19 protein-coding genes (1 of these 19 running past the window's edge) are annotated in these 57,671 nt (G+C 76.4%); 9 read left to right on the plus strand and 10 right to left on the minus strand.

Features of this window, described 5'->3' with window-relative positions; all coding sequences use genetic code 11:
- Window positions 1-128 precede the first annotated feature (128 nt).
- The 5 genes from ACFY4B_RS38450 to ACFY4B_RS38470 form a co-directional block, all read right to left on the minus strand.
- Entirely contained in the window at window positions 129-329 is a 201-nt protein-coding gene (locus tag ACFY4B_RS38450) for a hypothetical protein (protein ID WP_117486007.1), read from the minus strand.
- 102 nt (window positions 330-431) lie between these two features.
- Complete coding sequence (locus tag ACFY4B_RS38455; RefSeq protein WP_380782658.1) at window positions 432-797, minus strand: hypothetical protein; 366 nt, start codon at window positions 795-797, stop codon at window positions 432-434.
- Window positions 798-910: 113 nt separating this feature from the next.
- A complete protein-coding gene (locus ACFY4B_RS38460) occupies window positions 911-1,102 on the minus strand; it encodes a hypothetical protein (protein ID WP_117486003.1) in 192 nt (63 codons plus the stop codon).
- A gap of 68 nt (window positions 1,103-1,170) precedes the next feature.
- The gene (locus tag ACFY4B_RS38465) at window positions 1,171-1,353 is read right to left on the minus strand and encodes a hypothetical protein (protein ID WP_147409001.1); all 183 of its coding nucleotides are present in this window, start codon (window positions 1,351-1,353) and stop codon (window positions 1,171-1,173) included.
- A gap of 68 nt (window positions 1,354-1,421) precedes the next feature.
- Complete coding sequence (locus ACFY4B_RS38470) at window positions 1,422-3,908, minus strand: S8 family serine peptidase (protein WP_387975843.1); 2,487 nt, start codon at window positions 3,906-3,908, stop codon at window positions 1,422-1,424.
- A gap of 484 nt (window positions 3,909-4,392) precedes the next feature.
- Here ACFY4B_RS38470 and ACFY4B_RS38475 point away from each other — a divergent pair, with 484 nt between their 5' ends.
- Window positions 4,393-5,127 carry a BTAD domain-containing putative transcriptional regulator gene (locus tag ACFY4B_RS38475; protein ID WP_380779827.1) on the plus strand — a complete coding sequence of 245 codons (735 nt, stop codon included), beginning with the start codon at window positions 4,393-4,395 and terminating at the stop codon, window positions 5,125-5,127.
- A gap of 24 nt (window positions 5,128-5,151) precedes the next feature.
- Here ACFY4B_RS38475 and ACFY4B_RS38480 read toward each other — a convergent pair whose 3' ends face one another.
- The 4 genes from ACFY4B_RS38480 to ACFY4B_RS38495 all read right to left on the minus strand — a co-directional run bounded on the left by ACFY4B_RS38480 (window position 5,152) and on the right by ACFY4B_RS38495 (window position 10,139).
- Window positions 5,152-6,351 (minus strand): aminotransferase class V-fold PLP-dependent enzyme, encoded by a 1,200-nt coding sequence (locus ACFY4B_RS38480; protein ID WP_387975846.1) that lies wholly within the window; start codon window positions 6,349-6,351, stop codon window positions 5,152-5,154.
- 12 nt (window positions 6,352-6,363) lie between these two features.
- Window positions 6,364-7,698 carry a pyridoxal-phosphate dependent enzyme gene (locus ACFY4B_RS38485; RefSeq protein ID WP_380738265.1) on the minus strand — a complete coding sequence of 445 codons (1,335 nt, stop codon included), beginning with the start codon at window positions 7,696-7,698 and terminating at the stop codon, window positions 6,364-6,366.
- Window positions 7,695-9,206: a Y4yA family PLP-dependent enzyme gene (locus ACFY4B_RS38490; protein WP_387975848.1), complete on the minus strand. Its 1,512-nt coding sequence runs from the start codon at window positions 9,204-9,206 to the stop codon at window positions 7,695-7,697. Before ACFY4B_RS38490 ends, ACFY4B_RS38485 begins: the two co-directional genes overlap by 4 nt.
- Before the next feature lie 174 nt (window positions 9,207-9,380).
- A complete protein-coding gene (locus ACFY4B_RS38495; protein ID WP_049656014.1) occupies window positions 9,381-10,139 on the minus strand; it encodes a trans-aconitate 2-methyltransferase in 759 nt (252 codons plus the stop codon).
- Window positions 10,140-10,421: 282 nt separating this feature from the next.
- Here ACFY4B_RS38495 and ACFY4B_RS38500 point away from each other — a divergent pair, with 282 nt between their 5' ends.
- From ACFY4B_RS38500 to ACFY4B_RS38510, 3 genes are read left to right on the plus strand one after another with little or no spacing between them, the layout of a single operon-like run.
- Window positions 10,422-11,366 carry an ABC transporter ATP-binding protein gene (locus ACFY4B_RS38500; protein WP_387975851.1) on the plus strand — a complete coding sequence of 315 codons (945 nt, stop codon included), beginning with the start codon at window positions 10,422-10,424 and terminating at the stop codon, window positions 11,364-11,366.
- Window positions 11,363-12,799: an ABC transporter permease gene (locus tag ACFY4B_RS38505; RefSeq protein ID WP_387975854.1), complete on the plus strand. Its 1,437-nt coding sequence runs from the start codon at window positions 11,363-11,365 to the stop codon at window positions 12,797-12,799. Before ACFY4B_RS38500 ends, ACFY4B_RS38505 begins: the two co-directional genes overlap by 4 nt.
- 4 nt (window positions 12,800-12,803) lie before the next feature.
- A complete protein-coding gene (locus ACFY4B_RS38510) occupies window positions 12,804-15,551 on the plus strand; it encodes an alkaline phosphatase family protein (RefSeq protein WP_387975857.1) in 2,748 nt (915 codons plus the stop codon).
- Between the two features lie 55 nt (window positions 15,552-15,606).
- On the opposite strand, the gene ACFY4B_RS38515 is transcribed toward ACFY4B_RS38510, so the two are convergent.
- Window positions 15,607-16,653, minus strand: a complete 1,047-nt coding sequence (locus ACFY4B_RS38515; RefSeq protein ID WP_387975859.1) for a lactonase family protein — start codon at window positions 16,651-16,653, stop codon at window positions 15,607-15,609.
- Between the two features lie 251 nt (window positions 16,654-16,904).
- Here ACFY4B_RS38515 and ACFY4B_RS38520 point away from each other — a divergent pair, with 251 nt between their 5' ends.
- The 5 genes from ACFY4B_RS38520 to ACFY4B_RS38540 all read left to right on the plus strand — a co-directional run.
- A complete protein-coding gene (locus ACFY4B_RS38520; protein WP_387975862.1) occupies window positions 16,905-18,734 on the plus strand; it encodes a glycoside hydrolase family 15 protein in 1,830 nt (609 codons plus the stop codon).
- Complete coding sequence (locus ACFY4B_RS38525; RefSeq protein WP_387975865.1) at window positions 18,731-20,143, plus strand: glucose-6-phosphate dehydrogenase; 1,413 nt, start codon at window positions 18,731-18,733, stop codon at window positions 20,141-20,143. Before ACFY4B_RS38520 ends, ACFY4B_RS38525 begins: the two co-directional genes overlap by 4 nt.
- A 919-nt stretch (window positions 20,144-21,062) precedes the next feature.
- Window positions 21,063-22,430, plus strand: a complete 1,368-nt coding sequence (locus ACFY4B_RS38530) for a serine hydrolase domain-containing protein (RefSeq protein WP_387975868.1) — start codon at window positions 21,063-21,065, stop codon at window positions 22,428-22,430.
- A 127-nt stretch (window positions 22,431-22,557) separates the two neighbouring features.
- A complete protein-coding gene (locus tag ACFY4B_RS38535) occupies window positions 22,558-39,969 on the plus strand; it encodes a non-ribosomal peptide synthase/polyketide synthase (protein ID WP_387975871.1) in 17,412 nt (5,803 codons plus the stop codon).
- 13 nt (window positions 39,970-39,982) lie between these two features.
- Window positions 39,983-57,671 carry the 5' portion of a non-ribosomal peptide synthase/polyketide synthase gene (locus ACFY4B_RS38540; protein ID WP_387975874.1) on the plus strand. It continues 2,198 nt past the right edge of the window, so 17,689 of the gene's 19,887 nt are visible here — the first part of the coding sequence; its start codon is at window positions 39,983-39,985; its stop codon lies beyond the right edge, outside the window.

The raw sequence follows: 57,671 nt of genomic DNA on the forward strand, positions 1-57,671 counted from the left end.
ACCACACCCCCCCTTTTTTTTTTTTGGGGGGGGGGGGGGGGGGGGCCCCGCCCCGGGCGGGGGGGGGGGGGGGGGGGGGGGGGGGGGGGGGCCCCCCCCCCCCCCCCCCGCCACGGGGGAGGACACCGTCAGAGCGCTGCCAGGGCGATCGGGGCGGCCACCTGGGCGACGCTGGCGAGGTCGTCCCAGAAGCTGTCGGCCTCGACGCCCGGAGCCTGCCCCAGGGCACCGCCGCTGTGACCGGTCCGGTCGACCGGCGGCGCGAGCCTCGGCAGCTGCGGGGTGGGGGTCCACGCCCGGTGTTCGTCGTGGAACTCTTCCATGGTCATGGTCGCGCTTCCCTTCTCGTGCGCTGGTTCCGTGGGGCGGACGGCGCGGAGCGGAGCTGCTCGGAACTCCGGGACGGGGCCGTCCGGGATGGCTGGTAGGGGTCAGCGGCGGCCTCCGATGGCGGGTGGTGGTGGCGGCACGCAGCCGGGGGTGGGGGCACCGCCGCAGGCCCAGGGGGCCGGGTCCGCGAAGCTGGGGCCGTAGAGTCCCCCGGGGCCGTCCATGATCAGCGTGGTCGGGAGAGCGGCCGGAGCCGGGGCCGAGTCCTCGGTGTCCACGCGTGTGGCGTCGACCGAAGCGCAGGTCCGAGGCGACCGGCCGCTGAATCCCATGATCACATTGCTGGGCGGCATGGCCGGGTTCTGACTGTCGTCCACGCTGACGGCTTCCTTGACCACCTTCAGATAGGCCTCGTAGCCGACCGTGCGGTCGATCGGCGGCACCTGGGGCGGCGGCTGCTCGTGCATGGTTCTGCCTCTCCTGTTCGGAGCTCCGGTGGCTGGTTCCGCGCGGTGGCGTCACCGGGCGGTGTGGCCGGCGACGGACCGTTCGGGAGCCGTCGCCGGCGCGTGGTGCCGTGTCAGAAGAGCTTCGGGATCACCTGCAGGGCGGTGTTGGCGAGCTGGTCCCAGAAGGCGTCGGCCTCGACGCCCGGGGCCTGCCCCAGGGCACCGCCGGTGTGACCGGTGCGGTCGACCGGCGGGGCCAGCTTCGGGAGTTGCGGGGTGGGGGACCACGTCCGGTGGCCCTCACGGAATTCTTCGTGGATCATTTCTGCTCATCCCTTCTCGTGTTGCCGTGGTGCGCCCGTCCTTCGTCGGGCCCGTGGGGGACGGACCGTCAGAGGGCGGCGTAGCACATGCTCCGGGCCGGGCCGGTGAGGCTGGAACAGGCCGACCGGGCCGGCACGACGCCGGGGCCGCCGGACTGCCGGCCTGCTTCTTCCGGGCCGTCCCGACGAACCGGCGGGGCCAGGACCGGGAGGTTGGCCGTGGGCTTGGGGAACCGTGCGGGGGGTTTCATGATCCGCCTCCTCCTGACGGATGGCGTGGGGTCCTTGCGTCGGCGCGGGCACCGGTGGTGCCGTGCGCTCAGGACTCCAGGAACTGGTGGGCGGGCGCCAGGGTGACGGGGAACTCGTCGCTGACGTCGATCGTGAACAGCATGTTGACCCGCGCGTGCCGCTCGTCCTCGGGGTCGAAGAAGCCCACCTTGACGTCCTGGCAGTCCGAGCCCATGCGGCAGTACGGGCTCTTGGTGACGGAGATCGTGTCGATGCAGTAGAGGGAGGTCTGATCGTTGCCCCCGGTGGCGGTGCTGGGGATGCTCTGGCCCAGCAGCATGGCCTTGCTGATGGTCTCGGCGACCGAGAACGCGTTGGTGCCGGCGGAGTTCAGCGCCCGGTCGGCGGAGGTCTGCCCGAGGTTGCGGAACTGGTAGTAGACCTTGTCCAGGAACGCGTCCATGGTCTTGCGGATGTAGGCCTCGTTGACCGTCAGGGCGTCCCGTTCGGCCTGCCCCAGGACGGCCTTCACCACGGCGTCCACCAGCTGCTTCTGGTACCAGATGTAGATGCCGCGGCTCTTGACCTCGACGACGGGCACGACCTGCCCGGAGAACAGCCGGACGGTCCGGTCGGTGAGCCGGCCGGGGACCGAGATCCGGGAGATGTAGCCGTCGTCGTCCTGGGCGAACCGGTGGTGGCCGAGGTACGCGTCCCGGAACGACCGGTAGACCGTGGACACCGGAGGCGGGGGCGAGGCGAGTGCCATCAGGACGTCCGCGAGCCTGGCGCGGTCGTTGATGAGCGCCTCCACGTCGTCCTTCGTGGCCCCGAGGTCCACGACGGGCGTGCCGGCCCAGTCCATGCCGGCCGCGGCTTCGGCCTCCATCGCGTAGATCGGCGTGCTCTCCAGGTTCAGCGTCCAGGTGACCTTGTCGGAGGCCCACGGGTTGGCGGTCAGGTACCGGTGCAACTGCTCGGCGTCGTAGGGATTGGCGGGCAGTTCCTTGGTCTGTTCCGGATGGCCCTCGACGTCCCGCTCGACGGGGTCCATCAGCTGGCGGAAGCTGTCCCGGCGGGCCTCGGTCTGGAAGTCCACGCCGACCTGGCCGATCGCGAAGACCAGCGGGCGGTTGTTGGTGGAGGCGCAGGAGGGCCGCACGCCGCCGCCTGTCGGTGCGCCGCCCGACGGTGACAGCCCGGCCCCCGACGGCCCGCCGCCCTGGCACGCGCAGGGGGCCGCCGGGGCCTGGCCGAGCGCCGTCGCGCCGGTGGGCGGCGCGGGCGCGGCCGGGGCGGGCGCGGTCAGTGGCACGGGCGGCGGGACGGGTGCGGCGCCCACGGGCTGCGCGCCCGCGGCGATGGCGCCCGTCACCCCGGCGGGGGCTCCGGCCGGGGTGACGGCTTCGTACGGTGCGCTCTGCGCGGCCGGTACGGCCTGGAAGGCCTGGACGGCCTCTGGTCCGGGTACCGCCTGGGCCGCGGGGGCGGCCTGAACGGCCTGGACGGCCTCTGCGGTGGCGGCGGGAACGCTCTGGGTGTCCATGGTGCTGGCTCCCTCGTGCGAGTCGTAAGGGGAGGTCCCGAGCAGTGCGGGTGCGCCGGCCGTGGCGACCCCGACCTCGGGGGAGAGGGTGGTGCGGCGGGCGCCGTCCGTCGTGGTCCCGGCTCGGGCCGGATCTTCCGTCAGGTCTCCTCGGGTGATCAGCTCGTACGCCCGGGCCGCGTCCAGGTGGCCGGTCAGCCGGCGCCGGCACTCCGGTGCCTCGGCGGGTGCGCAGGGTGCGGAGTGCGCGCCCCGCAGCAGGGCCTGGCCGGCCGCCCGGGGGTCGGGCGGGAGGCCGGCCCGGAGCCGCGCGGCGACCAGCAGGGCGGCGACGCCGCTCACCAGCGGTGTGGCGAAGCTGCTGCCGGTCAGGGCCGCGGTCCCGCCGCCCGGGGCGGCGCCCTCGATGTCGCTGCCGGGGGCGAGGACGCCGTGGGCGGCGTACGCGGAGCCCCAGTTGCTGAGGTCGAGCGGCTCGCCGTCGGGCCCGGCCGCGCCGACGGCGAGCACCGTCGGGACGGCGGCCGGGACCTGGGCGCAGTCGCAGCCGTCGTTGCCGACGGCCGCGACCACCAGGACCCCGCTCTCCTCGCACAGCCGCAGCGCCCGCTCCAGCACGGGGTCCGGCTGGACGTCCTGGCCGGCTTCGCCGCCGCTGATGTTGATGACGTGCGCCCCCTCCTGCACGGCGCGTTCGACGGCCCGGGCCAGGTCGAGCTGGGGCACCCGCCCCTCGCCCGCGTCCGGGAAGACCGGCAGGATCAGCCCGCGGCAGCGCGGGGCGATCCCGGGTACCGGGCTGTCGGGCCCGCCGAAGAGCAGGCTCGCGACGTGGGTGCCATGCAGCGACATCGGCCCGGTGCCGGCCGGTTCGGAGACGAGCGTGTCCAGCCGGGTGAGGTCGGCTCCCTCGAAGCAGGGGTGCGAGAGGTCGACGGGGCCGTCCAGGACGGCGATGCACACGGCCGGGTCGCCGAGGAGTTCGCCCTCGGGGGCGCGGACGTCGCGCAGCACCGATCTGGCCTTCATCGGGGATTGCCTTCCGATGTCGGGCGGGACGTCGGGTGCGCCCCGCCGTTCAGCAGGTGGTGCCAGTCAATGGGCCGGCCGTCGCACGGGTGTGCCCGGGAGCGTCACGGCCGGCGCGGGAACGCCGTCGCGGACGCGTCGCCTCCTCGTGGCGGATCCGCCGGGGACGTCCGCCGCGTCACGGCCCGGTCGATGTACGCGCCGTGACCACCGGCGCGCCCGAGGACCGGACGGCGTGTCCGCGACGGATCGTCCTCTCCTTCAACACCCGTTCGGTGGCGGCCCATTGGAGTGTCGGACGGCCGGCGGCGGGGCGCGGCCGTGACGGTCGGCGACGGTGGCCGTGACGCCCGGGCGGCGTCAGCGTGACGTCGCCACAACGTCCGTGCGACGCGGGCGCGACGGTGGTCCGGGGCCGGACGGACACGGCCGTGACGGGCCCGGGCCGCAACCGGGGCGCGTCCGAACGGGTGCGGGTGACGGCGTGACGCGACAGAGTGGGGGTGTGTTGTGGGACGGTCCGCGCATCGAACTGCTGCGGGGTTTCGAGGCCACCGGTGAGGGACACCGCATCGCCCTCCCGGTGAGTGCGCAGCACCTGCTGGCCTTCCTCGCCCTGCACGACGGCGGTGTGCCGCGCGGCGCGGTCGCCGAACGGCTCTGGCCGGACTGCACCCAGCGCCGCGCGGCCGCGAACCTGCGCACCGCCCTCTACCACGCGAGGCTGCGCGGCCGGGCGATCCCGGTGGAGAGCCCGGGGCAGTGGCTGCGCCTCGCGCCGGCGGTCCGGGTGGACCTGCGGTACGCGCGCCGCTCGGCACGCCAGGTCGTGGCCGGGTTGGACCGGTTGCCGGTCAACTGCGACGCCATCGTGGACGACCTCGCCGCCGAGCTGCTGCCGGGCTGGGAGGAGGAGTGGCTGACCCTGGAGCGCGAGCGCTGGGACCAGCTGCGGCTGTACGCCCTGGAGGGCCTGGCCCACCAACTCTGCGACGCCGAGCGCTACTTGTCGGCGCTCCAGACCGCGCTGGCGGCGATCGCCATCGACCCCGTCCGGGAGACGGCCCACCGGATCGTGGTCGAGGTGCACCTCGCCGAGGGGAACCTGGCCAGTGCGCTGCGCTCCTATCAGCACTACCGCTCCTTCCTCCAGCGGGAGTTGAACGTCGCCCCGTCGCCGAAGATGACCGGTCTGGTGCGCAACCTCCAGCGGATGTGACGGCCCGGCGCGGCGCGCGGGTCGCTACAGCCCGCGCAGCACGGAGAGCAGCAGGTCGACCTCCTCCGGGGAGTTGTAGACGTGCAGGCTGACCCGCACCGAGCTCTCGCTCTCGCCGGCCCGCGCCTGGCAGTGGCCGTCGGCGCGCACCATCAGGCCGTGGCTGGCGAGGATGAAGCCCAGGTCGTTGGAGCCGATGCCGCGGTGCCGGAAGGTGACGATGCCCTCGCGCCGCTGGACCTCGGAGTCGGCGGCCAGGCTCCGCTGGCAGCCGAGGACCTCGTACGGGGCCAGGGTCCGCAGCCCGTCGGTGAGCCGGGCGGCCAGCGCGCTGTTCCACCGTCGGATGCGGTCCGGCCCGGCGGCGTCGAGCCAGTCCAGGGCGGCCTCCAGGCTGGCGATCCCGGCGGTGTTGGGCGTGCCGGCCCAGCCGCCGGGGGTGAAGGCCGGGCCCCGGGTGTTGCGGGCCCACACCGCGCCGGTGCCGGGCAGGGCCAGCGCCTTGTGCCCGGAGAAGACCACGAAGTCGACGTCCAGGGTGCCGACGTCCACCGGCAGGTGGCCGACGCTCTGCGCGGCGTCCAGGCAGATCGGCACCTCGGGCCCGACCGCGGCGCGGATGCGGTGGACGTTCATGTCGGCGCCGTACACGTGGTGCACGTGGGTGGCGGCGACGAACGCCGTGCGTTCGGTGACGAGCCGGGCCAGCGCCCGGTGGTCGTAGTCCTGCGAGGCGGGGTCGTACGGCAGTTCGCGCACGGTGACGCGCACGCCCCGGTCGGCCAGCAGCTGTCGGGCCTCCAGCCAGGGCAGCGCGTTGGCCTCGTGGTCGGCGAAGGGCACGATGATCTCGTCGCCGTCCCGCACGTGGTGGGGGAGCCAGTCCCGGGCCACCGCGCGCAGCCCTTCGGTCGCGCCGCTGACGAAGTGGACGCCGGAGCGCTGCTGGGGGGCCGGGTCGCCGAGGAAACGGGCGACCCGGGCGCGGGTGCGGTCGACCAGCGCGGTGGTGGCGTTGGCCCAGGTGTAGGTGCCGCGGCCGGCGTTGGCGTTGGCGGTGGTCAGGTAGCGCTGGACGGTGTCGAGCACCGCCCGGGGCTTCTGCGAGGTGGCCGCGCTGTCCAGGTACGCCTGGTCGGGGTGGCCGGTGACGATGGGGAACTGGTCCCGCAACGCGCGGTGCCAGTCGTGGAGTTCGCCGAGGGTTTCGTCGGGGGTGGTCATGGCCGGCCCCGCTCAGTCCCGGACCAGCGGCGCGCCCGCGTCGCGCCAGGCGATGACGCCGCCGGCCAGGCTGCGCGCGTCCAGGTGTCCCATCCGGGTGAGCAGCGCCGCGTAGACCGCCGACTTCTCGCCGACCGGGCAGGCCAGCAGCACCGGCTGCCGGGTGCCGAACGGCAGGCCGCCGTGCAGGAGTTCGTCGAACAGCTCGTCGACGATGTTGACCGAGCCCTCGATGTGCAGCGCCGCGTACGCGGCCGGTCCGCGCAGGTCGACCACCAGCGGCCGCTCCTCGGCGATCCACTTCCGGGCGGCGTCGACCTCGACGACCCGGGCGGCGGCCAGTTCGGCCGGTGTCACGGTGGCCACCGTGTTCGGCCGGGCGGGCTGGTTGAACAGTTCGGGCCGCCGTTTGCGGATGTAGCTCAGGTAGCTCTCCACCCGGTCGCAGACGATGAACACGGCGGTGCGGCGCTCACCCGAGCCCCGCTGTGTCAACTCCTCGTCCACGGAGCGGAGGTGGCGCAGCGCGCCGAAGAAGGCGCCGCCGCCGGTCGGGCCGGCCGGCAGGCCGCAGCGGCGCACCAGGGTGAGCATGCCGTCGATGGCCTGGTCGGCGGTCACCGTCGCGATGGTGTCGTAGGTGGCGGGGTCGAACAGTCCGACCTCGTGCACCTCGTCGATGGTGCGGATGCCCGGGATGAAGTCGGACTTGTGGGCGACCAGTCCGAGCACGTCGACGGCCGGGTCGTGGGCGCGCAGCACGGCCGCCACGCCGGTGGAGGAGCCGGCGGTGCCGACGCAGGCGATGAAGTGGTCCGGGGCGCGGCCGTCGAGGTCCCGGACGATCTCGGGGCCGGTGCCGGTGAGGTGGGCGTCGAGGTTGAGCCGGCTGTAGTACTGGTCGGTGTGCAGGTAGCCGGACTCCGCCTCGGAGAGCATCCGGTGGATGCGGGTGAGCGGGTCGTCGGTGTCGGTCGGGTCGAGGCACTCGGTGCGGCCGGGCAGCTCCTCGATCTCCGCGCCGAGCAGCAGGAGCAGGTCCTTGATCTCGGGGACCCGCATCCGGTTGGTGACGCTCTTGAACGGCAGTCCGTGCAGGCCGGCGATGAGCGCGAGCGCCTTGGCGGTGTTGCCGCTGGACAGTTCCACGACGGTGTCGCCGCGCTCGACGGCGCCGGGGATCGCCTCGCGGGTCATGTTCCAGGCGGCGCGGTCCTTGACCGAGCCGAAGGGGTTGAGCAGTTCCAGCTTGGCGTACAGGTCGATGTGCCGCAGGCCGGTGACCGCCGGGTCGATCCGGACCAGCGGGGTGTTGCCTATGGCGTCGGTGATGCTGTCGTACCTCATGCGTGTCCGTCCCCCCGGTGTTCGGCGGCCGCCGTCACGTCGACGGGCCAGTACTGCTCGTCCAGGCGCCACCGCCAGGCGCCGTCCTGCCGGTACGCGGCGACCTTGCGCGCGACGGGCTGGCGCAGCGCCGAGCCGGCGCTGAAGTCCATCAGGTAGCCCGCGGTGTTGGCGAAGGCGAGCAGGTCGCCGGGGGCGGGGAGGCGGGGCAGGAAGACCGTCCGGCGGGTGATCAGGTCGGTCTCCAGGCAGAGGTTGCCGATCAGGTACACCCCGACCGGGCCGTCCGGCGAGTCCGGGCCCTCCGAGCCGTCCGGCGCGGCCGGGGCGCCGGGGCGGGGGACCAGCAGCGGGTCCATCAGCACCCCGTGCTCCTCCAGACCCACGTCCCGCGCGTTCATCTCCAGCCGTACCAGGCGCTCGCCGGCCGGCGTGTGCCGGACCTCCAGGACGCGGGCGAGCGTCGCCCCGCACTGGTCGGCCAGCGCCCGGCCGGGCTCCACCGCCAGGTCGTAGAGGTTCTCCAGCAGCAGCGTGCCGAGCGGCCGGCCGAGCGTGGGCGCCGGGGTCGAGAGCAGTTCGTCCAGGTAGGCCTCGGCGGCCACCGGGCGGTGCGCCGGGTAGAGGCCGAGGGCGCCGCGCAGCCGGCCGGACTCGGCGCGCAGCCCGTAGCCGTGGCCCTGCCAGGTGAGGGCGGGGCGCCGGCCGAGGACGGCGTCGGTCAGCTCGCTGGTGTACCGCTCCCACTGGGCGGCGTCCGCCAGGTAGCTGACGCCGAACCCGCCGCCGATGTCGATGGTGCGGGGGTTCAGGCCCCGGCGCCGGCACTCGTTCAGCACCGTGACGCAGGTCTCCAGGGCGACGGCCTTCTCCGGCACGCCGGTGGTGTCCAGGTGGTAGGCGACCCCGGTCGTCTCGACGGCGTCCCGGTGGCGCTCCAACGCGTCGAGCAGGCCGTCGAGTTCGGCGACGTCGGTGCCGAACCGGCTCGGCCGGGTGAGCACCGTGGTGCCCGGCGCCCGGAAGCCCGACAGCCGCGGCATGACGGGCACCGGGGGCAGGGCGTGCGCGCGTACGAGGCCGGCCAGGGCGTCGAGTTCGGCGCGGGAGTCCAGGTGGACGGTGGCGCCGGTGCGGGCCGCCAGCCAGAGGTACTCGCGGTTCTTCGGGCCGGTCGCCATGATCCGCTCGGGCGGGCAGCCGGCCCCGAGCACGTGCTGGAGTTCGGCGAGCGAGGCGACGTCCAGTCCGGCGTCGGTGGCGGCGAGCCGGCGGGCCAGGGCGCTGGAGCGGTTCGCCTTGTGGGCGAAGTGGATCCGGCCGGTGAGGCGGTGCTTGCGGTAGACGGCCCGGAAGCGTGCCAGGTTGTCCGCGATCTGTTCGGGCAGGAGCAGGTTGAGGGGGGAGCCCAGCGCGTCGGTCAGGGTGTGCAGGAGGTCGCGTTCCGCCAGGAGGGACCGGAGCGGGGGCTCCAACCGTGGTTCGAGATACAGCGGTGAGGACCGCATGCGAAACCAGCTCTCCGTGAGAAGTCGGCGTGAGGCGTGCGCGGCAGGGACGTCGGCGACCGAGGGAAACGGTAACTGTTTCCCTGGGTGATCAACAGGGCGCTTTCTGTCACGCCCTCGCAAAGACTGTGCCCATGCGGAACCCGGCTTCCCGCATGGGCACTTGGGGCGGGGTCAGCGCAGGGCCACCAGGACGGAGCTGGTGCCGTACTGCCACACCGGTCCGGCCTGGCGGAAGCCGGCCTCCCGCAGCAGTTCGCCGTGCCGGGCGGCCGACAGGCCGTTGCCGGGGCCGTCGGTCGGGGGCAGCTGCCGCTCTCGGGCCGTCAGCAGGTCGGCGAACTCGGGGACCCGCCCGGCCGCGGCCCACCACTGGGACCAGTCCTCGGCCGCGCCGGTGCCCTTGCGCTGGGCGCGGCGGCGGCCGATCGCGAGGGCGAGTTCGGCGAGCGGCGGCTCCTCGGGGATGAGGTGGTCGCCGTTGACCAGGACGCCGCCGGGCCGCAGCGCGCCGGCGAGGTCGCGGTAGATCCCGAGCAGGGCGTCCGGCGGCGGGTAGTGCAGCGCGGTGGTGGAGACCACGGCGTCCAGTGGGCGGTCGAGGGCGAGGTCCCCGATCCAGCCGGGGCGGCCGATCAGGGTCTCGACCCAGCGCGCCACCCGGGGGTGCCGGGCGCGGCCGAGGGCGAGCAGCAGCGGGTCGATGTCGACCGCGATGATCTCGGCGTGCGGCAGGCGGGCCGCGACCCGTGCCGACAGCGAGCCGGGGCCGCTGCCGAGGTCCGCGACGAGCGGCCGTGCGCGGTGGCCGACGGTCTGTTCCAGTACGTCGGCGATGACGGTGAACCGCTCCTCGCGCTCCACCGCGTACCGCTCCTGCTGGCGCTCCCAGCGGTCCACCCAGGTCCCGGCCAGAGCGGCGTCCACTCGCATCCCGACTCCCGCCGTGTCCGTGCGCATTCGAGGCTTCGCCTTCCGCCCATGTTTGTCATGTTCACCAGGCTCCGCAACCGGTCCGGCGCGGGCCCGGCGGATCGTGCCCGGCCAGCGAAACGATATCCGTTTTCATGTGAAGGTTTCCACCCGGTGCACCCGCAGGACGCTCGCAGGACCGCCACAGCGCGGGCCGCTGCTGTTCCGCCGGAGTTCAACCGGGCGCACCTGACGGCGCCCGGTCAACCCCCTAGGTTCCCTGGGGAACCGCGAGAAGGAGCCATGACGGAAAACCAACCTGCCGTACGCGCACGGGCACTGACGAAGTGTTTCGGCGACGTCGTCGCGCTCGACGCCGTCGGACTGGAGCTCGCGCCCGGGCGGATCCACGGACTGGCCGGGCCCAACGGCGCCGGGAAGACCACGCTGCTCGGGCTGCTGCTCGGACTGGCCGCCGCCGACGAGGGCGACCTGGAGGTGCTGGGCAGACCCGTCGGCCGGGCCTGGCCCGCGCCGCCCGGGGTGGCCGGCTTCGTGGACGGGCCCGGGCTCTACCCGTCGCTGACCGCACGGCGGAACCTGGCCGCGCTGGCGACGCTGCGCGGGCAGGACGGCCGGGCCCGCCGGATCGACGAGGTGCTGGCCGAGGTCGGGCTCAGCGACGTCGCCGACGACCGGGTGCGGGGCTTCTCGCTCGGCATGCGGCAGCGCCTCGGACTGGCCGCGGCGCTGCTCACCGAACCCCGGCTGCTGGTGCTCGACGAGCCGTCCAACGGCCTGGACCCGGCGGGCAAGCAGCACGTGCACGGGGCGCTGCGCCGGCTCGCCGCCGACGGCGTGACCGTGGTGCTCTCCAGCCACCGGATGGACGACCTGGAGGCGCTCTGCGACGAGGTCACCATCCTGGCGACCGGACGGGTCCGCTTCTCCGGCCCGCTCGGCGAGCTGGCCGCGGACGACCGCGCGCTCGACCACCGGCTGCTCACCTCCGATCCGGCCGCCGCCCGGCGGGTGGCCGCCCGGGTCGCCGGGGTGCGGGTCGCGGCGGAGGCCGGGACGGGACGCGCGGCCGGGGCACTGGTGGTGCGCGCGCCGGGCCCGGCCGTCGAGGAGCTGGTCGCGGCGCTGGTGCGGGCGGACGTCCGGGTGCGCGAGGTCGCCCCGGTGGTCCCGCCCCTGGAGGCGGCGTTCCTCGCCCTGACCGAGCAACAGGAGGACGGACGATGAGCGAGCGCGGCGAGGGAGTCATCGAGCGGGGCGGGCGCACGAGCACGGTCACGGCCGGACGCGCGGCGGCCGCCGCCGGCGTCGCCCCCGGGGAGCGCCCGGTGCCGGTGGGCCGGGTGTACCGCTTCGAGCTGGTCAAGCTGCTCTCCCAGTGGCGGATCAGGCTGCTGGTGCTGGCCTGCTGGAGCGCGCCGGGCCTGTTCACGGCCGCCGTCGCCCAGCAGGGGACGCTGCCCTCCGACACCCTGTTCGGCCGCTGGATGCACGCCACGGGCTGGGCCGGGCCGCTGGTGGTCCTCGGCTTCGCCGGTTCGTGGGCGCTGCCCCTGCTGACCTCGGTGGTCGCGGGCGACGTGTTCGCCGCCGAGGACCGGCTCGGGACCTGGCGGCACCTGCTGGTGACGGTCCGCTCGCCGCGGCGGATCTTCGCGGCGAAGGCGCTGGCCGGCGCCACCGTGATCGTGCTGCTGACGGCCGGCCTGGCGGCGTCGAGCACCGTCGGCGGGCTGGCGGCGGTCGGCGACGAGCCGCTGGTCGGCGTGGACGGACACCTGCTGGTGCCGTCGGACGCGGCCGTGAGCGTCCTGCTGGCCTGGGCGTGCGCGCTGGCGCCGACCCTGGCCCTGGCGGCGCTCGGACTGCTCGGCTCCGTCCTGCTGGGCCGCTCGCCGATGGGGCTGCTGGTCCCCGCGCTGGCGGCGGTCGCGATGCAGCTCGCCCAGCTGCTGCCGCTTCCGGTGGCGCTGCGCCTCGCCCTGCCCGGGTACGCCTTCGTCGCCTGGAACGGGCTGTTCGCCGACCCGGGCCGGCTCGACGAGCCGCTGATCGCCGTCGCGGTCGCCCTGCTCTGGGCGGCGGCCGCCACCGCGGCGGCCTACCTGCTCTTCGTCCGGCGGGACTTCACCACCGGCAGCGAGGACGGGGTGGGGCGCCGCACGCTCCTCGCCGGGGTGCTGCCGCTGGCCGGGCTGCTCGCGCTGACCACCGGCGCGCTCGCGGTGGCCACCCCCTCCAGCGGCTCGGGGATCACGCAGGCGAAGGTGCAGCAGGAGGTCGCCACCGTGTTCGCGCACCTGTACCGGCTGCAGACCGAGCAGCTGCACCGCCCCGCCGTGACCGAGGCCGACCTGCGGGCCACCGCGGACTGCCGGCGGGGCGACGGCCAGGTCGAGCCGGAGGGCCCGGGCAACGACTGGCGCTGCGTGGTCACCTGGCACCTGCCCGGCACGGACGCGCCCGGGACGGCGGTCTACCAGCTCGACGTGGCCTCGGACGGACGGCTGACGGCCGACGGCGACGGCCCGAAGGAAGTGAACGGCTACTTCCTGGTGCGCACCCCGACCGGGGACGCGCCGAACCCGCTCTGGCAGTTCGACGGCCAGGTCGCACTGCTCGCTTCCCCCACCAGCACGACGAACTCAACGAAGGGCTGACGCCATGCAGGTAACGCGTCGTCGACGCAGCCGGAACGCCCACGTGGTCCTCCTCGGCCGCAGGGTGGGCCGCAAGGCCGCACTCGCCACCGCCTGTGTCACGGCGGTGGCCGTGGCCACCGGCACGGCCTTCGCGAGCACCCACCAGTTCGACGAGGACCAGGTCGGCCAGACCACTGGGAACGGGCTGGTGATCTCCAGCGACCAGTACCTCGCCCCGTACGGCAGCCGTCAGGTCCTGGACAACGGCAAGATCATGGGCTCCACGGTCAGCCCGGACGGCGCCCACCTGGCCGCCGCCGTCACCGACGGCGACGCGGCGCTGGTCGTGGTGGACCTGAAGACCGGCAAGGTGAAGCAGCGCGTCGGCACCAACAAGGCGGACGAACTGCGCATCCCCAACGGCTCGGTCGGCCAGGAGTCCCCGGTCTACTCGCCGGACGGCAAGCAGCTGTGGCTGGGCCAGCTGGACGGCTACACCCGGTTCACCGTGCAGCCCGACGGCACCCTCGCCGCCCCGGTGGCGGTGAGGATCCCGGCGGACGGGGAGAAGCACGCGCTGGCCTCCGGGGCGGTGTTCTCCGCCGACGGCTCGACGGTGTACGCCGCCGTCAACGGGCAGAACCGGGTGGTCGCGATCGACGCGGCGACCGGCGCGGTCCAGCGGAGCTGGACGGTCGGCAACGCACCGCGCGGCGTCGTCCGGGTCGGCGGGAAGCTGTACGTCTCGAACGAGGGCGGGCGCGCGGCCACCGCCGGGGACACCACGATCAACTCCTACGGCACCCAGGTCCCGGCCGACCCGGCGACCGCCGCCACCACCACCGGCACGGTCAGTGTGATCGACCTCGCCGACCCGGCCGCCGCCGTCGGCACCATCGCCGTCGGCCTGCACCCGACCGCGCTGTACGCGAAGAACGGGGTGCTGTTCGTCGCCGACACCGCGAGCGACGAGGTGTCGGTGATCGACACCGCGCACGACAAGGTCGTCCAGACCGTCTCCACCAAGCCGTGGCCGGAGGCCTCCGTCGGCTACGAGCCCACCGCGGTGACGCTCACCGAGGACGGCCGGCTGCTGGTCACCCTCGGCCGGGCCAACGCCGTGGCCGTCTACCGCTTCGCCGGCGCGCAGGAGCCGGTGAGCTACGTCGGCCTGCTGCCCACCGACTACTTCCCGGCGGAGGTCGCCACCGTCGGCTCGGAGGTGATCGTCTCCAACACCCGTGGCATCGACGCCCGGCGGCCCAACAGCACCGGCGCCCACAAGACCCACGACACCACCTCCAGCCTCACCCGGTTCACGCTGCCGAGCGACAAGGTGATCCGCGCGCAGACCGCCAAGGTGTTCCAGCAGAACGGCTGGACGAACAACGCGGTCAAGCTCGCGAACGGCCACAAGGCGAAGGAGGAGGTGGTGCCGAAGCGGATCGGCGACCCGTCGCCGATCAAGCACGTCTTCCTGATCGTCAAGGAGAACCGGACCTACGACCAGGTCTTCGGCGACGTCGCCGAGGGCGACGGCGACCCGAAGCTGGCCCAGTTCGGCGCCGCCGTGACACCCAACCAGCACGCCCTGGCCGAGCAGTTCGGGCTCTACGACAACACCTACGACATCGGCACCAACTCCGCCGAGGGCCACAACTGGCTGATGCAGGCGGACAACCCGGAGTACACCGAGTCCTCGGCCGGCGAGTACGAGCGCAGCTACGACACCGAGGACGACGCCCTGGGCCACCAGCGCTCGGGCTTCCTGTGGACGGGCGCGCAGGCGGCGGGGAAGACCGTGCGCGACTTCGGCGAGTTCCACCAGTTCCTGGACAAGCCCGCCGACGCCACCTGGCAGAACCTGTACTGCGACGCCAGGACCATGGACGCGACCGGGCAGGGCAGCGCCTACGCCCTCAAGTCCTCCTCGCCGATCCCCTCGCTCAACAGCGTCTCGGTGCCCGGCTTCCCGAGGTTCGACACCGACGTGCCGGACCTGTACCGCTACCAGGTCTGGAAGCAGGACTTCGAGCGGAACGGCCCGGCGAACCTCAACATGCTCTGGCTGTCCAGCGACCACACCGGCGGCCCGGCCAGCCCGGCCGCGCAGGTCGCCGACAACGACCTGGCGACCGGGCGGATCGTCGACGAGATCACCCACAGCCCGTACTGGAAGGACTCGGCGATCTTCGTCGTCGAGGACGACTCCCAGGCGGGCCTCGACCACGTGGACGGCCACCGCGCCCCGATCCAGATCATCAGCCCCTGGGCGCAGCACGGGGCCGTGGACAGCCGCTACTACTCGCAGATCACGATGGTCCGCACCATCGAGCAGATCCTCGGCATCCACCCGATGAACCAGAAGGACAGTGCGGCCAGCCCGATGACCGGGGCCTTCACCGACCGGCCGGACTACACGCCGTTCACCGCGGTGCCCAACCGCACCTCGCTGACCGACGGCCTCAAGACGCCGCCCTCCTGCGGCCTCGACGTCCCCGGGGAGCAGGACCTCCGGGCGGCGGCGCCGGTCACGACCGCGCCGCCGGCCGCGCAGCAGCCGGTCGTGGACCGGTGGGAGGCCTGGAAGTCGCACCAGCGGCTGACCGGCCCGAACGCCGTGGCCGACCACGCCAACCCGGCGCAGATGGAGCACCTGGTCTGGTACCAGACGCACAACTGGACCGCGCCGTACCCGGGGGAGAGCACGATCCTCGCGCCGGACGACGTGCCCGGCGCCTACCTGCCCTCGCCGGAGAGCGACGGCTGATCCCGCCGCGCCCGCACCGGGCCCCGGGCCGCTTCCCCGGCCCGGGGCCCGCGCGTCAGGCGAACAGGACGGTGGACGCCGCCGGGACGGCCAGCGAGCCCGCCCGGCGGGGGACACCGGTGGCGGTGTCCAGGTCGAACCAGGTGACGTCGCCGGAGTGCTGGTTCGCCGCGTACAGCCGGGTGCCGGTCGGGCCGAGCACCAGGTCGCGCGGCCAGCGGCCCCCGCAGGGCACCGAGGTGACCACGTGCGCCCGCTCGCCCGTCGCGTCGAGGGCGAGCACCACGATGGTGTCGGTGCCGCGCTCGGCCGCCCACAGGAACCGGCCGTCGGGGGAGACCACCGGGGCCGACGGCGAGACCGGGCCCTCGACGCCGTCCGGGAACAGCGGGACCTCCGCGACCGGTTCGAGCGCCCCGGCCGCCGCGTCCCAGCGGCAGACCGTCACGACGGGGCGCAGCTCGCCGAGCACGTACGCGTGCCGGCCGGAGGGGTGGAAGGCGAGGTGCCGCGGCCCGGTGCCGGGCGGCAGCGCGGTCTCCGCGTGCACGGTGAGCGCCCCCGTCGCCGGGTCCAGGGCGAGGACCCGCACCGCGTCGGTGCCGAGGTCGACGGCGAGCACCCAGCGCCCCGACGGGTCGGGGAGCACCTGGTGGGCGTGCGGGGCCCGTTGGCGGTCCGGGTGCGGCCCGCTGCCCCGGTGGCGCAGCACGGTGGCCGGGGGCCGCGGCGTGCCGTCGTCGGCGAGCGGCAGCACGCTGACGCTGCCGGAGCCGTAGTTGGCCGTCAGCAGGTGGCCCCGGCTGAGGCTCAGGTGGGTGGGGTGGTCCCCGTCCACCGGGACGGGGGCGCCGAGCGGGCGGGGCACCGGGGCGGCGATGTCGTGGGCGGTGACGGCGCCCGGCTCCGTCTCGGAGACGGCGTAGAGCACCGGGCCGCCGGCGGCGAGCCCGAGGGCGAGGTAGGACGGGTCGACGGCCTCGACGACACCGGTGGCGGTCAGCGCCCCGGAGTCCGGATCCAGCGCGGCCAGGACGATCCCGCGCCCGCCCTCCGAGGTGAACGACCCGATGAAGGCCCGCTCCGCGCCGCTGTCCGCCACCGCAAACCTCCGTCGTCCACCATCCGCCGTCCGGGCTCGAACGCTAGCAGGTGCGGGGTCCGGGCTCTTTCGCCGGAGAGCGCTTTTTCACTGGAAAGCACCGCTGCCGGAGCGGCCGGATCGCGGACCGGCCCGATCCCCGGGAACGTGGGAGCCGTTGGCCGCGCGGCCGGGTCGCCGTCGGCCCGGCGGTCCGCACCGGGACGACGCCCCTTCGACCACCCCCCTTGGCGCTGCGGAAGCGAGGCGGCATGTACGACCCCGACCCACCGTTCCGGCCGGTCCGCCGCCGGAACGGGTACCCGCCGCTGGAGGACCTCGGCCTGATCGGCAACGGCGCGACGGCCGCGCTGGTCGGCCTGGACGGCGCCGTCCCGTGGCTGTGCCTGCCCCGGTTCGACTCCGAGCCGCTGTTCTGCGGCCTGCTGGACCACGCCCGGGGCGGGCACTTCACCCTCGCCCCGGAGGGCCTGGTGGAGGCCAGGCAGCGCTACGAACCGGACACCGGCGTGCTGGTCACCGAACTGCGCGGCCCCACCGGCCTGGTGCGCGTCACCGACGCGCTGACCCTGCGCTCCGGCGCCGACCTCACCGACGACGCGCCGGCCGACCGGGGCGAACTCGTGCGCTCGGCCGTGGTGCTGGACGGGACGGTCCGGCTGCGGGCGGAGCTGGAGCCGCGCGGCGGCGCGCAGGCCCGCGCCCTGTTCAGCGGACTGGAGGTGCGCCCGCACCGGCGCCCGGACCTGCGGCTGCACCTGCGCTCCAACCGCCCGCTGACCGGTCTGCACAGCACTTACGAACTGCGGCAGGGCGAACGCCTGGACCTGGTGCTCTCCTGGGGCCGCTTCCACCGCCACCACCGCTTCGACACCGACGCGACGCTGAAGGCCACCGCCGAGGCCTGGCGCCGCTGGATGGGGCACTTCGCGTACGACGGCCCCCAGGAGCCCCTGGTCCGGCGGGCCGCGATCACGCTGAAGCTCTGCGACGACTGGGCCAACGGCTCGCTGGTCGCCGCCCCCACCTCCTCGCTGCCCGCGCCGATCGGCGGGATCCGCAACTGGGACTACCGCTACAGCTGGATCCGCGACGCGGCGTTCGCCGTGTTCGCCCTGCGCCGGATCGGCTTCGGCGGCGAGGCCGACGCCTTCCTCGGCTGGGTCCTGGACGCCTTCGAGACCAGCCGGCGGCCCCGGATCATGTACGACCTGCGCGGCGGCCCGGTGCCGGACGAGGTCGTGGACGGCGAACTGGAGGGCTACCAGGGCTCGGCCCCGGTGCGCTGGGGCAACGGCGCGACCGACCAGCGCCAGCACGACGTCTACGGCGAGATCCTGGACTGCGCCCACCAGTGGCTGCGCTCCGGCGGCGAGATCCAGCCCGCGCTCTGGGCCGGCCTGGCCGAGCTGGCCGACGCCGCCCGGCAGGCCTGGCGGGAGCCGGACCAGGGCATCTGGGAAGTGCGCAGCGAGGGCCGGGTGTTCACGTACTCGGCGGGCCTGTGCCAGGTGGCCCTGGACCGGGCCGCCCGGATCGGCGAGCGGCTCGGCCGGTCCGACGGGCCGGACCGCTGGCGCGCCTCGGCCGAGGAGTTGCGCCGGCTCGTCCTGGAGCAGTCCTGGGACGAGGACGCCAAGACCCTCAGCGCCCACCTGGACGGCGGCGGCACGCTGGACGCGAGCCTGCTCGCGCTCCCGCTGCGCCGGGTGGTGCCGGCCGACCACCCGCGGATGGTGGCGACCGCCGCGGCCGTCGCCGAGCGCCTGTCGGCGGGCGGCGGGCTGCTCTACCGCTACCTGCACGAGGAGTCCCCGGACGGGCTGCCGGGCGACGAGGGCGCCTTCGTGCTGTGCAGCTTCTGGCTGGTCGACAACCTGGTCGGCCAGGGCCGGACCGACGAGGCCGGCGAGCTGTACGCCTCGCTGTGCTCCCGGGCGAGCCCGCTGGGGCTGGTGTCCGAGCAGATCGACCCCTCCACAGGAGAGTTCATGGGCAACTTCCCCCAGGCGTTCAGCCACATCGGGATCATCTCCAGCGGCGTGAACCTGGCCCGGGCGAGGGCGGGGGGACGGGCATGATCGACCGGCTCGCGATCCTCGGCGCGACCGGGGACCTCAGCGCCCGCTTCCTGCTGCCGGCGCTGGCCGCGCTGCGGGCGGCGGGGCACACCGGCGACGCGCTCCGGGTGACCGGGGCGAGCCGGGAGGACTGGGACACCGGGCGGTACCGGGCATGGGCCGCGGAGCGGCTCGACCGGCACGGCGGCGCCCTCCCGGCCGGGGCCGGGGAGGCGGTGGTGTCCGCCCTCGACTACCGGCGGGCCGACGTCACCGACCCCGCCGACGTGGCCGCGGTCGTCGCCGGAGAGGGGCCGGTGGCCGTCTACCTGGCCCTCCCGCCGGCGCTCTTCCCCGCCGCGGTCACCGCCCTGCACGCGGCGGGCCTGCCGGAGGGCAGCCGGATCGTCCTGGAGAAGCCGTTCGGCGAGGACCTGGCCGGCGCGCGGGAGTTGAACCGGCTGCTCGCCGAACTCCTGCCGGAGCGGGCGGTGTTCCGGGTCGACCACTTCCTGGCCATGACGACCGTCCAGAACGTCCTCGGCAGCCGGCTGGCCAACCGGGTGCTCGAACCCCTCTGGAACAGCACCCACATCGCCGAGGTGGACATCACCTGGGACGAGACGCTGGCGCTGGAGGGCCGGGCCGGGTACTACGACCGGGTCGGGGCGCTCAAGGACATGGTCCAGAACCACCTGCTGCAACTGCTCTGCCTGGTGGCCATGGAACCGCCGCTCACGCTCGGCGAACGGGACCTGCGCGACCGGAAGGTGGACGTGCTGCGCTCCGTACGGCCGCTGACCGAGCACGACGTGGTGCACCGCACCCGGCGGGCCCGCTACCTGCCGGGCCGGATCGGGGACCGGGACGTCCCCGCGTACGCCGAGGAGGAGGGCGTGGACCCGGCGCGCGGCACCGAGACCTTCGCCGAGGTGGAACTGGAGCTGGACAGCTGGCGGTGGGCCGGGACGCGGTTCCGGCTGCGCAGCGGCAAGGCCCTGGGGGCGGACCGCAAGGAGGTCGCGGTGCACTTCCGCCCGGTGCCCCACCTGCCGTTCGGCCCCGGCGGGAAGAGCCACGGCGGGAAGGGCCCCGGCGGGAAGGGCCCCGGCGGGGAGGCCCGGCCCAACGTGCTGCGGTTCGAGCTGGAGCCGGAGGGGCTTGCCCTGGACCTGACCGGCATCGGCGCCCACGCCCACGAGCTCGTCCCGCTCTCGCTGACCGCGCGGATGGAGCCGCAGGACCTGCCCGCGTACGGGCGGCTGCTGCTGGACGTCCTGAACGGCGATCCGGCGCTGTCCATCCGCGGCGACGAGGCCGAGGAGGCCTGGCGGGTGCTCGAACCGGTGCTGGCCGCCTGGGAGCGGGGGCTCGTCCCGCTGGACGAGTACCCGGCGGGCTCGCAGGGGCCGCCGCCGCACTGGTGGTAGCCGCGCCGGTGCCCGGGTGACCGGCCGGTGGGGGGCCGGTCGGCCGGGGCCCGGGCGCTCGGGCCCCGGGCAGTGCCACTCGCGGCCCGCCCGGCGAATTCCGTCGCATTCCGGCACAGCAATCCCAGGCATCACAGTCACCACATTCGTCACAGGCGCCCGGTAAATCACTCGGCTATTTCGACGAATGACTGTTCGAGTGGCTGGTGGGATCCGAACCTTATATTTTCGGCCAAAGAATTCGCGCCCGTTCTCGGGCGTTCCGGGCGCGGCCGGGAGTCGCACCTGGGATTTTGGCGTTCCGATTACCGACGGCGGTCGCTCTCCGTTCAATCGGAAGGGGTTGCGAGCGGCTGACCCGCCGTGAAGACTGTTGCGCGTTCGTCGTCCGGACGTTCGGGACGACAGGGATTGTGCGACTCCCCGACCGTGTCGGCGCGTTCCGCGCGGCGGTTGCGGGGGTGGATCGCCAAAAGGGGGAATGGGCATGCCGGGTACGGCCGTTGCGCAGGTGGGGGCCGGGAGAGCGGCCGGCCGCCGGGGGACGGTTTTCTGTTCGAACGTGCCGGCGGGGTAAGAGTATTCGGAGGCTCGCGGTTCACCGCGATCCGGTCCGCCGTTCATCGCGCGGAGGGAAATCCGGATCGTATTCGCACCGCCCGGTCCGGGCGCGCCGACGCGACCGCGGAACGGCTCCGCGAGGGCGGGTGCGGTGCCCGGCCGCGGGCGTCCGGGGATTCCCGTTCCCGGGGCCGGACGGCCTCCGCCGGCCGGGCCGACGCCGATTCCCTCCGTTCCCGCGCGTCCTGAAGCAGGCGACGACGGCCGGGAATTCCCGCTGTGCCGCCTCCCAATCCGCGATTCCACCGCGGGCGCCCGGCGCGCCCGCACCCGAGATCCAGTCAACGGGAGTTCCGCCATGCCGTACGCCAGTCCGGCGCCCGCCCGCGAGCGGTCGCCGCTCCTCCTGCGCGGCGAGCTGCAGCACCGGCTCGACACGCTCGCTCGCGCCCACCGGGTGCCCGGCGCCCAACTGGTGCTGGACACCGGCCCGGAGGCCGTCGTCCTGCACACCGGGGTGGCCGACACCGGCACCGGGGCACCGTTCACCGAGGACACCGCCGTTCCGGTCGGATCGCTCACCAAGCCCTACACGGCCGCCCTGGTGATGCTGCTCGCCGACGACGGCGACCTCGACCTCGACGAGCCGGCCGCCGAGCACCTCCCGGAGCTCCGGCAGCTGCCTGAAGTAACGATTCGTCAGCTGCTGAGCCACACCGGCGGACTGCCCACCGGACCGGACTCCGACGCCGCCGCCCGCACCACCGCGACCCGCTACCTGTCCGCCGTCTGCACCGCCCCGGACGCGCTGTTCCCGCCCGGGACGGACTTCTCCTACTCCAACGCCGGCTACGTCGCCGCCGGGCGCCTGGTCGAGACGGTGACCGGGATGCCCTGGCACGAGGCGGTGCGTGCCCTGCTGCTCGAACCCTTCGGCACCGGGCCGGTGTTCGTCGACACCGCCGCCCCCGGACGGCCGGTCGCCGCCGGGCACGCGCTCAACGCCGCGACCGGCCTGCCCCGGGCCGTCCGGCAGAACCTGGCCCCACTGGAGGCCCCGGCCGGCGCCCTGCTGGCCAGCGCCGCGGACCTCGCCGCGCTCGGCGCCGCCCTGGTCGGCCGCGCCAAGGTGCTGCCCCCGGACACCGCCGAGCTGATGCGCCGCCCGGAGCCCGGCGCCCGGCCGGGAGCGCTCGCCGACGGCTGGGGCGCCGGCGCGGCGCTCTACCGGCAGGACGGGCGGCTGTGGTGCGGCCACGACGGCAACGCCATGGGCACCTCCTGCCACCTGCGGGCCGACCCGGACAGCGGCCTCGTGGTCGCCTTCACCGGCAACGCCGGCGCCGCCACCGCCCTCTGGCGCGAACTCGCGTCAGAGCTGGAGGAGTTGGCCGGAGTGCGGGTGCCCGCGGGGATCGAACCGGTCGGCGCGGGCGGACCGGTGCTGCTCGCCGCCCCGGCGACCCTGGCCGAGTGCGCGGGCGACTACCGCAACGGCGCCATCCGCTACCGGGTCGAGCCGGCCGGCGCCGGACCGGCCACCCTCTCGGTCGACGGCGACCTCCCGATCCCGCTGCGCTGCTACGCCGACCTCTCCTACGACCTGATCGCCCCCGACACCGGGCGCCCCGAACCCGGCGGGCGCTTCCACCGGGACCCGGCCACCGGCCGGATCGACCGGGTGCAGGTCTCCGGGCGCACCGCCCGCCGGGCCGCCGCCGACTGAGCCGACCGGCCCGGCCGCCGTACGCCCACCCCTGCACCGACACCCCGCACCGTTCCCCGGGGCCGAGGGCCGGCCACCGCCTGCCCCGCCGCCCTCGTCGTCGCCCCCCTCGGAAGGACCTTCCGCCATGGCCGACCGGCCTGCCCAGCCCGTGCGCCCGACCGCTCCGCCGCAGGCGCCGGCCGGTGGCAACACCGCACCGTCGGCGGCGCCCCGGACCCTGGACGCCCTGTTCGCCGCCCAGGCGGCCCGCACGCCGCACGCGCCCGCGCTGACCGACGGGCGGCGCAGCTGGACGTACCGCGACCTGGCCGAGCGCGTCGAGCGGCTGGCCCGCGACCTGCGCCGGCGCGGCGCCGGGCCGGAGCGGACGGTGGCCCTGGTCCTGCCGCGCTCCATGGAGCTGGTCGCCGCCGAGCTGGCCGTCGTCCGGGCGGGCGCCGCCTTCCTGCCCGTCGACCCGGGCTACCCCGCCGAGCGGCGGGCGCTGATGCTCGCCGACGCCGCCCCCGCGCTCGTCCTGGACGACCCGGCCGCCGTCCGCGCGGCCCTGGAGACGGAGCGCCCCGAGGACCGGGACCACACGGACCTCCCGTCCGCCGACGGCACCGACCACCCGGCGTACGTGATCTACACCTCGGGCTCCACCGGGACGCCCAAGGGCGTGGTCGTCACCCACCGGGGGATCGCCGGCTTCACGGCGGCGGCCGTCGAGAACTACGCGGTCGGGCCGGGCGACCGGGTGCTCCAGTTCTCCTCGCCCAGCTTCGACGCCTCCGTCCTGGAACTGTTCGTCTCCGTCCTCACCGGCGCCACCCTGGTGATCCCCCCGGACGGCCCCTGGCTCGGCGAGGAGCTCGCCGCCGTCCTGGACGGGCAGCGCATCACCCACACCCTGATCCCGCCCGCGGCCCTGGCCACCGTCCCGGCCGGCGCGGGCCGCCACCTGCGCACCCTGATCGTCGGGGCCGAGGCCTGCTCCGCCGAGCTGGTCGACCGCTGGGCGCCCGGCCGGCGCATGGTCAACTCCTACGGCCCCACCGAGGCCACCATCGTCGCCACCTGGACCGGCCCGCTCACCGCCGGCACCGGCGCGCCCACCATCGGCGGCGCCCTGCCGCACGCCCGGGTGTACGTGCTCGACGAGGCCATGCGGCCCCAACCGCCCGGCACCGACGGCGAGCTGTACCTCGGCGGCGAGGGCGTCGCCCGCGGCTACCTCGGCCGCCCCGGCCTGACCGCCGCCCGCTTCGTCGCCGACCCCTTCGGCCCGCCCGGCGCCCGGCTCTACCGCACCGGCGACCGGGCCCGGTTCACCGCCGACGGGGAGCTGGAGTTCCTCGGCCGGCTCGACCGGCAGGTCAAGGTCCGCGGCTTCCGGATCGAGCCGGGCGAGATCGAGGCCGCGCTGCGCGCCCACTCCGCCGTCGACCAGGCCGTCGTCGTGGTCCGCGAGGACGAACCGGGCCACACCCGGCTGGTCGGCTACGCCACGCCCGCCGACCCGGAACTGCCCCCGGACCCGGCCGCGCTGCGCACCGCCCTGGCCGCCGCGCTGCCCGCCCACCTGGTGCCCGCCGTCGTCGTCGTGCTGCCCGCCTTCCCGCTCACCCCGCAGCTCAAGATCGACCAGCGGGCGCTGCCCGCGCCCGCCCGGCAGGGCGCCGCCGGCGGGCTCGCCCCGCGCACCGAACGGGAGCGCGCCCTGGCCGCCGTCTGGGCCGAGGTCCTCGGCCTCGACGCGGTGGGAGCCGAGGACGACTTCTTCGACCTCGGCGGCGACTCCGTCCTCGCCGCCCGCACCCTGGCCCGGATCACCGAGCGCCTCGGCGTCCGGCTCACCCTGCGGGACGTCTTCACCGCCCGCACCGTCGCCGCCCTCGCGCCGCTGCTCGACCGGCCGGCCGCCGCCGCGCCCACCGGGCCCGTCCCGCCCGCCCCGCGCGGGGAGCCGCTGCCGCTCTCCAGCGCCCAGCGCCGGCTCTGGTTCCTGGAGGACCTCGCCACCGGCGGCACCGGCAACCACACCGGCGTCGCCCTGCGGCTGCACGGCGACCTCGACCGGGAGGCCCTCGGCCGGGCCCTGCGGCGGCTCACCGCCCGGCACGACGCGCTGCGCACCACCGTCACCGCCGTCGACGGGCGGCTCGAGCAGCACGTCGCCGAGCGGGCCGACCTGCCGCTGCGCACCGAGGACCTCGGCGCCCTGCCCGCCGGCGAGCGCGCCGAGGCGGCCGACCGCCTGCTCGCCGAGGAACTGGAGCGGCCCTACGACCTGGCGCGGGGCCCGCTCAGCCGGGCGCTGCTGGTCCGGCTCGCCGCCGACGAGCACCTGCTGCTGCTGGCGCAGCACCACATCGTCACCGACGGCTGGTCGGTCGGCGTCCTCACCCGCGAACTGGCCGCCCTCCTGCGGGCGGAGGCCACCGGCGAACCCGACGGCCTGCCCGCCCCCGCCCTCCAGTACCCCGACTACGCCCACTGGGAGCAGCACCGCCCGGCCGACCACGCCCCCGACCTCGCCTACTGGAAGCGCACCCTGGCCGGCCTGCCCACCCTGCGGCTGCCCACCGACCGCCCCCGGCCCGCCGAGCGCGCCGGCCACGGCGCGGCGCACCGCCACCACCTCCCGGCCGAGCTGGTCGACCGGCTGCGCCACCTCGCCGCGGGCCGCGGCACCACCGTGTTCACCCTGTTCGCCGGGGCGTCCGCGCTGCTGCTCTCGCGCCACTCCGGCCAGCGGGACGTGGCCCTCGGCACCGTCGTCAACGGGCGGGAGCGGCGCGAGCTGGAGGAGGTGACCGGCTTCTTCGTCAACACCGTGGTGCTGCGCGGCGACGTGGACGAGCAGGCCACCGTCGACCGCTTCGTGGAGTCCATGCGCACCACCCTGCTGGACGCCTTCGCCCACGCCGAGGTGCCCTTCGACCGGGTGGTCGAGGAACTGGCCCCGCCCCGCGACCCCAGCCGCACCCCGCTGGTCCAGGTCGCCGTCGTCCAGCAGACCCCCGCCGCCCCGGCGCCCGCCGGCGGGCTGCGCTTCACCGACCACCCGCTGCCCCGCCCGGCCGCCCGCTTCGACCTGGTGCTGGAGTTCACCCCCGACGAGGCCGACGGCGGCTGCACGCTGACGGTCGAGTACGACACCGACCTGTTCGACCGGCGGACGGTGACCGCGCTGGCCGCCCACCTGCACCGGCTGCTGGCCGGGATGGCGGACGGGCCGCGGCGCACCCTCGCCGAACTGCCGATGATCCCCGAGGAGGAGCAGCGCGCGCTGCTCGCCTCCCGGAAGCCGCCGCGGGAGCTCCCGGGCACCGACCCGGCCCGGCCGTCCGGATGGAGCCGGGTCCACGTCCTCGACCGCGCTCGGCGCCCCCAACCCGTCGGGGTGCCCGGCGAGTTGTACCTCGCGGGCTACCTCCCGGAGCAGCCGGACGAGCGGCTCGTCCCCGACCCGTACGGCGCGCCGGGGGAGGCGATGTACGGCACCGGGGAGCTGGTGCGGTGGACCGCCGACGGCGGACTGGAGCACCTCGGCCGGGTCGAGGAGCGGGCGAAGCCCCGCGGCGGGGAGACCGACCCGGCCCCTGCCCCCGCCGCGGCCGCCCCCCGCCACGTCGCCCCCCGGACCCCCGCCGAACGCGCGCTGGCCGGCATCTGGGCCGAGGTGCTGCGGCTGGAGCGGGTCGGCGCCGACGACAACTTCTTCGACCTCGGCGGCGACTCCATCCTCGGCATCCAGGTGGTGGCCCGCTCCCGGCAGGCCGGACTGGCGGTGACCTCCCGGGACCTCTACCGCCACCAGACGGTCGCCGCGCTCGCCCTGGCCGCGGAGGACGCCGAGGCGCCCGCCGCGCCCGCGCCGGTGGCCGCCACCGGGGAGGCCGCGTTGACCCCGATCCAGCGCTGGTGGTTCGAGCGGGCCGCCGGCCGGGCCGGCCACTTCGCCCAGGCCGTCTCCCTGCTGCTGCCTGGCGACCTCGACCGGGCGGCGCTGGAGGAGGCCCTGAACGACCTGGTCGCCCACCACGACGCGCTGTGCTCCGCCTTCACGGCCCCGGAGGACGCCCCGGACGGCGCGGGCGCGGTGCGCTGGCGGATCCAGGAGCCGACGGCCCGCACCACCCTGGCCCGGTACACCGGCCCCGACCAGGACACCCCGCACTTCGGGCCGTACGACCTGGCCGGCGGCGCCCCGCTGCTGCGCGCCGTCCTGCACGAGCGCGCCGACGGCCGGCCCCCGGTCCTCCACCTGGCCGTCCACCACCTGGTGGTCGACGGGGTCTCCTGGCGGGTGCTGCTGGAGGACCTCGACACCGCGTACCGGGCCCGCCGCGAGGGCCGGGACGGCGCGGCCGCCCTCCCGGCGAAGTCCTCGCCGCTGCGGCAGTGGACCGAGCGGCTGAGCGCCTTCGCCGCCGCGGGCGGCTTCGAGGACGAGTCCGCGTACTGGGCCGAGGCCGTGCCCGGGCAGTCCGACGACGAGCCCGGGAAGCCCGCCGCCGAGCCGTTCCCCGCCGAGCCCTTCCCCGCCGAGTTCGACGGCCCCGACAGCTACGCCACCGAACGCTCCGTCACCGTCCGGCTGAGTCCCGCCGACACCGCCGCCCTGCTGCGCACCCTGCCCGACACCTACCGCACCCAGGCCAACGACGTGCTGCTGAGCGCGCTGGGCCGGGCGCTGTGCGGGGCGAGCGGGCTGGAGCGGGTCGTGGTGGACGTCGAGGGCCACGGGCGCGAGGAGCTGTTCGCCGACCTCGACCTCGGCCGTACGGTCGGCTGGTTCACCACCCGCCACCCCGTCGCCCTGGCCGTCCCCGCCGGGGCCGGCTGGGACACCGTCCTCAAGCAGGTCAAGGAGCAGCTGCGCGCCGTCCCCCGGCGCGGCCTCGGCTTCGAGGCGCTGCGCCACCTCGGCCGCCCCGGTACGGCGCCCGAGGTGCCGGCCGCCCGGATCAGCTTCAACTACCTGGGCCGCATCGCCCTGCCGGACGATCCGGACGGGCTGTTCCGCGGCACCTTCCGGCCGCTGGAGCTGGACGCCGACCCGGCGGTCGGGCGCCCCCACCCGCTGGAGGTGGTCGGCCGACTGGACGGCGACGCGCTGGAGTTCACCTGGTTCCACTCCGCCGCCGTCCACGGCAGTGCCACCGTCGAGGCGCTGGCCCGGCGCTTCGCCGAAGAGCTGGCCGACCTCGCCCGCCACGCGACCACCCCCGGCGCCGCCGGGCGCACCCCGTCCGACTTCCCGCTCGTCCGGCTCGACCAGCCGGCGGTGGACCGGATCACCGGCGCCGACCCGGGCGCGGTGGAGGACGTCCTGCCGCTCACCCCGACCCAGTCCGGCATGCTCTTCCACGGCCTCGCCGAGGAGGACAGCGGCGCCTACTTCCAGCAGCTGGACTTCGTCCTCGACGGGGTGCCCGACCCGGCCCGCCTCGCCGAGGCCTGGCAGTGGGTCACCGACCGCACCGCGGTGCTGCGCGCCCACGTCCGCTGGCAGGAGGTGCCCGAGCCGCTGCTGGTGGTGCACCGCCGGGTGGCCGTGCCGGTCGGCCACCTGGACTGGCGCGCGCTGCCCGAGGAGGAGCGCCGCACCCGGCTGGCCGAGCTGCTGGACCGCGACCGGGCCCGCGGCCTCGACCTCGCGCGGGCTCCGCTCCAGCGGCTGCTGCTGATCCGCCTCTCGGAGAGCCGGGTGCGGGTGCTCTGGTCGTTCCACCACCTGGTGCTGGACGGCTGGAGCCTGTTCCAGGTGCTCTCGGACGTCTTCGCGGTGCACGCCGCCCTGGCCGCCCCCGGAGCGGAAGTCCCGTACGGCACCGTGCCGGAGCGCCGGCCCTACCGCGACTACCTGGCCTGGCTGGGCGGGCGCGACCACGCCGAGGCCGAACGGCACTGGCGCACCCGCCTCGCCGGGCTGGTGGAGGCGACGCCGCTGCCGTACGACCGCGAGCCGGTGCAGAGCCACCGCGCGGAGTCCACCCGGGCGGTGCCGTTCACCCTGCCCGCCGCCGCGACCAGGGCGCTGGAGGACCTCGCGCGCGGCTCCGGACTGACCCTCAACACCCTGGTCCAGGGCGCCTGGGCGGTGCTGCTGGGCCGCCAGGCCGGGCGCGCCGAGGTGGTGTACGGCACCACCTCCTCCGGGCGGCCGCCCGAGCTGCCCGGCGTCGAGTCGATGACCGGCCTGTTCATCACCACCCTGCCGACCCGCACAACGGTGCCCGCCGAGGGGACCCTGCTGGACTGGCTCCAGGCCCTCCAGCGGGAGCAGAGCGAGGACCGGCGGTACGGCTTCGTCCCGCTCACCCGGATGCGGGCCGGCACCGGACTGCCCGAGCAGACCGGCCTGTTCGACAGCCTGGTGGTCTTCGAGAACTACCCGGTCGACGAGGACGCGGCCGACGCCCACGGCCTGCGGCTGCGCGACCTGGACGGCATCGAGACCACCAACTACCCGCTCGCCCTGCTCGCCTACCCCGGCCCGGAGCTGTCCCTGCGGCTCTGCTACGACCCGCGGCTGTTCGACGAGTCCACCGTGCGGCGGCTGGCCGGCCGGCTCACCGCCGCGCTGACCGGCCTGCCCGCCGGCGCCCACCGCCCGCCCGCGCGGCTGCCGCTGCTGACCGCCGAGGAGCGGCACCGCGTCCTGGTCGACTGGAACGCCACCGCCGCCGAGCAGCCCGCGGCCGACATCGCCGAGCTGTTCGCCGAGCAGGTGCTCCGCACCCCCGGGGCGGTCGCCCTGGAGGCCGGCGACGAGCACCTGACCTACCGCGAACTGGACGCCCGGGCCGCCGAGTTGGCCGGACGCCTGGCCGCGCACGCGGTCCGGGTGGAGCAGCCGGTCGGGGTGCTGATGGAGCGCTCCGTCGAGCTGGTCGTCGCCCAGCTGGCACTGGTCCGCACCGGCGGCGTCTTCGTGCCGCTGGACGGCCGGGCGCCGCGCGAGCGGCTGCACCGGATGCTGGCCGAGGCGGGCGCCGAGCTGCTGCTCACCGACGCCCGCTGGGCGGACACCGCCGCCGAACTGCGCCCCGCCGAGCGGGTGCTGCGCGTCGACCGGCCGGACCGCACCGGCGCGCCGGCCGCGCCCCCGGCGGCCGTCCACCCCGACAACGTCCAGTACCTGATGTTCACCTCCGGCTCCACCGGCACCCCCAAGGGCATCGCGGTGCGCCGCCGGGACGTCGCCGCGCTCGCCCTGGACCGCGCCTTCACCGGCCACGACCGGGTGCTGGTGCACTCCCCGCACGCCTTCGACGCCGCCACCTACGAGCTCTGGGTGCCGCTGCTGCGCGGCGGCACCGCCGTCCTCGCCCCGCCGGAGGACCTGGACGCCGCCGCCGTCCGGCACGCCGTCACCGAGCGGGGCGTGACCTGCCTGTGGCTGACCGCCGGGCTGTTCCGGCTGCTCGCCCAGGAGGACCCGGGCTGCCTGCGCGGCGCCCGCGAGGTGTGGACCGGCGGCGAGGCGGTGCCCGGCGCCGCCGTCCGCAAGGTCCTGGCGGCCTGCCCCGGCCTCACCGTGGTCGACGGCTACGGGCCGACCGAGACCACCACCTTCGCCACCCGCCGGGCCTTCCGCGAGGGCGACGAACTGCCCGCCACGCTGCCGATCGGCCGCCCGCTGGACAACACCCGGGTGTACGTCCTGGACGGCGCGCTCCAGCCCCAACCGCCGGGCATCACCGGTGAGTTGTACATCGCCGGGGCCGGGCTCGCACGCGGCTACGCGGGCCGCCCCGGTGAGACCGCCGCCCGCTACCTCGCCGACCCCTTCGGCCCGCCCGGCGCCCGGATGTACCGCACCGGCGACACCGTCCGGTGGAGCGCGGACGGTGAACTGCACTTCGTCGGCCGCGCCGACGACCAGATCAAGATCCGCGGCTTCCGGATCGAACCCGCCGAGATCGAGGCCCGGCTCACCGCTCACCCGGCCGTCGCCGAGGCCGTGGTCTCGCTCCACCAGGACGCCGGACGCAAGCGCCTGGCCGCCCACCTGGTGCCCGCCGAGGGCGCCGAGCCGCCCGCCGCCGCCGATCTGCGCGCCCACCTGGCCGCCGACCTGCCCGACTACATGCTGCCCGCGGCCTTCGTCACGCTGCCCGAACTCCCGCTCACCGCCAACGGCAAGGTGGACCGCCGCCGGCTGCCCGCCCCCGACTGGTCGACGGGCGGCGACCGCCCCCACCGCGCCCCCGGCACCGACCGCGAGCGCCTGCTCGCCGCGATCTGGGCCGAGCTGCTCGGGGTCGGACGGGTCGGGCTGGACGACGACTTCTTCCTGCTCGGCGGCGACTCCATCCTGAGCATCCAGGTCGTCTCCCGGGCCCGCGCCGCCGGCCTCGCGCTCTCCCCGCGCGACCTGTTCCGGCACCCCACCGTCGCCGCCCTGGCCGCGGCCGCCGGCAGCGCCGTCACCGTCGCGGGCACCGAACCGGTCGGCGGCGAGGTCGGCCTGACGCCGATCCAGCACTGGTTCCTCGACCCGAACCCGCCGTACGCCCACCACTTCGACCAGTCCCTGGTGGTGGAGGCCCCCGGCGCCGTCGACCCCCGGGCCCTGCGCCGCGCCCTGGCCGCCCTGTGGGCCCATCACGACGCGCTGCGCTCCCGCTTCACCCGCTCCGAGGACGGCACCTGGCGGCAGCACTGCGCCCCCGCCGAGGAGGCCGCGCCCGAGCTGCTGGAGGTCCACGGCCACGGCACCGAGGAGGCGGTGACCGCGGCCGCCCACGCCTCCTTCCGGCCGGCCGACGGCCCGCTGCTCACCGCCCGCCTGTTCAGCGGCGACGCGGACCGCCCCGACCGGCTGCTGCTGGCCGTCCACCACCTGGTGGTCGACGGCGTCTCCTGGCGGGTGCTGCTGGAGGACCTGGAGACCGCCTACCGGCAGGCCGTCGAGGGCCGCCCGCTGCGGCTGCCCGCCCGCACCAGCTCCGTCCGGGAGTGGGCCCGCCGCCTGGCCGCGCACACCGCGGCCGGCGGCTTCGACGGGCAGCGCGACCACTGGGCGGCCGCCGCCCGGGCCTGCGCCACCCCGCTGCCGGTGGACGGCGACGGTACCAACACCGCCGCCGACCTGCGCGAGGTGACCGTCCGGCTGGACCGCGACCGCACCGACGCCCTGCTGCGGCAGGTCCCCGCGGTCTACCGCACCCGGATCGACGACGTGCTGCTCACCGCGCTCGGCCGGGTGCTCGCCGACTGGACCGGGCGCGGCACCGTCGCCGTCGGCCTGGAGGGCCACGGCCGCGAGGACCGGCTGTTCGACGGCCTCGACCTGTCCCGCACGGTCGGCTGGTTCACCTCGCTCTTCCCCGTCGCCCTCGACGTCCCGGCGGGGGACTGGGGCACCGCCCTGAAGGCCGTCAAGGAGCAGCTGCGGGCGGTGCCCGACCGCGGCCTCGGGTACGGCGCGCTGCGCCACCTCGCCCGGGACGCGTCGCTCGCCGACGCGCCCGCCCCCGGCGTCGCCTTCAACTACCTGGGCCGCTTCGACTGGTCCGCCGACGGCGCCGCCCTGGTCCGCGCCGTCCCCGGCGGCCTCGGCGGCGCGGAGGCGCCCGGCACCGAGCGCCCCCACCTGCTGGACGTGGTCGCCCGGGTCGAGGACGGCGAGCTGGAGATCGGCTGGTACTACAGCGCCGGCCGGCACCGCGCCGACACCGTCACCGGGCTCGCCCACGCCATGCTGGGCGCCCTGGAGGAGATCGTCGCCCACTGCGCCGAGCCCGGCGCGGGCGGCCGCACCCCCGCCGACTTCCCGCTCGCCCGGCTCGACCAGGCGGCCGTGGACCGGATCGCCGGGGACGGCCGAGCCGTCGCCGACGTCTACCCGCTGACCCCGATGCAGGCCGGGATGCTCTTCCACAGCCTGCTCGACCCGGACGGCGACACCTACGTCAACCAGGTCCAGCTGGTGCTGGACGGGGTCACCGACCCGCACGCGCTGGCCGAGGCCTGGCAGCGGACCGCCGACGCCAACGCGATCCTGCGCACCCGGCTCAGCTGGCAGGACGGCGCCGAACCGCTCCAGGTCGTCCAGCACCGGGCCGCCGTCCCGGTCGCCCACCACGACTGGACCGGCCGCCCCGCCGAACAGGTCGAGCGGGACACCGCCCGGCTGCTCGCCGAGGACCGGGCGGCCGGCATCGACCTCGGCGGCGCGCCGCTGCTGCGCCTCGCCCTGATCCGGCTGACACCGACCCGGGTCCGGGTGGTGTGGACCTTCCACCACGTGCTGCTCGACGGCTGGAGCGCCGCCCAGGTCTTCGACGAGGTGTGCGAGCGCTACGCCGCCCTGACCGCCGGACGCGCCCCCGCTCCGGCCGAACGGGCGCCCTACGCCGACTACCTGCGCTGGCTGGCCGGCCAGGACGGGGCGGAGGCCGAGCGGTACTGGCGCGACACCCTGGCCGGCTTCCCCGCCCCCACCGAACTGCCCCGGGACCGCCGTCCGGCCGGCGCCCACCGCGCCTCCTCCTCGGCCTCGGTGCGGGTCGCCCTCGGCGCCGAGCTGTCCGAGCGGCTGCGCGACACCGCCCGGCAGGCCGGGCTGACCGTCAACACCGTGCTCCAGGGCGCCTGGGCGCTGCTGCTCTCCCGCTACGGCGGCGGGGACGACGTGGTGTTCGGCACCATCGTCTCCGGCCGGCCCGCCGAACTCCCCGGCGTCACCTCGATGGTGGGGCTGTTCATCAACGCCCTGCCGACCCGGGTGCGGATCGACCCCCGGCGCCCGCTGCGGGAGCTGCTGCGGGAGGTCCAGGACCACCAGTCCGAGGCCCGCCGGCACGACGCCGTCTCGCTGGCCCAGCTCCAGGGCTGGAGCGAACTGCCCGGCGGCACCGCCCTGTTCGACAGCCTGGTGGTCTTCGAGAACTACCCCTTCGACGCCCAGTCGCTGACCCGGCACGGCCTCGGCGTGGAGACCGAGCAGGTGCTGGAGCCGACCAGCTACCCGCTCAGCGTGGTGGTCGCCCCCGGCGAGTCCATCGAGGTCGGCCTGGACCACGACCCGGCCCTCTTCGACACCGCCACCGTCGAGGGGCTCGGCGCGGGCCTGCACACCCTGCTCGCCGGAATGGCGGCCGGCCTCGACCGGCCGGTGGGCGAACTGCCGCTGCTGGACCCGGCCGAGGGGCGCGCACTGGTGGCCCGCCTCGGCGGGGCGGTCACCGAGGCACCGGACGGCACCCTGCCCGAGGCCTTCGCCCGGCAGGCCGCCCGCACCCCCGACGCCCCGGCGGTCCGCTCCGGCGACGAGCAGCTGACCTACCGGGAGCTCGACGAGCGCTCCAACCGGCTGGCCCGGCTGCTGATCGCGGCCGGGGCCGGCCCCGAGCGCTTCGTCGCGCTCGCGCTGCCCCGCACCGTCGAACTCGCCGTGGCACTGCTCGCGGTGCTCAAGAGCGGCGCCGCGTACCTGCCCGTCGACCCCGGCTACCCGGCTGAGCGGATCGCCTACCTCTTCGAGGACGTCCGGCCCGACGCCGTCGTCACCGGCACGGCGACCGCCGGCCGGCTGCCCGACGGCCCGTCCACCCGGATCGTGCTGGACGACCCGGCCTGCCGCGAGCGCCTGGCCGCCGCCCGCGCCGACGCCGTCCGCGACGAGGAGCGGCACGGCGCCCTGCGGCCGGAGCACCCCGCGTACGTCATCCACACCTCCGGCTCGACCGGCCGCCCCAAGGGCGTCGTGGTCGCCCACAGCTCGGTGCTCGCCCTGACCGACTGGGCCGCCGCCGAGTTCGCCGACGGCGGCCTGGCCCACGTGCTCGCCGCCACCTCGCTCAACTTCGACGTGTCGGTGTTCGAGATCTTCGCGCCGCTGCTCTCCGGCGGCCGCGTGGAACTCCTGCGCGACCTGCTGGCGCTGGCCGAGCGCCCCGGCCCCTGGCGGGCCGGCCTGCTCAGCGCGGTGCCCTCGGCCCTCGGCGGACTGCTCGCCGACGGCGCCGTGCGGCTCGCGGCGGACACCGTGGTGCTGGCCGGCGAGGCACTGCCCGCCCGCACCGTGCGCCAGGTCCGCGAGGCCGTCCCCGGCTGCCGGGTGCTGAACGTCTACGGCCCCACCGAGGCCACCGTCTACGCCACCGCCCACACCTGCGACCCCGCCGACCCGGACCGCGACCCGCCGATCGGCCGCCCGGTCGGCGGCGCCCGGGCCTACGTCCTGGACGAGCGGCTGCGCCCGGTACCCGTCGGCGCGCCCGGGGAGCTGTACCTCGCCGGCACCGGCGTGGCCCGCGGCTACCTGCACCGCCCCGGCCTGACCGCCGCCCGCTTCCTGCCCGACCCGTACGGCCCGCCCGGCGCCCGGATGTACCGCACCGGCGACCGGGTGCGCTGGAGCGCCGACGGCGGCCTCGACTACCTCGGCCGCGCCGACGACCAGGTCAAGGTGCGCGGCTTCCGGATCGAACTCGGCGAGGTCGAGGCCGCGCTGGCCCGCCACCCCCGGGTCTCGGCGGCCGCCGCCCGGGTGGTCGACCAGGACGGCCACAAGCGGCTGGTGGGCTACGCGGTGCCGCGCGACGGCGCCCTGCCTGACCAGGCCGAGTGGCGGGCCTTCCTCGGCGACACCCTCCCCGGCCACCTGGTGCCCGCCCTGGTGGTGCCGCTGGAGCGGCTGCCGCTCGGCGCCACCGGCAAGCTGGACCGGCGCGCCCTGCCCGAGCCGGTGTGGGCCGCGCCCGCGACGGAGGCCGGCCGGCCCCCGCGCACCGACACCGAGCGCGTCCTCGCCGCCATCTGGCGCGAGGTGCTCGGGGTGCCCGACGTGAGCGCGGACGACAACTACTTCGCCCTCGGCGGGGACTCCATCCTCGGCATCCAGATCGTCTCGGCGGCCCGCCGGGACGGCCTGGCGCTGACCCCCCGGCACCTGTTCGCCCACCAGACCCTGGCCGAACTCGCCCGCGCCGCCGAGCGCTCACCGCGCCCCGAGCCCGCCGCCGACCAGGGCGCGGTGGTCGGCGAGGCCCCGCTCACCCCCGTCCAGCACTGGCTGCTGGACACCCTGGACGGCGACCCGGCCCGGCTCACCCAGTCCGTCTCCTTCACCCTCGCCCCGGACACCGACGAGGAAACCCTGCGGGCCGCGCTGGCCGCCGTCCTGGACCACCACGACGCGCTGCGGCTGCGCTACGAGCCGCTCGCCGACGGCCGGTGGCGCCAGCACGGCACCGCCCCCGGCCAGGCCCCCGAACTGCGTCCGCACGAGCTGCCCGCCGCCGAGGGGGAGCAGCGCGCGACCGTCCTGCGGGACCTCGGCGAGCGGCTGGCCGAGGGCTTCGACCTGGCCGCCGGGCCGCTGCTGCGGGCCGCGCTCTGCCGCTTCGCCGACGACCCCCGCCCGGTGCTGCTGCTGGCCGCGCACCACCTGGTGGTGGACGCGGTGTCCTGGCGGATCCTGCTGGAGGACCTGGAGCGCGCCCACCGCGCGCTGGGCGTGGGCGAGCGGCCCGACCTCGGCGCCAAGAGCACCTCCTTCCGGGCCTGGGCCGAACGGCTCGCCGCGCACACCGCGGCCGGCGGCTTCGACGCGGAACTCCCGTACTGGCAGGGCCTGGTGGACGACGACCTGCCGGTGGACCTGGACGGCGCCAATACGGCGGAGAGCGAGGAGTCGCTGACCTTCGCCCTGGACGCCGAGTCCACCCGCCGGCTGCTCCAGGACGTCCCGGAGGCCTACCGCACCCGGGTCAACGACGTCCTGCTCTGCGCCCTCGGCCGGGTGCTGGCCCGCTGGACCGGACAGGACAAGGTGCTGGTCGCCCTGGAGGGCCACGGCCGCGAGGAGCCCTTCGACGGCGTCGACCTCTCCCGCACCGTCGGCTGGTTCACCACGATGTACCCCGTCGCCCTGGACGTGCCCCCGGACGCCGACCCCGGCACCGCCCTGAAGGCCGTCAAGGAGAGCCTGCGCGCCGTCCCCGGCGGCGGCCTCGGCCACGGCGCCCTGCGCCACCTCAAGCCGGTGCCGGGCCTGGCGCTGCCGCGGATCGGCTTCAACTACCTGGGCCGGCAGGACTGGACCGCCACCCCCGGCGGCCTGCTGCACGCCCCGGCCGGCCCGCTCACCGGCGGCATGGACCGCACCGCCCGCCGCCCCCACCTGCTGGACGTGCTCGGCCTGGTCGCCGAGGGCCGGCTCTCCTTCACCTGGTCCTACTCCCGCGCGGTGCACCACAGCGGGACGGTCGCCCGGCTGGCCGCCGAACTGCTGGACGAGCTGCGGGAGCTCGTCCGCCACTGCGCCGAACCCGGCGCCGGCGGCCGCACCCCCTCCGACTTCCCGCTGGCCGGCCTCGACCAGGCCGGCGTCGACCGGCTGGCCGGCACCGGACGGGAGGTGACGGAGATCCAGCCGCTCACCCCCACCCAGACCGGCATGGTGGTGCACGGCCTGGACGAGGCCGAACACGGCCTCTACGTCGAGCAGATCACCTTCGTCCTGGACGGCGCCCGCGACCCGGGCCTGCTGGCCGCCGCCTGGCAGCACGTCGTCGACCGCACCCCGGTGCTGCGCACCTCGGTGGCGCTGCGCGACGTGCCGGTGCCGCTCCAGGTGGTCCACCGCCAGGCGCAACTGCCGGTCACCGAGCACGACTGGAGCGAGCTGGGCGAGGCCGAGCGCGCCGCCCGGCTGGAGGAACTGCTCGCCGAGCAGCGGGCCCGCCCGCTGGTCCTGGACCGGCCCCCGCTGCTGCGGCTCGACCTGGTCCGGCTCGGCCCGGACCAGGTCCGGGTGGTCTGGGCCTTCCACCACGTGCTGCTGGACGGCTGGAGCGTCTTCCACGTCCTCGCCGACGTGCTGGCCGCCCACGCCGCCCTCGCCCGGGGCGAGCGCCCCGAGCTGCCCGAGCGCCGCCCCTTCGCCGAGTACGTCCGCTGGCTCGCCGCCCGCGACACCGGCGCCGCCGTCGAGCACTGGCGCGGCGTGCTCGCCGACCTCGCCGCCCCCACCCCGCTGCCCTACGACCGCCGCCCCGCCCAGGGCGACACCGCCCGCTCCGGCGACTGGCTCTCGCACCGGCTGGACGAGGCCGCGACCGCGCGGCTCCAGGAGTTCGCGCGCCGCCACCGCCTCACCCTCAACACCGTGGTGCAGGGCGCCTGGGCGCTGCTGCTGTCGCGCTGGAGCGGGGAGCAGCGGGTCTGCTTCGGCACCACCGTCTCCGGCCGGCCCGCCGACCTGGCCGGCTCCGACGGCATCGTCGGCCTGTTCATCACCACCCTGCCCGCCCGGGTCGCCGTCGACGGCCGGCAGCCCTGCGCCGACTGGCTGCGCACCCTCCAGGAGGAGCAGGCCGAGGACCGCCGCTTCGACCACCTGCCGCTGGCCAGGATGCACGGGCTGAGTCAGGTCCCGCCGGGCACCGAGCTGTTCGACAGCCTGGTGGTCTTCGAGAACTACCCGGTCGGCGACGCCACGGCCGGCGCGTACGGCCTGCTGGTACGCGACCTGGACGCCCGGGAGGCCACCAACTACCCGCTCACCGTGGTCGTCTCGCCCGGCGAGCGGCTCGCCGTGGAACTCGGCCACGACCCGCGCTTCCTCGACCGGCGGACCGCCGGGCGGCTCGCCGACCAGCTGCTGCACACCCTGAACGCGCTGGCCGCCTCGGACGGCGCCACCCCGCTGGACGGGCTCGACCTGCTGCCGCCCGGCGAACGGGAGCGGCTGCTGCACGGCCCCGCCCGCCCGGCGCTCGCCCCGGTGCCCCCGGCGACCCTGCCCGCCCTGGTCGAGGCCGCCGCGGACCGGTGGCCGGAGGCCGTCGCGCTGAGCGCGGACGGCCTGGAGCTGACCTACGCCGAGGCCGAGGCGCACGCCAACCGCCTCGCCCACCGGCTGATCGCGCGCGGCGCCGGCCCCGGGGAGACCGTCGCCCTGCTGCTGCCCCGCTCGGCGGACACCGTGCTCGCCGAACTGGCGGTGGCGAAGACCGGCGCCGCCTTCCTCCCCGTCGACCCGCACTACCCGGAGGAGCGGATCGGGGCGATGCTGCGCGACGCGGCGCCCGCGCTGACCCTGGACGCCAAGGAGGTCGCCGAGCTGCTCGCCGCCGACCCCGACGGCGCCCCCGGCCACCGCCCCACCGACGCCGACCGCACCCGCCCGCTCGACCCGGACGACCCCGCCTACGTCATCTTCACCTCCGGCTCCACCGGCACCCCGAAGGGCGTCGTGGTCACCCACCGGGGCCTCGCCGCCTTCGCCGCCGCCGAGGCCGCCCACTACCAGCTGGCCCCGGGGGACCGGGTGCTGGCCTTCGCCACCCCCAGCTTCGACGCCTCCGTGCTCGAACTGTGCCTGGCCCTGCCGCACGGCGCCCGGCTGGTGGTGCCCGAGCCCGGACCGCTGCTCGGCGCCCACTTGGCCGGACTGCTCCGGGCGGAGCGGATCACCCACACCCTGCTGCCGCCCGCCGCCCTCGCCACCCTGCCGGCCGACACCCCCGGCAGCCTGCCCGCGCTGAAGACCCTGATCGTCGGCGCGGAGGCCTGCGGCCCCGACCTGGTCGCCCGCTGGGCCCCGCACCACCGGATGGTCAACTCCTACGGCCCCACCGAGGCCACCGTCGTCGCCACCTGGTCCGCGCCGCTCACCGCCGACGGCGCCGCCCCGCCGATCGGCCGCCCGCTGCCCGGCACCGGCGCGTACGTCCTGGACGCCCGGCTGCGGCCGGTGCCCGACGGCGTCCCCGGCGAACTGTGGCTGAGCGGACCGGCCCTGGCCCGCGGCTACCTCGGACGCCCCGGGCTGACCGCCGCCCGCTTCACCGCCGACCCGTACGGGCCGCCCGGCGGCCGGATGTACCGCACCGGCGACCTGGTGCGCCGCGACCGCCACGGCGAACTGCACTACCTGGGCCGCACCGACCACCAGCTCAAGCTGCGCGGCCACCGGATCGAGGCGGGCGAGGTGGAGGCCGTGCTGGCGCGCCACCCGGCCGTCCTGGACGCGGTGGTGAGCATCCGGGAGGACGAGCCCGGACTGCCCCGGCTGGTCGCCCACCTGCTGGCCGCCCCCGGCGCCGAACCGCCGACCGCCGCCGAACTGCGCGCCCTGGCCGCCCGCGCCCTGCCCGGCCCCATGGTCCCCACGGCCTTCGCGGTGCTGGAGCGCTTCCCGCTCACCGCGAGCGGCAAGACCGACCGCGCGGCCCTGCCCGCCCCCGACCCGGCCGAGGCCGAGCCGGCCGGACGGGTGGCCCCCCGCACCCCCACCGAGGAGGCGGTGGCGGAGATCTGGGCCGAGGCCCTGCGCACCGCCGTCGGCGCCACCGACGACTTCTTCCAGCTGGGCGGCGACTCCATGCGCGCCCTGCTGATCGCCTCCCGGGCCAACGACGCCTTCGGCGTCACGCTCACCCCCCGCGACGTACTGGTCTCCCGCACCGTGGCCGCCCTGGCCGACCTGGTGGAGGACCTGGTGCTCAGCGAACTCGAAGCCGCCGCGCTGGACGGCCCCGACGAACCCGCCGCCCCCGGCAGCCCCGACGATGACGAACGGTGAGGACCCGACGACCATGACGCCTTCGACGCCTCCGACGCCCTCGAAGCGGGACCGCGCCGCGGCCCTGCCCGCCGACCTGCGCGAAGCCCTGCGCCGGCGGCTGGCCGGCCGGTCCGGCGGCGACGGGGCCGCCGCCGAGCGGGCCATCCCGCGCGCCGACCGCGGCCGTCCGCTGCCGCCGTCCTTCGTCCAGCAGCGGCTCTGGTTCCTCGACCGGCTGCGCCCCGGGGACCCGCGCTACAACAGCGCCGTCGCCCTGCGCTTCACCGGCGAGCTGGACCGCACCGCGCTCGCCGCGGCGCTGACCGCCGTGGTGGCGCGCCACGAGGCGCTGCGCACCACCTTCGCGGAGAGCGACGGCCGGCCGGTGCCGACCGTCCGGGAGCCCGCGCCGGTGGAGCTGCCGGTCCGCGAACCGGCCGAGGGCGAGAGCCTGGACGCCGTCCTGCTCCAGGAGTACTCCCGGCCCTTCGACCTCGAACGGGGGCCGCTGCTGCGCGCCCTGCTGGTCGCCGAGGCGCCGCACGCCCACGTCCTGCAGCTGACCGCCCACCACATCGTCACCGACGGCTGGTCGATGGGCGTCGTCCTGGACGAGCTGTGCACCGCCTACGAGGCCCTGGCCCGCGGCGCCGACCCGGCACTGCCCGAAGTCGCCGCCCAGTACCCGGACTTCGCGGCCTGGCAGCGCGAGCAGCTCGCCGGCGACCGGCTGGAGCGGCAGCTCGCCCACTGGCGGGAGAAGCTGGCCGGCGCCGTGCCGTCCGACCTGCCGCTGGACCACCCGCGGCGCGGCGAGGAGGCCGGCCCCGGCGGCCTGCACACCTTCACCGTGCCCGCGCCGCTCACCGCCCGGCTGCGCGCCCTCGCGACCGAGCAGCAGGGCACCCTCAACACCGCGCTGGTGGCCGGCACCCAGGCGCTGCTCGCCCGCTGGTCCGGCCAGCAGGATGTCACCGTCGGCTCGCTGATGGCCGGGCGCACCCGCACCGAGCTGGAACGGGCCGTCGGCTGCTTCGTCAACACGGTGGTGCTGCGCACCCGGGTGGCGCCCGACGCCTCCTTCCGCGAGCTGCTCGCCGCCGCCACCGAGACCGGCAACGACGCCCTCGCGCACGGCGACACGCCCTTCGAACGGATCGTCGAGGCGGTCGGCGCGCCCCGGGAGGCCGGCCGCAACCCGCTGTTCGACGTCCTGGTGCTGCTGCACCCCGCCCCGCCCACCGCCGGGGACCGGCCCGGACTCGCCACCGCCCCGGTCACCGTGCCCCGGCAGGCCGCCACCTTCGACCTCAGTGTGGAGTTCGTCCCCGACGGCGAGGCGCTCACCGGCGTCCTGGAGTACCGCGCCGACCTCTTCGACGCCCCCACCGCGGGCCGGATGGCCGAGCAGCTGCTGCGCCTGCTGGAGGGCGCCGCCGCCGAACCGGACCGCCCGCTGGCCACCCTGCCGCTGCTCTCCGCGCGGGAGACCGAGCAGGTCACCCGGGGCTGGAACGCCACCGAGCTGCCCGTCGAGGCCGTCGGCCTGCCGGAGCTGCTCCGGCGCCGGGCCGAACGGACCCCGCACGCCCTGGCCCTGGTCGCGGGGGAGGAGCGCCTCGACTACGCCGAACTGGACGCCCGCGCCGAACGGCTCGCCCGCCGACTGGCCACCACCGGCGCCGGCCCCGAACGGCTGGTCGCGCTGCGACTGCCGCGCACCGCCGACCTGGTGGTGGCCGTCCTCGCGGTCTGGAAGGTCGGCGCCGGCTACCTGCCGCTCGACCCGGCGCTGCCCTGGGAGCGGGTCGTCTACGTGCTCGAGGACGCCGGGCCGGCCCTGTTCCTGGACGAGGACACCCTGCGCGACCTGTTGGGCAACGACGACCCGGTCGACGTCGTCCTTCCCACGCCGGACCTCGCGACCCCCGCGTACGTGCTCTACACCTCCGGCTCCACCGGCCGCCCCAAGGGCGTCAGCGTCCCGCACCGCGCCCTGGCCCACCTGCTCGCCGCCCACCGGGCCGGCTTCGTCGCCGACGCGGGCGGCGGCCCGCTGAACGTCGCCCTGACCGCCTCCTTCTCCTTCGACACCTCGCTGGAGGGCCTGCTGCTGCTCGCGGACGGCCACCCGCTGCACCTCGTCGACGAGACCACCCGGATGGACCCGGCCGCCCTGGTCGAGTACGTCGTCCGCCACCGGATCGACTTCCTCGACCTCACCCCCTCCTACCTGCGCCAACTGCTGCCCGCCGGGCTGCTCGACGACCCCCGCCACCGCCCCCGGGTGCTGATGCTCGGCGGCGAGGCGGTCGCCCCCCGGCTCTGGCGCGAACTCGCCGCCCGCCCGGAGACGGCCGCCTACAACTACTACGGCCCCACCGAGTGCACCGTCGACGCCATCGCCTGCCGGATCGACGGCGGGGACCGGCCGCTGATCGGCCGCCCGCTGCCCAACGTCCGCGCCTACGTCCTGGACGGCCGGCTCCAGCCCGTGCCGCCCGGGGTCAGCGGTGAGCTCCACCTGGCCGGCGAACAGGTCGCCCGCGGCTACGACGGCCGCCCCGGCCTGACCGCCGCCCGCTTCACCGCCGACCCGTACGGCCCGCCCGGCACCCGGATGTACCGCACCGGCGACCTGGCCCGCTGGACGGCCGACGGGCGCCTGGAGTACCTCGGCCGCGCCGACGACCAGGTCAAGGTGCGCGGCCACCGGATCGAACCCGGCGAGATCGAGGCGGCCCTGCTCGACCTGCCCGAGGTCCGCGCCGCCGCCGTGGCCGCCGTCCCCGACGCCCACGGCCACCACCGGCTGGCCGCCTACCTGGTCTTCGCCGACGGCGCCGCCCGCCCCGCCGCCGACCTGCGCGCCGCCCTGCGCCGGGTGCTGCCCGACCACCTGGTGCCGTCCTCCTTCACCGTGCTCGACGCCCTGCCGCTCGGCACCAGCGGCAAGCTCGACCGCCGCGCCCTGCCCGCCCCCGAAACCGACGGCCGGGAAGGGGAGTTCACCGCCCCGCGCACCCCCGAGGAGGAGACCCTCGCCGCCATCTGGGCCGAGGTGCTGGGCGTGCCCAGGGTCGGCGTCACCGACAACTTCTTCGAGCTCGGCGGCGACTCGATCCTGAGCATCCAGGCCGTCTCCCGGGCCCGCGCGGCGGGCCTGCGGATCGGCTCCCAGGACGTCTTCCGCCACCAGACCGTCGCCGACCTGGCCGCCGCCGCCCGCACCGCCGAGCCGCCGGCCGCCCCCGCGCCGCGCCACCACCAGGACGGGCCCGCCCCGCTGACCCCCGTCCAGGAGTGGTTCTTCGCCGCCCACGGCCCGCTGCGGCACTTCACCATGTCGATGCTGCTCGACCTGCCGTACGGGCTGGACGAAGCCGCGCTGGACCGGGCGCTGGGCGCGCTGGTGGCCGCCCACCCGGCGCTGCGCACCCGCTTCACCCGCACCGGGGACGGCTGGCGGCAGGAGCCGGCCGCGGACGCCGGAGCGCTGCTGACCGCCCTCGACCCGGCCACCGGCCCCGCCGGCGACCGGGAGGCGGAGCGGGAGGCGGCCGCCGAGGCCGCCCGCGCCGAGCTGGACCCGGCCACCGGGGCGCTGCTGCGCGCCGTGCTGTTCCGGCCCGCCGACGGCGCCCGGCCCCAACTCCTCCTGACCGCCCACCACCTGGCCGTCGACAGCGTCTCCTGGCGGGTCCTGCTCGCCGACCTGGCACAGGCCTACCGGCAGGCCGCCGAGGGCCGCACCCCCGACCCGGCGCCCGAGCCCACCGCCTTCACCGACTGGGCCCACCGGCTCGCCGAACTCGTCCGGACCGGCGGCCTGGACGCGGACCTGCCGTACTGGACCGCCGAGACCGCCGCCCCCGCCGGGCCGCTGCCCGTCGACCTGCCCGGCACCCCCACCGCCGGCTCGGTGCGCACCCTGCGCCACCGGCTCGACCGGGCGACCACCGAGGCGCTGCTGCGGAAGGTCCCCGAGGCCTACCGGACCCAGGTCAACGACGTGCTGCTCAGCGCGCTGGGCCGGGCCCTCGCCGACTGGACCGGCACCGGGCGGGTCGCCGTCGCCCTGGAGGGCCACGGCCGCGAGGACCTCTTCGACGGCCTCGACCTCTCCCGCACCGTCGGCTGGTTCACCACCCAGTACCCCGTCACCCTGGACCTGCCGGAAGGGACGGACTGGGCCGCCACCCTCAAGCGGGTCAAGGAGCGGCTGCGCGCCGTGCCCCGCCGGGGCCTGGGCTACGAGGCCCTCGCCCGGCTCGGCTCGGCCGCCGCGCTGAGGGACCGTCCGCTGCCGCAGGTCTGCTTCAACTACCACGGCCAGTGGACCGCCCCCGAGGGCGGCGACTTCGCCCCCGCCGGGCAGGCCCCCGGCCGCGACCTCGCCCCCGACGAGCCGCTGGACCACCTGCTCGACGTCTCCGCCGTCGTCTCCGACGGCGAGCTGGAACTCACCTGGCACTACAGCGACCGGGTGCACCGGGAGGAGACCGTCCGGGCCCTGGCCGAGGCCACCGCCGCCGCGCTCACCGGCATCGTCGAGCACTGCGCGAGCCCCGGCGCCGGCGGCCGCACCCCCTCCGACTTCCCGCTGGCCGGCCTCGACCAGGCCGCGCTGGACCGGCTGGTCGGCGACGGCCGGGACGTGACGGACCTGCTGCCGCTCACCCCGCTCCAGGAGGGCATGCTCTTCCACCGCCTGGTCGGCGGCGAGGACGACGTCTACCTGGACCAGGCCGCCCTGCTGCTGGAGGGCGTCGCCGACCCGCACGCCCTCGCCCTGGCCTGGCAGCGGGTCGCCGACCGCACGCCCGCGCTGCGCACCTCCGTGGTCTGGGAGGGCGTGCCCGCCCCGCTCCAGGTGGTGCGCCGGGGCGTCCGGCTGCCGGTGACCCACCTCGACCTGCGGGCCGTCGACCCGGCCGAGCGCGCCGAACGGCTGGAGCGGCTGAAGGCCGAGGATCTCGCCCTCGGCCTGGACATCGCCACCGCCCCGCTCACCCGGCTCACCCTGGTCCGGCTGCCCGAGGCCCGGGTCCAGCTGCTGTGGACCTCCCACCACCTGGTCCTGGACGGCTGGAGCCTCGCCCAGGTGCTCACCGACGTGTTCGCCGAGTACGCGGCGCTCACCACCGGTGGCGCCCCCGCCCCGGCGGTGCGCCGGCCCTTCGCCGACTACGTGCACTGGCTGGCCGGCCAGGACGCCGGGGCCGCCCGGGCCCACTGGCGGTCCGTCCTGGACGGCTTCGCCACCGCCACCCCGCTGCCCGCCGACCGGGCGCGGCGCGAGGCCCACCGGGCCCGCTCGGCGGGCAGCCTCAGCGCCGCCCTGTCCGAGCAGGTCTCCGAGCAACTCGCCCGCACCGCACGGCAGTCCGGCCTGACCCTCGGCACCGTGGTGCAGGGCGCCTGGGCGCTGCTGCTGTCCCGCTACAGCGGCGAGCCGGACGTGCTGTTCGGCACCACCGTCTCCGGCCGGCCCGAGGAGCTGCCCGGCGTCGAGTCGATGATCGGCATGTTCATCAACACCCTGCCCACCCGGGTCCGGGTGGACGGCGAGCGCACCGCCGCCGACTGGCTGCGGGAGCTCCAGGCGGACCAGGCCGAGGCCCGCCGGCACTCGGCGGTCTCGCTCGCCGAACTCACCGGCTTCAGCGACGTCCCCGCCGGCAGCGCGCTGTTCGACAGCATCGTCGCCTTCGAGAACTACCCCTTCGACGACGCCCGCGCCGCCGGCACCGGGGTGCGCCTGGCCGAGGTCTCCTCCCGGGACGCCACCAGCTTCCCGCTGGTGCTGCGCGCCTACCAGGGCGGGCAGGTCGGCTTCGACCTCGCCTACGACCCGGAGCTGTTCGACGCCGCGACCGTGGACGCCCTCGCCGGGCGGCTGCGGCTGCTGCTCACCGAGCTGGCCGCCGGGCTGGACCGCCCGCTGCGCGCGCTGGCCTGGACCACCGAGGAGGAGCGCCGCCGGCTGCTGGTCGACTGGAACGGCACCGCGCAGGGCCGGCCCGCGCGCACCCTGGTCGACCTGTTCGAGGAGCGGGCCGCCCGCACCCCGCGGGCCGAGGCCGTCACCTGCGGCGGGGAGCACCTCGACTACGCCGAGCTGGACGCCCGGGCCGACCGGCTCGCGCACCGGCTGGCCGGGCTCGGCGCCGCCCCCGAGCGGTACGTCGCCCTGGCGCTGCCCCGCACCGCCGAGCTGGTGGTGGCCGTCCTCGCCGTCCTCAAGACCGGCGCGGCCTACCTGCCGCTCGACCCGGGCCTGCCCGCCGAACGCCGCGCCGAACTGCTGCGCGACGCCGCCCCGGTGGCCCTGGTCACCCTGGAGCCCCCGGCCGATCCGACCGGCATCGAGGTCCCCGTCCTCGCCCTGGCCGACCCCGCGGTGCGCGCCGACCTGGCCCGCCGCCCGGCCGGCCCGCTCGGCGCCGGGCACCGCCCGCTGCCCGACAGCCCCGCCTACGCCATCTTCACCTCCGGCTCCACCGGCCGCCCCAAGGGCGTCGTGGTGCCGCACGCCAACGTGGTCCGGCTGTTCGAGCAGACCCGGGAGCTGTTCGGCTTCGGCGCCGAGGACGTCTGGACGCTCTTCCACTCCTACACCTTCGACTTCTCGGTCTGGGAGCTGTGGGGCCCGCTGCTGCACGGCGGCCGGCTCGTCGTGGTGCCCGAGGACACCGCCCGCTCCCCGGACGACTTCCTGCGGCTGCTCGCCGAGGAGCGGGTCACCGTCCTCAACCAGACCCCGTCCGCGTTCCATCAGCTGGCCCGCGCCGACGCCGAACTCCCGGACATATCAGCCCGCTTGGCGCTGCGCACGGTGGTCTTCGGCGGCGAGGCGCTGGACGTCACCCGGCTCGCCGACTGGTACCGGCGCCACCCTGAGGACGCGCCGCGCCTGGTGAACATGTACGGCATCACCGAGACCACCGTGCACGTCACCCACACCGCGCTGGACCTGGCGACCGCCACCGCCGGCGGCCCCGGCCCGATCGGCACCGGCATCGCCGACCTGCGGCTGTACGTGCTCGACGGCGACCTCGCCCCGGTGCCCCCGGGCGCCGTCGGCGAACTGTACGTGGCGGGCGAGGGGCTGGCCCGCGGCTACCTCAACCGGCCCGGCCTGACCGCCGGCCGCTTCCTCGCCGACCCCTTCGGCGCCCCCGGCACCCGGATGTACCGCACCGGCGACCGGGCCCGCTGGCAGGCCGACGGCACCCTGCGCTACCTGGGCCGCGCCGACCAGCAGGTCAAGATCCGCGGCTACCGGATCGAACCCGGCGAGATCGAGGCCGCCCTCCAGACCCACCCGGGCGTCGCCCTGGCCACCGTCGGCGTCCACGAGGACGCCACCGGCACCCGCCGGCTGGTCGCCCACCTCGTCGGGGAGGACCCGGCCCGGCCGCCCGGCGCCGCCGAGCTGCGCGCCCACCTGGAACGCCTGCTGCCCGCCTACCTGGTGCCCGCCGCCTACGTCCCGCTGGCCGCCCTGCCGCTCACCCCCAACGGCAAGCTGGACCGGCGCGCCCTGCCGGTGCCCGGCCCGGACGGCTTCGCGGCCGGCCGCGGGCGCACCGCGCCCCGCACCCCCGCCGAGCGGCTGGTCGCCGAGGCCTGGGCGGAGGTCCTGGACACCGGCGCGGTCGGCGCCGAGGACGACTTCTTCGCCCTCGGCGGGGACTCCATCCTCGCCGTACGGGTCACCGCCCGGCTGCGCGCCGCCTTCGGCGCCGCCGACCTCTCGCCCCGGGTGCTGTTCACCCACCCCGTGCTCGCCGACCTGGCCGAGGCGCTCGGCGCCCCGCGCCCCGGCGCCGCACCGGCCGTCATCCCCGCCGCCGACCCGGCGGCCGAGGCGCCGCTCTCCTACGCCCAGCAGCGGCTCTGGTTCCTCGACCGCTTCGAGCCCGGCAGCACCGAGTACACCTCGCTGTCCGTGCTGCGGCTGCGCGGCGCCCTCGACCGGGCCGCCCTGGGCGCCGCCCTGGACGCCCTGGTCGAGCGGCACGAGGCGCTGCGCACCACGTACGCCGAACGGGACGGCCGGGCCCGGCAGGTGGTGCGCCCGCCGCACCCCGTCGAGCTGCCCTGCGCGGACGTCCCGGCGGCGGAGCTGGACGCCCACCTGGAGCGGATCGCCACCGCCCCCTTCGACCTCGCCGAGGGCCCCGTGCTCCGCGCCCACCTGGCCCGGACGGCCGCCGAGGAGCACGTCCTCGCCCTGGCGGTGCACCACATCGCCACCGACGGCTGGTCGATGGGCGTGCTCGGCCGCGACCTCGGCGAGCTGTACGCCGCCGCCCTCGAACGGCGGAGCCCGCGGCTGCCCGCGCTGCCCGTCCGGTACACCGACTACGCGGCCTGGCAGCGCACCCGCACCGCCGCCGCCGAGGCCGACCTCGACCACTGGCGCCGGGCCCTGGACGGCCTGGTCCCGCTGGAACTGCCCACCGACCGGCCGCGCCCGGCGGTGCGCACCCGGGAGGGCGCGCTGACGACCTTCACGCTTCCCGCCGAGCTGACCGCCCGGCTGCGCGAGCGCGGCCGCGAGGCCGACGGCACCCTCTACACCGTCCTGCTGGCCGCCTGCCAGGTGCTGCTGGCCCGCTGGTCCGGGCAGCGCGACGTCGCCGTCGGCACCGTCACCTCCGGCCGCGAGCAGGGCGAACTCCACGACGTGGTCGGCATGTTCGTCAACACCCTGGTGCTGCGCGGCGACATCCGCCCCGAACTGACCTTCCACGAGCTGCTGACCGCGGCCCAGCACACCGTGCTGGACGCCCTGGCCCACCAGGAGGTGCCCTTCGAACGGCTGGTGGACGCCCTCCAGCCGGAGCGCGACACCAGCCGCACCCCGCTGTTCCAGGTGATGGTGGCACTGCACAACCTCGGCGCCGAGACGCCCCCGCTGCCCGGCCTGACGGTCGAACCCGTCACCCCGCCGGTCCGCAGCGCCGCCTTCGACCTCTCCTTCGACTTCGCCGAGCACGGCGGCGGCCTGACCGGTTACCTGGAGTACAGCACCGGGCTGTTCGACGCGCGGACCGCCGAGCAGCTGGCCCACCGGCTGACCACCCTGCTGGCGGCCGTCGCCGAGGCGCCCGGGACGGCCGTCGGCGAGCTGCCGCTGATGAGCGGGGACGAGCGGCGGCAGGTGCTGCGCCAGGGCCGGGGCGAGCCGCTGCCCGGGCCGGACACCACCTTCACCGCCCTGTTCGAGGAGCAGGCCGCCCGCACCCCGGACGCCACCGCGCTGGTCGCCCGGGACGCCACGCTGGACTACGCCGCCCTCAACGCCCGGGCCAACCGGCTGGCCCGCCACCTGGCGGCCCTCGGCGCCGGCCCGGAGCAGGTGGTCGCCGTCCGGCTGCCGCGCACCTCCGACCTGGTGGTGGCGCTGTTCGCGGTGCTCAAGGCCGGGGCCGTCCTCCAGTTCGTCGACCCGGACCTGCCCGAGGAGCGGGCCGCCCTGCTGCTGGCGGACACCGAGCCGCGCACGGTGCTGACCGAGCGGGCCCTGCGCGAGGTGCCCTGGGACGCCCTGCCCGGCCACGACCTGACCGACGCCGAGCGGACCGCCCCGCTCCTGCCCGGGCACGCCGCCTACCTGATCCACACCTCCGGCTCCACCGGCCGCCCCAAGGGCGTGGTCGTCGAGCACCGCCAGCTGGTCAACCTCTGCCGCGACCACCGGGAGGGGATGCTCGCCCCGCACACCGCCGACGGCGCCCGGCTGAAGGTCGCCCTCAGCGCCTCCCTCTCCTTCGACACCAGCTGGGAGGGCCCGCTGCTGCTGGTCTCCGGCCAGGAGCTCCACCTGATCGACGAGGACGTCCGGCTGGACCCGCAGGCCTTCTGCGCCAGGATCGTCGAGCAGCGGCTCGACGTCGTCAACGTCACCCCCTCCTACCTGCGCGAACTCACCGCCGCCGGACTGTTCGGCCCCGCCCCGCACCACCCCCGGCTGCTCCAGCTCGGCGGCGAGGCGATCCCCGCCGCCACCTGGCGGGAGCTGGCCGAGGTCCGGGCCCGACTCGGCGTCACCGTCTACAACCTGTACGGGCCCACCGAGTGCACCGTCGACGCCGCCTACGCCCGCTGCGCCGACCACCCCGGGCGCCCGGTGATCGGCCGGCCGGGCCGCGGCGTCACCGCCTACGTGCTGGACGGCGCGCTGCGCCCGGTGCCGCCCGGCATGCCGGGGGAGCTGTACCTGGCCGGTCGGCAGGTCGCCCGCGGCTACCTCGGCCGGCCCGGGCTCACCGCCGGCCGCTTCCTCGCCGACCCGTACGGCGCCCCCGGCACCCGGATGTACCGCACCGGCGACCTCGCCCGCTGGGACGCCGCCGGGCAGCTGGAGTTCCTCGGCCGGGCCGACGACCAGGTCAAGATCCGCGGCTTCCGGATCGAGCCCGGCGAGGTCGAGGCCGCCCTGCTGACCCACCCCGACCTCGCGGACTGCGCCGTCGCCGCCCGCGAACAGGGCGGCCGGACCCTGCTGGTCGGCTACCCGGTGCCGGCCGGCGACCGGGTGCCGCCCGCCGAGGAGCTGCGCGCCTGGCTGCGGCGCACCCTGCCCGACCACCTGGTGCCCACCGCGTTCGTCCCGCTCGCCCGCGTCCCGCGCACCACCAGCGGCAAGACCGACCGGCGCGCCCTGCCCGCCCCGCCCGCCCAGCCGGACCGCACCACCCCGTACGTCGCCCCGCGCCCCGGCACCGAGGAGCGGCTCGCCGCGATCTGGGCCGAGGTGCTGGGCGTGCGGCGGGTCGGCGCCCGGGACAACTTCTTCGCGCTCGGCGGCGACTCCATCCTCAGCATCCAGATCGTCTCCCGGGCCCGCGCCGCCGGACTCGCCCTCACCACCAAGGACGTCTTCCGCTACCAGAACGTCGCCGAACTCGCCCTCTGCGCCGGGGAGTCGACCGTACGGACGGAAGCGGAGGAGGCCGAGCCCGCCGAGGCCCCGCTCACCCCGATCCAGCACTGGTACCTCGACGGGCGCCGCCCCGGCGAGGCGCTGTGCTTCACCATGACCCAGCGGCTGGTGCTGGCCCCGGACACCGACCCGGCGGCGCTGCGGCAGGCGGTGCTCGCGCTGGTGGAGCACCACCCGGCGCTGCGCACCCGCTTCCGCCACGGCGAGGCCGGCTGGCACCAGGAGGTCCGGGAGCAGGCACCGGACGGCGTCTTCACCCACCACCGGACCGTCCTGGAGACGGAGGTGCAGCGGGCCGCCGAGGAGGCCCAGCGCTCCCTCGACCCGCTCCAGGGCCGGATGCTGCGCGCCCTGTACTTCGACGGCGGCGCCGGCCGGCCCGGCCAGCTCGTGCTGACGATCCACCACCTGGCCGTGGACGGCGTCTCCTGGCGCATCCTGCTGGCCGACCTCGAAGCCGCCCACCACGCCGCCCGCACCGGCGCGCCCGTCCGGCTGCCGGAGCCGGGCACCTCCTACACCCGGTGGGCCGCCCGGCTGGAGCGGCACACCCGCTCCGGTGCCCTGGACGGCGACACCGCGTACTGGACCCGCACCGGCGAGGCCCCGGCCGGACTGCCCGCCGGGCGCCTGGGCGCCAACACCCACGGCGCCGCCGCCACCGTCACCGTGACGCTGGACGAGGCGACCACCGGGGCGCTGCTGCGCCGCGTCCCGGAGGTCTACCGCACCCAGGTCAACGACGTCCTGCTCAGCGCCCTCGGCCGCACCCTGGCCCGCTGGTGCGGCCGGGACACGGTGCTGATCGGGGTGGAGGGCCACGGCCGCGAGGACCTCTTCCCCGACCAGGACCTCTCCCGGACGGTCGGCTGGTTCACCGCCGAGTTCCCGCTCGCCCTGCGCGTCGACCCCGAGGCCGGCTGGCACCACACCCTGCGCTCGGTCAAGGAGCAGCTGCGCGCCGTCCCGCTGCGCGGACTCAGCCACGGCGCGCTGCGCCACCTGCTCCCGTCCGCCCTCCCGGAAGGCGCGGCCGCGCCGCAGGTCGGCTTCAACTACCACGGCCAGTGGGACACCCGCACCGGCGCCGACGGGCTGCTGCGCGGCTCGCTGCCCCCGGCCGGGCGCGACACCGACCCCGACGAGCCCCGCCCCTACCTGCTGGACGTCATCGGGGCCGTCCAGGACGGCCGGCTCGAACTGGGCTGGACCTACCCGGCGGAGGTCTACGAGGAGGCCGCCGTCCGCGCCCTCGCCGAGCAGACCCTCCAGGCGCTGCGCGAGCTGGCCGAGCACTGCGCGGGCCCCGGCGCCGGCGGCCGCACCCCGTCCGACTTCCCGCTGGCCGGCCTCGACCAGGAACGGCTGGACGGCCTGGTCGGCGACGGCCGCGAGGTCGCGGACCTGCTGCCGCTGACCCCGCTCCAGTCCGGCATGCTCTTCCACGGCCTGGTCGACGAGGACGGCGCCTACGTGGACCGGATCGCCGTCCGGCTGGCCGGCGTCGGCGATCCGGCGGCCTTCGCCGCCGCCTGGCAGCAGGTCGCCGACCGCACCCCGGCGCTGCGCACCGCCGTGCACTGGCGCGGCCTGCCGCACCCCGTCCAGCTGGTCGCGCGCCACGCCGCCCTGCCCGTCCGCCACCTCGACTGGCGCGCCCTGACGCCCGAACGGCGCGCTGAGGAGACCGAGCGGCTGCTCGCCGAGGAGCGGGCCGCCGGCCTGGACCTGGGCTCCGCGCCGCTCACCCGCCTCGTCCTGGCCGCGCTGCCCGGCGAGGAGGTGCTGCTGCTCTGGTCCACCCACCACGTGATCCTGGACGGCTGGAGCACCGGCCAGCTGCTCACCGAGGTCTGCGAGGAGTACGCCGCGTTGACCGGCGGCCCGCAGGCGCCCCGCCCCGTACGCCGCCCGTTCGCGGACTTCCTGGCCTGGCTGCGCGAGCAGGACGGGCGGGCCGCCGAGGAGCACTGGGGCGCCGCGCTCGCCGGGTTCACCGAACGGACCGCGCTGCCCTACGACCGCCGCCCCGCCGGCGCCCACCGGGCCCGCTCCACCGCCGCCGTCCACCGCGTCCTGGACGAGGCGGCCTCCGCCCGGCTGCGGGAGAACGCCGCCGCCGCCGGACTGACCGTCAACACCCTGGTCGAGGGCGCCTGGGCGCTGCTGCTGGCCCGCTACGGCGGCACCGCGGACGTCGTCTTCGGCACCACCGTCTCCGGGCGCCCGGCCGAACTGCCCGGCGTCGAGACGATGATCGGGCTGTTCATCAACACCGTGCCCGCCCGGGTCCGCATTCCCTCGGGCGGCGTGCTGCCCTGGCTGCGCGACCTCCAGGACCGGCAGAGCGAGGGCCGCGGCCACGACCACCTGGCGCTGACCCGGATCCAGGGCCTGAGCGAACTGCCCGCCGGGGAGCCGCTGTTCGACAGCATGCTGGTGTTCGAGAACTACCCCGTCGACGAGTCCGCCGCGGACCGCACCGGCGTCCGGGTGGTCGAGGTGCGCGCCGACGACGCCACCACCTTCCCCTGGTGCCTGCGCGCCCACCTGAGCGGACAGCTCGCCTTCGACCTGGCGTACGACCCCGCGCTCTTCGACCAGCGCACCGCCCGGGACGCCGCCGACCGCCTCGCCCTGCTGCTGACCGCCCTCGCCGACGGCCTGGACGGCGACCTCGCCGCACTGGACCCGCTCACCCCGGCCGACCGCGACCTGCTCGCCTCCTGGCACGCCACCGCCCGCCCGCCGGAGCCGCGCAGCCCGCTGCGGATCTTCGCCGAACAGGTCCGCCGCACCCCCGACGCCCCCGCCGTGCGCGAGGGCGGGCGCGAGCTGAGCTACCGCGGGCTGGACGATTGGTCCGACCGGCTGGCCGCCCGGCTGCTCGCCGACGGCCTGGCCCCCGAGGACCGGGTCGCGCTGGCGATGGACCGCGGCACCGAACTCGTCGTCGCCCAGCTGGCCGTCCTCAAGGCCGGCGGCGCCTACCTGCCCGTCGACCGGCGCGCCCCCGAGGAGCGCCGCCGCACCCTGCTGGAGCGGGCCGGCGCGGCCGCGACCCTGACCGCCGGACAGGTCGCCGCCGCCCGCGACGCGGCGGCCGCCCCGGACCTGCCGCCCGCCGACCCCGACCGGCTGGCGTACGTGATGTACACCTCCGGCTCCACCGGCGAGCCCAAGGCCGTCGCCGTCCGCCACCGCGACGTCGCCTCGCTCGCCACCGACAGCCGCTTCACCGGCGGTCGCTGCGCCCGGGTGCTGCTGCACTCGCCGGTCGCCTTCGACGCCACCACCTTCGAGGTCTGGGCGCCGCTGCTGAACGGCGGCTGCGTCCTCGTCGCCCCCGACGGGCCGGTGGACGCCGCCCTGCTGCGCCGCCTCGCCGGCCCCGACGGGCCGACGGCGCTCTGGCTCACCGCCGGGCTGTTCCGGCTCCTCGCCCAGGACGCGCCGGACTGCTTCGGCGGCCTGCGGACCCTGTGGACCGGCGGCGACGTGGTGCCCGCCGCCGCCGTGCGGCGCGTCCTGGCGGCCTGCCCCGGGCTGACCGTGGTGGACGGCTACGGGCCCACCGAGACCACCACCTTCGCCACCGCCCACGCCCTGTCGGACGCCGCCGCGGTGCCCGACACCGTCCCGATCGGCCGCCCGCTGGACGACCGCCGGGCGCACGTCCTGGACGCCCGGCTGCGGCCCGTCCCGCCGGGCTGCGCGGGCGAGCTCTACCTGGCCGGCGAGGGCCTGGCCCGCGGCTACCTGGGCCGCCCCGGCGCGACCGCCGCCCGCTTCCTCGCCGACCCCTCCGGCCCGCCCGGCGCCCGGATGTACCGCACCGGGGACCTCGCCCGGCGCCGCCCCGACGGCACCGTGGAGTTCCTCGGCCGCGCGGACGACCAGGTGAAGATCCGCGGCTTCCGGGTCGAGCCCGCCGAGGTGGAGGCGGCCCTCGCCGCCCACCCGCTGGTCGCCGACGTCGCCGTGGTCGTCCGCGAGGACCGGCCCGGCGCCCGCCGGCTGGTCGCCTACGCCGTCGGCACCGACGGCGCCCCCGACCCCGGCGAACTGCGGGAGTTCGCCGCCCGCGCCCTGCCCGACTACCTCGTCCCGGCCGCCTTCGTCCCGCTCGACGCCCTCCCGCTCAGCCGCAACGGCAAGGTCGACCGCGCCGCCCTCCCGGCCCCCGAGGAGCGGCCCGGCGGGCGCCGCGAGCGGGTCGAACCGCGCACCGCGGCCGAACGCCGCACCACCGAGCTCTTCGCCGAGGTCCTCGGCATCCGCCCGCCCGGCACCGACGAGGGCTTCTTCGACCTCGGCGGCGACTCCATCCTCAGCATCCGGCTCGCCGCCCGCCTCACCGAGGCCTTCGGCACCGAGCTCGGCCCCCGCGCCGTCTTCGACCACCCCACCCCGGCCGGCCTGGCCCGGCTGCTCACCGAGGAGCCCGCCGCCCCGGCCCGCCCGCCCGTCGTCCCGGTGCCCCGCACGGGCGCCGCCCCGATGTCCCACGCCCAGCAGCGCCTCTGGTTCCTGGAGGAGTTCACGCCCGGCGTCTCCGAGAACGTCGCGCTCGCGCTGCGGCTGCGCGGCACCCTCGACGCCGGCGCCCTCGGCGCGGCCCTGGACGCCCTGACGGCCCGGCACGAGTCGCTGCGCACCACCTTCGACAGCGTGGACGGCCACGGCGTCCAACTGGTCCACCCGCCGCACGCCGTGCCGCTGCCGCTGCACGACCTCTCCGGGCGGCCCGCCGACGAACGGCCGCGGGCCCTGCGCTACCTGCTCGCCGCCGACCGCGCCCGCCCCTTCGACCTGCGCCGCGGACCACTGCTGCGCGCCACCCTGGCCCGGCTGGCCGACCGCGAGCACGTGCTGGCGCTGACCCTGCACCACATGGTCACCGACGGCTGGTCCACCGGCGTGCTGCTCACCGACCTGGCCCACCTCTACCGCGCCGAACTCGGCTCCACCGAAGCCGAGTTGGCGCCCCTGCCGGTGCAGTACGCCGACTACGCCCACTGGCAGCGCACCGCCGGGGCGCCCACCGGGGACCAGCTCGCCTACTGGAAGGGCCAACTGACCGGCGTGGTCCCGCCGCAGCTGCCCACCGACCGGCCCCGGCCCGCGGTGCGCACCGCCAACGCCGCCAACGCCGCCACCGTCCGACTGGAGCTGCCCGCCGACACCGCCCGCCGGCTGGCCGAGGTCGGCCGGCGGCGCGGCGCCACCCTGTTCACCACCCTGGTCGCCGCCGCCCAGGCCTACCTGGCCCGGCTCTGCGGGGACACCGACATCACCGTCGGCACCATCACCTCCGGCCGGCACCGGCCCGAGGTCCAGCGGCTCGTCGGATTCTTCGTCAACACCCTGGTGCTGCGCTCCCGGGTCGAACCCGGACAGCCCTTCGACGCCCTCCTCGGCGAGGTGCGGCAGACCGTCCTGGACGCCTTCGCCCACCAGGACGTGCCCTTCGAGAAGGTGGTCGACGAAGTCCAGCCGGTGCGCGACACCAGCCGCAGCCCGCTGTTCCAGGTCCACGTGGTGCTCCAGAACGCGCCGTCCGCCGAACCCGACCTCCCGGGCCTCGACGTGACCGGCATCGAGCCCGACGCCGTACGGACGCCCTTCGAGCTGGTGCTGGAGTTCGTCGAGACCGCGAGCGGCGCCCTGCACGGCCTGTTCACCTACGACACCGACCTGTTCGACCCGGCCACCGTCGAGCGGATGGCCGGCCAGCTCGCCACCCTGCTCACCGCCGTCGCCGAGGACCCGTCCCGCGCCGTCGGCGCGCTGCCGCTGGCCGGCCCGGAGGAGTCGCCCGCCGAGCCGCACGGCGGCTTCCGCCCCGTCCCCGAGGCGACCCTGCCCGAGCTGTTCGAGCGCCGGGCCGCCGCCACCCCCGGGGCACCGGCCCTGCTCGACGGCGAACGGGAGCTGAGCTACGCGGACCTCGACCGGGCCGCCAACCGGCTGGCCCACCAGCTCATCCGGCGCGGCGTCGGCCCCGAGCGGCTGGTCGCCCTCGCCCTGCCCCGCTCGGCGGCCATGGTGGTCGCCCAGCTCGCCGTCGCCAAGGCCGGCGGCGCCTTCCTCCCCGTCGACCCCGACTACCCGGCGCCCCGGCGGGAGTTCATGGTCCGCGACGCCGCCGCCCACCTGCTGCTCGACGACCCGGCCCAGGTCTGGGCCGCCGAGGGCCCGGACACCGCGCCCACCGACGCCGACCGCACCAGCGTCCTCACCCCCGCCCACCCCGCCTACGCCGTCTACACCTCCGGCTCCACCGGAACGCCCAAGGGCGTCCTGGTCACCCACCGCGGCCTCGCCGTCTTCGCGGCCGCCGCCGCCGAGCAGTACGCCGTCGGCCCCGGCGACCGGGTGCTCCAGTTCGCCTCGCCCAGCTTCGACGCCTCCGTCCTGGAACTGTGCATCTCGCTGCTCTCCGGCGCCGCCCTCGTCACCGGCGAGGAGGGGCCGCTGGTCGGCGAACGGCTCGCCGAGGCCCTGACCGCCCGCCGGATCAGCCACACCCTGATCCCCCCGGCCGCCCTGGCCACCCTGGAACCCGAGACCGCCGCGGCCCTGACCGGGCTGCGCACCCTGGTCGTCGGCGCCGAGGCCTGCCCGGCCGACCTGGTCGACACCTGGGCCCCCGGCCGGCGCATGGTCAACTCCTACGGCCCCACCGAGGCCACCGTCGTCGCCACCTGGACCGGCCCGCTCGCCCCCGGCAGCGGCAGCCCCGCGATCGGCTGCCCCAGCG

It is taken from the genome of Kitasatospora sp. NPDC001261, from assembly GCF_042896795.1.
In the GTDB taxonomy this organism is placed as follows: Bacteria; Actinomycetota; Actinomycetes; order Streptomycetales; family Streptomycetaceae; genus Kitasatospora.

What these genes read in the sequence shown, in the direction of transcription:
- ACFY4B_RS38525 (WP_387975865.1), top strand. Translation starts at nt 18,731, where the DNA reads ATGATCGACCGGCTCGCGATCCTCGGCGCGACCGGGGACCTCAGCGCC.
- ACFY4B_RS38530 (WP_387975868.1), top strand. Translation starts at nt 21,063, where the DNA reads ATGCCGTACGCCAGTCCGGCGCCCGCCCGCGAGCGGTCGCCGCTCCTC.
- ACFY4B_RS38490 (WP_387975848.1), bottom strand. Translation starts at nt 9,206, where the DNA reads ATGCGGTCCTCACCGCTGTATCTCGAACCACGGTTGGAGCCCCCGCTC.
- ACFY4B_RS38455 (WP_380782658.1), bottom strand. Translation starts at nt 797, where the DNA reads ATGCACGAGCAGCCGCCGCCCCAGGTGCCGCCGATCGACCGCACGGTC.
- ACFY4B_RS38495 (WP_049656014.1), bottom strand. Translation starts at nt 10,139, where the DNA reads ATGCGAGTGGACGCCGCTCTGGCCGGGACCTGGGTGGACCGCTGGGAG.
- ACFY4B_RS38500 (WP_387975851.1), top strand. Translation starts at nt 10,422, where the DNA reads ATGACGGAAAACCAACCTGCCGTACGCGCACGGGCACTGACGAAGTGT.
- ACFY4B_RS38465 (WP_147409001.1), bottom strand. Translation starts at nt 1,353, where the DNA reads ATGAAACCCCCCGCACGGTTCCCCAAGCCCACGGCCAACCTCCCGGTC.
- ACFY4B_RS38470 (WP_387975843.1), bottom strand. Translation starts at nt 3,908, where the DNA reads ATGAAGGCCAGATCGGTGCTGCGCGACGTCCGCGCCCCCGAGGGCGAA.
- ACFY4B_RS38520 (WP_387975862.1), top strand. Translation starts at nt 16,905, where the DNA reads ATGTACGACCCCGACCCACCGTTCCGGCCGGTCCGCCGCCGGAACGGG.
- ACFY4B_RS38460 (WP_117486003.1), bottom strand. Translation starts at nt 1,102, where the DNA reads ATGATCCACGAAGAATTCCGTGAGGGCCACCGGACGTGGTCCCCCACC.
- ACFY4B_RS38450 (WP_117486007.1), bottom strand. Translation starts at nt 329, where the DNA reads ATGACCATGGAAGAGTTCCACGACGAACACCGGGCGTGGACCCCCACC.
- ACFY4B_RS38480 (WP_387975846.1), bottom strand. Translation starts at nt 6,351, where the DNA reads ATGACCACCCCCGACGAAACCCTCGGCGAACTCCACGACTGGCACCGC.
- ACFY4B_RS38510 (WP_387975857.1), top strand. Translation starts at nt 12,804, where the DNA reads ATGCAGGTAACGCGTCGTCGACGCAGCCGGAACGCCCACGTGGTCCTC.
- ACFY4B_RS38535 (WP_387975871.1), top strand. Translation starts at nt 22,558, where the DNA reads ATGGCCGACCGGCCTGCCCAGCCCGTGCGCCCGACCGCTCCGCCGCAG.
- ACFY4B_RS38505 (WP_387975854.1), top strand. Translation starts at nt 11,363, where the DNA reads ATGAGCGAGCGCGGCGAGGGAGTCATCGAGCGGGGCGGGCGCACGAGC.
- ACFY4B_RS38485 (WP_380738265.1), bottom strand. Translation starts at nt 7,698, where the DNA reads ATGAGGTACGACAGCATCACCGACGCCATAGGCAACACCCCGCTGGTC.